49 protein-coding genes and 4 tRNA genes (1 of these 53 running past the window's edge) are annotated in these 57,671 nt (G+C 44.2%); 46 read left to right on the top strand and 7 right to left on the bottom strand.

Features of this window, described 5'->3' with window-relative positions; genetic code table 11:
* Positions 1-12 precede the first annotated feature (12 nt).
* The 7 genes from mnmE to MHI53_RS25015 all read left to right on the top strand — a co-directional run bounded on the left by mnmE (position 13) and on the right by MHI53_RS25015 (position 7,913).
* On the top strand, positions 13-1,398 hold the full coding sequence (gene mnmE / locus MHI53_RS25045) for a tRNA uridine-5-carboxymethylaminomethyl(34) synthesis GTPase MnmE (protein WP_061143182.1): 1,386 nt from the start codon (positions 13-15) through the stop codon (positions 1,396-1,398).
* 22 nt (positions 1,399-1,420) lie between these two features.
* The gene (gene mnmG / locus MHI53_RS25040; protein ID WP_340372549.1) at positions 1,421-3,307 is read left to right on the top strand and encodes a tRNA uridine-5-carboxymethylaminomethyl(34) synthesis enzyme MnmG; all 1,887 of its coding nucleotides are present in this window, start codon (positions 1,421-1,423) and stop codon (positions 3,305-3,307) included.
* A gap of 30 nt (positions 3,308-3,337) precedes the next feature.
* Entirely contained in the window at positions 3,338-4,054 is a 717-nt protein-coding gene (rsmG, locus tag MHI53_RS25035; protein WP_340372548.1) for a 16S rRNA (guanine(527)-N(7))-methyltransferase RsmG, read from the top strand.
* 380 nt (positions 4,055-4,434) lie between these two features.
* Complete coding sequence (gene noc / locus MHI53_RS25030) at positions 4,435-5,295, top strand: nucleoid occlusion protein (RefSeq protein ID WP_061143185.1); 861 nt, start codon at positions 4,435-4,437, stop codon at positions 5,293-5,295.
* 243 nt (positions 5,296-5,538) lie between these two features.
* Entirely contained in the window at positions 5,539-6,300 is a 762-nt protein-coding gene (locus MHI53_RS25025) for an AAA family ATPase (protein WP_061143189.1), read from the top strand.
* The gene (locus tag MHI53_RS25020) at positions 6,293-7,153 is read left to right on the top strand and encodes a ParB/RepB/Spo0J family partition protein (protein WP_061143186.1); all 861 of its coding nucleotides are present in this window, start codon (positions 6,293-6,295) and stop codon (positions 7,151-7,153) included. Before MHI53_RS25025 ends, MHI53_RS25020 begins: the two co-directional genes overlap by 8 nt.
* A 58-nt stretch (positions 7,154-7,211) precedes the next feature.
* A complete protein-coding gene (locus MHI53_RS25015; RefSeq protein WP_061143187.1) occupies positions 7,212-7,913 on the top strand; it encodes a DUF554 domain-containing protein in 702 nt (233 codons plus the stop codon).
* Positions 7,914-8,456: 543 nt separating this feature from the next.
* Here the strand turns inward: MHI53_RS25015 and yyaC are convergent.
* Positions 8,457-9,092 carry a spore protease YyaC gene (gene yyaC / locus MHI53_RS25010; RefSeq protein WP_061141440.1) on the bottom strand — a complete coding sequence of 212 codons (636 nt, stop codon included), beginning with the start codon at positions 9,090-9,092 and terminating at the stop codon, positions 8,457-8,459.
* Positions 9,093-9,472: 380 nt separating this feature from the next.
* Here yyaC and MHI53_RS25005 point away from each other — a divergent pair, with 380 nt between their 5' ends.
* The 25 genes from MHI53_RS25005 to rlmN all read left to right on the top strand — a co-directional run bounded on the left by MHI53_RS25005 (position 9,473) and on the right by rlmN (position 31,883).
* A complete protein-coding gene (locus MHI53_RS25005; protein WP_061141439.1) occupies positions 9,473-10,309 on the top strand; it encodes a mechanosensitive ion channel family protein in 837 nt (278 codons plus the stop codon).
* 20 nt (positions 10,310-10,329) lie between these two features.
* Complete coding sequence (locus MHI53_RS25000; protein ID WP_057914158.1) at positions 10,330-10,527, top strand: DUF951 domain-containing protein; 198 nt, start codon at positions 10,330-10,332, stop codon at positions 10,525-10,527.
* Between the two features lie 167 nt (positions 10,528-10,694).
* Complete coding sequence (gene ychF, locus MHI53_RS24995) at positions 10,695-11,795, top strand: redox-regulated ATPase YchF (RefSeq protein ID WP_100530567.1); 1,101 nt, start codon at positions 10,695-10,697, stop codon at positions 11,793-11,795.
* Positions 11,796-11,977: 182 nt separating this feature from the next.
* Positions 11,978-12,262 carry a 30S ribosomal protein S6 gene (rpsF, locus tag MHI53_RS24990; protein ID WP_061141437.1) on the top strand — a complete coding sequence of 95 codons (285 nt, stop codon included), beginning with the start codon at positions 11,978-11,980 and terminating at the stop codon, positions 12,260-12,262.
* Positions 12,263-12,328: 66 nt separating this feature from the next.
* Positions 12,329-12,859, top strand: coding sequence for a single-stranded DNA-binding protein (gene ssb, locus MHI53_RS24985; protein WP_061141436.1), 531 nt, complete (start codon positions 12,329-12,331; stop codon positions 12,857-12,859).
* 47 nt (positions 12,860-12,906) lie between these two features.
* Positions 12,907-13,146: a 30S ribosomal protein S18 gene (rpsR, locus tag MHI53_RS24980; RefSeq protein WP_053348323.1), complete on the top strand. Its 240-nt coding sequence runs from the start codon at positions 12,907-12,909 to the stop codon at positions 13,144-13,146.
* A gap of 211 nt (positions 13,147-13,357) precedes the next feature.
* Entirely contained in the window at positions 13,358-14,305 is a 948-nt protein-coding gene (locus tag MHI53_RS24975; RefSeq protein ID WP_340372547.1) for a YybS family protein, read from the top strand.
* A 36-nt stretch (positions 14,306-14,341) separates the two neighbouring features.
* Positions 14,342-16,312: a DHH family phosphoesterase gene (locus tag MHI53_RS24970; RefSeq protein ID WP_061141434.1), complete on the top strand. Its 1,971-nt coding sequence runs from the start codon at positions 14,342-14,344 to the stop codon at positions 16,310-16,312.
* The gene (gene rplI / locus MHI53_RS24965) at positions 16,309-16,758 is read left to right on the top strand and encodes a 50S ribosomal protein L9 (RefSeq protein WP_100531213.1); all 450 of its coding nucleotides are present in this window, start codon (positions 16,309-16,311) and stop codon (positions 16,756-16,758) included. The genes MHI53_RS24970 and rplI overlap by 4 nt, the downstream gene beginning before the upstream one ends.
* A 149-nt stretch (positions 16,759-16,907) precedes the next feature.
* The gene (gene dnaB, locus MHI53_RS24960; RefSeq protein WP_061141432.1) at positions 16,908-18,272 is read left to right on the top strand and encodes a replicative DNA helicase; all 1,365 of its coding nucleotides are present in this window, start codon (positions 16,908-16,910) and stop codon (positions 18,270-18,272) included.
* A 365-nt stretch (positions 18,273-18,637) separates the two neighbouring features.
* The gene (locus tag MHI53_RS24955; protein ID WP_061141431.1) at positions 18,638-19,930 is read left to right on the top strand and encodes an adenylosuccinate synthase; all 1,293 of its coding nucleotides are present in this window, start codon (positions 18,638-18,640) and stop codon (positions 19,928-19,930) included.
* A 177-nt stretch (positions 19,931-20,107) separates the two neighbouring features.
* Positions 20,108-20,183 (top strand) — tRNA-Lys (locus MHI53_RS24950).
* Between the two features lie 9 nt (positions 20,184-20,192).
* A tRNA-Glu gene (locus MHI53_RS24945) sits at positions 20,193-20,264 on the top strand.
* A 23-nt stretch (positions 20,265-20,287) separates the two neighbouring features.
* Positions 20,288-20,363, top strand: a tRNA-Asp gene (locus MHI53_RS24940).
* Between the two features lie 30 nt (positions 20,364-20,393).
* Positions 20,394-20,466: transfer RNA gene (locus MHI53_RS24935), tRNA-Phe, on the top strand.
* A gap of 405 nt (positions 20,467-20,871) precedes the next feature.
* Complete coding sequence (locus tag MHI53_RS24930) at positions 20,872-22,290, top strand: M23 family metallopeptidase (protein ID WP_340372546.1); 1,419 nt, start codon at positions 20,872-20,874, stop codon at positions 22,288-22,290.
* 281 nt (positions 22,291-22,571) lie between these two features.
* Positions 22,572-23,282: a response regulator YycF gene (yycF, locus tag MHI53_RS24925; RefSeq protein ID WP_061141429.1), complete on the top strand. Its 711-nt coding sequence runs from the start codon at positions 22,572-22,574 to the stop codon at positions 23,280-23,282.
* A gap of 5 nt (positions 23,283-23,287) precedes the next feature.
* Positions 23,288-25,120, top strand: coding sequence for a cell wall metabolism sensor histidine kinase WalK (gene walK, locus MHI53_RS24920; RefSeq protein ID WP_061141428.1), 1,833 nt, complete (start codon positions 23,288-23,290; stop codon positions 25,118-25,120).
* Positions 25,117-26,454 (top strand): two-component system activity regulator YycH, encoded by a 1,338-nt coding sequence (gene yycH / locus MHI53_RS24915; protein ID WP_061141427.1) that lies wholly within the window; start codon positions 25,117-25,119, stop codon positions 26,452-26,454. The genes walK and yycH overlap by 4 nt, the downstream gene beginning before the upstream one ends.
* Positions 26,441-27,238, top strand: coding sequence for a two-component system regulatory protein YycI (gene yycI, locus MHI53_RS24910; protein WP_061141426.1), 798 nt, complete (start codon positions 26,441-26,443; stop codon positions 27,236-27,238). The genes yycH and yycI overlap by 14 nt, the downstream gene beginning before the upstream one ends.
* 6 nt (positions 27,239-27,244) lie before the next feature.
* A complete protein-coding gene (locus tag MHI53_RS24905; protein WP_061141425.1) occupies positions 27,245-28,039 on the top strand; it encodes an MBL fold metallo-hydrolase in 795 nt (264 codons plus the stop codon).
* A gap of 271 nt (positions 28,040-28,310) precedes the next feature.
* Positions 28,311-29,531, top strand: a complete 1,221-nt coding sequence (locus tag MHI53_RS24900) for a trypsin-like peptidase domain-containing protein (RefSeq protein WP_061141424.1) — start codon at positions 28,311-28,313, stop codon at positions 29,529-29,531.
* Between the two features lie 166 nt (positions 29,532-29,697).
* Positions 29,698-29,859, top strand: a complete 162-nt coding sequence (locus MHI53_RS24895) for a CxxH/CxxC protein (protein WP_081092338.1) — start codon at positions 29,698-29,700, stop codon at positions 29,857-29,859.
* Positions 29,860-30,257: 398 nt separating this feature from the next.
* On the top strand, positions 30,258-30,737 hold the full coding sequence (rlmH, locus tag MHI53_RS24890) for a 23S rRNA (pseudouridine(1915)-N(3))-methyltransferase RlmH (protein WP_061141423.1): 480 nt from the start codon (positions 30,258-30,260) through the stop codon (positions 30,735-30,737).
* Positions 30,738-30,815: 78 nt separating this feature from the next.
* Positions 30,816-31,883, top strand: coding sequence for a 23S rRNA (adenine(2503)-C(2))-methyltransferase RlmN (gene rlmN / locus MHI53_RS24885; RefSeq protein WP_340372545.1), 1,068 nt, complete (start codon positions 30,816-30,818; stop codon positions 31,881-31,883).
* A 57-nt stretch (positions 31,884-31,940) separates the two neighbouring features.
* Here rlmN and MHI53_RS24880 read toward each other — a convergent pair whose 3' ends face one another.
* Complete coding sequence (locus tag MHI53_RS24880) at positions 31,941-32,273, bottom strand: heme oxygenase (protein WP_061141421.1); 333 nt, start codon at positions 32,271-32,273, stop codon at positions 31,941-31,943.
* 273 nt (positions 32,274-32,546) lie between these two features.
* Between MHI53_RS24880 and MHI53_RS24875 the strand changes: the two genes are divergently transcribed.
* Together MHI53_RS24875 and MHI53_RS24870 are read left to right on the top strand one after the other, a co-directional pair.
* Entirely contained in the window at positions 32,547-33,995 is a 1,449-nt protein-coding gene (locus tag MHI53_RS24875) for a DEAD/DEAH box helicase (protein WP_340372544.1), read from the top strand.
* Positions 33,996-34,581: 586 nt separating this feature from the next.
* Positions 34,582-36,648, top strand: coding sequence for a catalase (locus tag MHI53_RS24870; protein WP_185113058.1), 2,067 nt, complete (start codon positions 34,582-34,584; stop codon positions 36,646-36,648).
* 73 nt (positions 36,649-36,721) lie between these two features.
* Here MHI53_RS24870 and pepT read toward each other — a convergent pair whose 3' ends face one another.
* The 5 genes from pepT to MHI53_RS24845 form a co-directional block, all read right to left on the bottom strand.
* On the bottom strand, positions 36,722-37,957 hold the full coding sequence (gene pepT / locus MHI53_RS24865; RefSeq protein WP_340372543.1) for a peptidase T: 1,236 nt from the start codon (positions 37,955-37,957) through the stop codon (positions 36,722-36,724).
* Between the two features lie 126 nt (positions 37,958-38,083).
* Complete coding sequence (locus MHI53_RS24860) at positions 38,084-39,565, bottom strand: alpha-amylase (RefSeq protein ID WP_340372542.1); 1,482 nt, start codon at positions 39,563-39,565, stop codon at positions 38,084-38,086.
* A 786-nt stretch (positions 39,566-40,351) separates the two neighbouring features.
* A complete protein-coding gene (locus MHI53_RS24855; protein WP_340372541.1) occupies positions 40,352-42,061 on the bottom strand; it encodes a CotH kinase family protein in 1,710 nt (569 codons plus the stop codon).
* Between the two features lie 69 nt (positions 42,062-42,130).
* Complete coding sequence (locus tag MHI53_RS24850; protein WP_061141819.1) at positions 42,131-42,826, bottom strand: DUF4956 domain-containing protein; 696 nt, start codon at positions 42,824-42,826, stop codon at positions 42,131-42,133.
* A 38-nt stretch (positions 42,827-42,864) separates the two neighbouring features.
* On the bottom strand, positions 42,865-43,548 hold the full coding sequence (locus MHI53_RS24845) for a polyphosphate polymerase domain-containing protein (protein ID WP_061141414.1): 684 nt from the start codon (positions 43,546-43,548) through the stop codon (positions 42,865-42,867).
* 258 nt (positions 43,549-43,806) lie between these two features.
* Between MHI53_RS24845 and MHI53_RS24840 the strand changes: the two genes are divergently transcribed.
* From MHI53_RS24840 to rbsB, 12 genes are all read left to right on the top strand, one after another.
* Positions 43,807-45,159 (top strand): aspartate aminotransferase family protein, encoded by a 1,353-nt coding sequence (locus tag MHI53_RS24840; protein ID WP_061141413.1) that lies wholly within the window; start codon positions 43,807-43,809, stop codon positions 45,157-45,159.
* A gap of 4 nt (positions 45,160-45,163) precedes the next feature.
* Positions 45,164-46,672: an aspartate aminotransferase family protein gene (locus tag MHI53_RS24835; RefSeq protein WP_340372540.1), complete on the top strand. Its 1,509-nt coding sequence runs from the start codon at positions 45,164-45,166 to the stop codon at positions 46,670-46,672.
* Between the two features lie 2 nt (positions 46,673-46,674).
* Positions 46,675-48,477 (top strand): IucA/IucC family protein, encoded by a 1,803-nt coding sequence (locus tag MHI53_RS24830; RefSeq protein WP_340372539.1) that lies wholly within the window; start codon positions 46,675-46,677, stop codon positions 48,475-48,477.
* A complete protein-coding gene (locus tag MHI53_RS24825) occupies positions 48,467-49,051 on the top strand; it encodes a GNAT family N-acetyltransferase (protein ID WP_340372538.1) in 585 nt (194 codons plus the stop codon). Before MHI53_RS24830 ends, MHI53_RS24825 begins: the two co-directional genes overlap by 11 nt.
* A complete protein-coding gene (locus tag MHI53_RS24820) occupies positions 49,026-50,354 on the top strand; it encodes a lysine N(6)-hydroxylase/L-ornithine N(5)-oxygenase family protein (RefSeq protein ID WP_061141409.1) in 1,329 nt (442 codons plus the stop codon). Before MHI53_RS24825 ends, MHI53_RS24820 begins: the two co-directional genes overlap by 26 nt.
* Positions 50,355-50,377: 23 nt before the next feature.
* The gene (locus tag MHI53_RS24815) at positions 50,378-52,195 is read left to right on the top strand and encodes an IucA/IucC family siderophore biosynthesis protein (RefSeq protein WP_061141408.1); all 1,818 of its coding nucleotides are present in this window, start codon (positions 50,378-50,380) and stop codon (positions 52,193-52,195) included.
* A gap of 262 nt (positions 52,196-52,457) precedes the next feature.
* A complete protein-coding gene (locus tag MHI53_RS24810; RefSeq protein ID WP_061141407.1) occupies positions 52,458-53,444 on the top strand; it encodes a LacI family DNA-binding transcriptional regulator in 987 nt (328 codons plus the stop codon).
* Complete coding sequence (gene rbsK, locus MHI53_RS24805; protein WP_061141406.1) at positions 53,441-54,325, top strand: ribokinase; 885 nt, start codon at positions 53,441-53,443, stop codon at positions 54,323-54,325. Before MHI53_RS24810 ends, rbsK begins: the two co-directional genes overlap by 4 nt.
* Complete coding sequence (gene rbsD / locus MHI53_RS24800; protein WP_061141405.1) at positions 54,322-54,714, top strand: D-ribose pyranase; 393 nt, start codon at positions 54,322-54,324, stop codon at positions 54,712-54,714. The genes rbsK and rbsD overlap by 4 nt, the downstream gene beginning before the upstream one ends.
* An 18-nt stretch (positions 54,715-54,732) precedes the next feature.
* Complete coding sequence (locus tag MHI53_RS24795; RefSeq protein ID WP_340372537.1) at positions 54,733-56,214, top strand: sugar ABC transporter ATP-binding protein; 1,482 nt, start codon at positions 54,733-54,735, stop codon at positions 56,212-56,214.
* A 1-nt stretch (position 56,215) separates the two neighbouring features.
* Entirely contained in the window at positions 56,216-57,160 is a 945-nt protein-coding gene (rbsC, locus tag MHI53_RS24790; RefSeq protein WP_061141403.1) for a ribose ABC transporter permease, read from the top strand.
* A gap of 15 nt (positions 57,161-57,175) precedes the next feature.
* Positions 57,176-57,671, top strand: the 5' portion of a protein-coding gene (gene rbsB / locus MHI53_RS24785; protein ID WP_340372536.1) for a ribose ABC transporter substrate-binding protein RbsB. It continues 425 nt past the right edge of the window; 496 of the gene's 921 nt are visible here — the first part of the coding sequence; the start codon lies at positions 57,176-57,178; its stop codon lies off the right edge, out of view.

Here is a 57,671-nt window from a genome sequence, read left to right as displayed (position 1 = left end):
AGAGGTGAAAACATGGAATTCGATACAATCACCGCTATCTCTACCCCTTTAGGGGAAGGGGCAATCGCCATCGTTAGAATCAGCGGTGATGAGGCCATAGAAATAGCCGATAGGATTTTTAAAGGACCAGGCGGAAAAGGATTGCTTGAGGTCAATTCACATACGATTCATTATGGACATCTTATCCAGCCTAAAACGAGTGAAATCATAGAGGAAGTCATGGTTTCCGTCATGAAGGGGCCAAAGACGTTTACAAGGGAAGATGTCGTGGAAATTAACTGTCACGGCGGAATCGTTTCGGTCAATCGGGTATTGCAGCTCATCCTTTCTCAAGGTGCTCGTCTTGCTGAACCGGGTGAATTTACGAAACGTGCCTTTTTGAATGGAAGGATCGACCTTTCCCAAGCGGAGGCCGTCATGGATTTGATTCGCGCTAAAACGGATAAAGCGATGAATGTTGCTTTAGGACAAATGGAAGGCCGGCTTTCAAAATTAATCCAAAACCTTCGCCAAGAAATTTTACAGACACTCGCTCAAGTCGAGGTAAATATAGATTATCCGGAATATGATGATGTCGAAGAAATGACACATCGTTTATTTTTGGAAAAAGGCAGTTATGTCAAGACCGAAATCGAGAAGCTGCTTCATACAGCCCAGCAGGGGAAAATCCTTCGCGATGGGCTTGCGACCGTTATTATCGGGCGCCCCAATGTCGGGAAATCTTCTTTGCTTAACAGCTTGGTTCATGAAAATAAAGCGATTGTCACGGATATTCCTGGGACAACGCGTGATGTAATCGAGGAATATGTCAATGTTCGCGGTGTTCCGCTTAAACTTGTCGATACGGCAGGAATTCGGGAAACGGAAGATATCGTTGAAAGAATTGGGGTTGAACGGTCTCGTGCAGTATTGAAAGAAGCTGATTTAATCCTGCTCGTATTGAATTATTCCGATGATTTTACACCTGAGGATGAGTTGCTGTTCCAGGCTGTCGAGGGAATGGATGTTATTGTCATCATCAATAAAACGGATCTTCCACAAAAAATCGATAGGGCAAAGGTGAAGCAATATTCAGCATCCCATAAGGTTGTTTCCACTTCATTACTTGAAGACCAAGGGGTCGACGAATTGGAGGAAGCCATTGCTTCCCTATTTTTTGAAGGTGCTTTAGAAACGGGAGACCTGACTTATGTATCCAATGCCCGGCATATCGCTTTGCTCGGACAGGCACGGCAGTCCATTACCGATGCAATTGAAGCGATTGAAATGGGTACGCCGATTGATTTGGTTCAAATCGATTTCACGAAAGCATGGGAGCTCCTCGGTGAAATCATTGGTGAAAGCGTCCAGGATAATTTAATCAACCAATTGTTCTCGCAATTTTGTTTAGGAAAATAATCGAAAAAAGGAGGAAAAGGACATGCAATACGAAGCAGGTAGCTATGATGTCATTGTAATTGGGGCCGGGCATGCTGGTAGTGAGGCAGGGCTGGCCGCTGCAAGAGTGGGAGCTAAAACGCTGATGATCACCATTAACTTGGATATGGTCGCCTTCATGCCATGCAATCCCTCCGTTGGCGGACCGGCAAAAGGGATTGTCGTGAGGGAAATTGACGCTTTAGGCGGAGAAATGGGAAAAAATATCGACAAGACCCATATTCAAATGAGGATGCTGAATACGGCAAAAGGTCCGGCCGTTCGTGCGCTCCGTGCCCAGGCGGATAAATTTCTCTATCAACAAGAAATGAAAAAGACGATAGAAGACCAAGAGAATCTGACCTTGATTCAAGGGATGGTAGAGGAATTGATCGTTGAAAACGACATTTGTACGGGTGTCGTCACGAAAACAGGAGCGGTATATCGTGCGAAAACGGTCGTAATCACCACGGGAACCTATTTACGCGGTGAAATCATCCTAGGTGAACTGAAATACTCGAGCGGCCCCAATAATCAGCAGCCTTCCATCAGGCTTTCTGAACATTTGGAGCAATTGGGGTTTGATTTGGTCCGTTTTAAAACGGGAACACCGCCCCGTGTGAATAGCTCTTCCATTGATTACAGCAAAACGGAAATACAGCCTGGCGATGAAGTGCCACGCGCCTTTTCTTATGAAACGACAAAGTTCATCACCGATCAATTGCCATGCTGGCTGACGTATACCAATGAGGGGACGCACCAGCTGATCGATGATAATTTGCACCGTTCTCCTATGTATTCCGGAATGATAAAAGGAACGGGACCTCGTTATTGCCCATCGATAGAAGATAAGGTCGTCCGTTTTAATGATAAACCGCGGCACCAAATCTTCCTTGAGCCTGAGGGACGCAATACGAAGGAAGTGTATGTGCAAGGGTTATCGACCAGTCTGCCTGAAGATGTGCAAGTGAAGATCCTTCAAACGATCCCGGGACTTGAGAAGGCGGAAATGATGCGTGCTGGATATGCGATTGAATATGATGCGATCGTCCCTACTCAGCTCTGGCCTACCTTGGAAACGAAAAAGGTTAAGAATCTGTATACTGCCGGACAAATTAACGGCACTTCCGGTTATGAAGAAGCAGCTGGCCAAGGTCTGATGGCCGGTATTAACGCCGGATTGAAAGCGATCGGTAAAGAAGAGCTGATTTTAAGCCGTTCCGATGCCTATATTGGGGTTCTCATCGACGACCTTGTAACGAAAGGCACCAATGAACCTTATCGATTGTTGACTTCACGGGCAGAATATCGGTTATTATTGCGCCATGATAATGCCGATTTACGCTTAACGGAGATGGGATTCAATATTGGAATGATTAAAGAAGAGCGCTATAATCGTTTCCTTTTGAAAAAAGCGGCGGTCGAACAGGAAAAAGAACGCCTGAAATCGCATTTCATCAAACCGACCGAAGAGGTACAAGCGGTCATCACTGCCAGTGGCGGCAGTGAGCTTAAGGATGGCATCCGTGCGTCTGATTTATTGAAACGGCCTGAAATGAATTATTCCCATATTCAAAGTTTGGCTCCAAGCGATGTCGAACTGAGTGATGAAGTGACGGAACAGGTCGAAATCCAGGTCAAGTATGAAGGATATATAGAAAAATCGTTGCAGCAGGTCGATCGCCTGAAAAAAATGGAGAATAAAAAGATTCCAGAGAATATCGACTATGATGCCATTTCTGGCCTCGCAACGGAAGCACGTCAAAAATTAAAACAGGTCACTCCGCTATCGGTGGCGCAGGCCTCAAGAATTTCCGGTGTGAATCCGGCCGATGTTTCGATTTTGCTCGTTTATTTGGAACAAGGAAAGATTGCCCGAGTATCTCAGTAAGGGAAATACCCAAAAAGGATTGAAGAAAACATGAATATAGAACAGTTCCAAAGAGCGTTGCAGGAGAAAGGGATCGAGCTTTCTCCTCACCAGCTTGATCAGTTTGACACCTATTACCGTTTATTGGTTGAATGGAACGAAAAGATGAACTTAACGGCCATCACTGATAAAGAAGAGGTTTATTTAAAGCATTTTTATGATTCTATCAGTGCTGCCTTCTATTTCGATTTCAACAAACCTTATCGGATTTGCGATGTTGGGGCTGGAGCTGGTTTTCCCAGCATTCCATTGAAGATTTGTTTCCCGGACATTCACGTATCGATTGTTGATTCCTTGAATAAGCGGATTTCTTTCTTGAATCATCTTGCGGATTCCCTGCAATTAAAGGACGTCTCCTTCTATCATGACAGGGCGGAAACCTTCGCCCAAAAACCGGAGCACCGTGAAGCTTATGATATTGTCATGGCAAGAGCGGTGGCGAGGATGTCCGTTTTAAGTGAATTATGCTTGCCGCTTGTGAAGACCGAGGGTACGTTCATCGCCATGAAAGCAGCCAGTGCACAAGATGAAATGGATACAGGGAAAAAGGCGATTTTCACGTTAGGCGGAAAAATTGCTGAAATCCATCACTTCACTTTGCCAGAAGAAAATAGTGAAAGAAACATCATTACAGTCAATAAGGTGAAGAAGACGCCGAAAAAATATCCAAGAAAACCAGGGACACCGAATAAACAGCCCATTGAATAACCTTTAGTAAGAAAAATCGCATATAGAGCTGGCACTTGTCCATGTTTTCTTTTACTATAAAGGTATCATTCCATTCATTTATTAATGGATAATCCCGCATGAAGGCGGACCTTGGTACAATAGACCTTGTGCCAATTTTTCGAAGCAGGACTGGTATGTTGGCGATATTTCCCTATTCAATTCGGGGAAATAATCCGGGGCATGCCGAAAGAGGTAGAAAATCACTGGTCGTCCGCTCCACATATTGCCTTGATGACGCCAGTCGACATGTTTTTTACAGTGAAGGATCATATGTATAACCATGTCGGGAAATGTATGCAGGACTTGTCCTTTAAATAGAGAATATGTTATTTGGGAGTTTTAAAAGGTGGTGTAGGAAGATGAAGCATCCTTTTTCGCGGTTCTTTGGGTTTGGCGAAAAAGAAGAACAGCAACTAGAGATGGAGACACCTAGCAATAATAATGAAGAAATAAGAAAAATATCCATTTCTGATATTGTACCTAATCGATTTCAACCAAGGACCGTTTTTAATGACGATAAAATTGCTGAATTGGCTCAAACGATCCATACTCATGGAATCATTCAACCAATCGTAGTAAGGGCTTATGGACAGGGGAAATATGAAATCATAGCAGGTGAACGGCGTTTTCGAGCCATGCAAAAGCTGGGCTGGGAATTGGCACCTGCAATTATCAAGGATTTCACCGATACAGAAACGGCTTCCGTTGCGCTGATAGAAAACCTTCAGCGTGAAGAGTTGACACCGATTGAAGAAGCTTTGGCATACGGTAAACTCTTGGAGCTGCATAGTTTGACCCAGGAAGCTTTGGCACAAAGGTTGGGGATAGGGCAATCAACCGTTGCGAATAAGCTGCGGCTGCTTAAGCTGCCCCAGGAAGTTCAAGATGCACTTCTTCAAAAGCAAATTACGGAGCGGCATGCCCGTTCGTTGATTCCGTTGAAAAGTCCGGAAAAGCAAATCAAATTGCTTTTGGAAATCATCGAAAAAGGGTTGAATGTCAAGCAGACGGAAGAGCAGGTCGTCAAGCTTCTGACAGGTACGGTGCAAAAACCGAAACCTAAGCGGAAGGCGTTCAGTAAGGACATGAGGATCGCCGTGAACACGATCCGGCAATCGCTCAGCATGGTTACAGACAACGGAATAAACTTGGATGCAGAGGAAGAAGAATTCGAGGAGTATTATCAATTCACGATAAAAATACCCAAGAAAAAATCTTGATCCCCATTCTTGGCCCAGCTTGGTAGTCTCCGATTACCAAGCTTTTTTTGCCTTCGCAGGGCTTATCTTTTGCGAAAGTGTTACGCTTTTCCGCGGCTTTTCGTGCCGTTTAGGCATTTTTCAATTTTTTGTGGAATTGAAGAAAACGATTTCTTCCAGTAATATTCATGATAAAATAGAAAGAAATAAGTGGATTTACGGTAATAAATGGCGTATTGAAGATAGTTGAAAGCAGGTGAATTCGTGGGTAAGATTCTTGCCATTGCCAATCAAAAAGGCGGTGTAGGAAAAACGACAACTTCTGTCAGTCTAAGTGCGTGCCTTGCTTACATAGGGCAGAAAGTCTTAATGGTCGATATCGATCCGCAGGGAAATGCGACGAGCGGTGCAGGTATTGATAAAGCAGATGTCGAGCAGTGTATTTATGATGTATTGGTGGATGACGTCGAAGCCAGTGCCGTCATCTTGGAAACAAAGGTGGAAAACTTATATGCCATACCTGCGACCATTCAACTTGCAGGTGCTGAAATTGAACTGGTACCAACGATATCAAGGGAAGTGCGCTTAAAAAGGGCATTGGAAGAGGTGCAAAGCGAATACGATTACATTGTGATCGACTGTCCTCCATCTCTAGGCTTGCTCACGCTTAATGCTTTGACGGCGGCTGATGCCGTTTTGATTCCCGTCCAATGTGAATATTATGCATTGGAGGGCTTAAGTCAACTCTTGAATACGGTCCGACTCGTGCAAAAGCATTTGAACCATGAGTTGAAAATCGAAGGTGTGCTATTGACGATGCTGGATGCGAGAACGAATTTAGGTCTCCAGGTCATTGAAGAAGTCAAAAAGTACTTCCAGGATAAAGTTTATCAAACGATCATACCCCGCAATGTGCGTTTGAGCGAGGCACCGAGCCATGGAGAACCAATCATCATTTATGATCCGAAATCACGTGGAGCGGAGGTCTATTTAGAATTGGCAAAGGAAGTGGTATCACATGGCTAAAGGGCTTGGCAAAGGACTTAACGCACTTTTCAATAATGGTGAAATAAGTAAAGATGAAATCGTGCGCGAAATCAAATTAAGGGAACTAAGGCCAAATCCTTATCAGCCCCGAAAGAACTTCCGGCTTGAAGCGATAGAAGAACTGAAGCAATCGATCGAGGAGCATGGGATCCTGCAGCCGATTATTGCCCGGAAAAGTATCAAGGGATATGAAATCGTGGCTGGGGAGAGACGCTATCGTGCTGCCATGGAAGCTGGTTTGAAGACAGTTCCTGTCGTTGTCCGGGAATTGAATGAACAGCAGATGATGGAACTGGCCATTTTGGAAAACCTGCAACGGGAAGATTTAAACCCGATCGAGGAAGCGGCGGCCTATCAGACACTGCTGGAAAAACTGGAATTCACCCAGGAGCAGCTGGCCAACCGCCTGGGGAAAAGCCGGCCCCATATTGCCAACCATGTGCGATTGCTATCGCTGCCTGAAGGGATAAGGAGCCATATCTCAGCGGGGAAACTGTCGATGGGACATGGCCGGGCATTACTGGGCATCAAGAACAAGGAAATGCTGAAGCCTGTAGTGGATAAAATCCTCAAAGAAGGAATGAATGTAAGACAGCTGGAGCAATACATACATCAATTGAACGATCGCGTTTCACGTGAAACGAAACCAAATAAACAAGAGAAAAAAGATATTTTCATAAAACAGCGCGAGACAAGCCTTCGCGAAAGGCTGGGAACCAGTGTAACGATAAAGCAGAGCAAGAAAAAAGGGAAAATAGAAATCGAATTTTTTTCAAAAGAAGATCTAGAGCGGATTCTGGACTTGATCGATCAAGAGAACCTTTCCTCATAACTTGGAAAATGGCATGTCGATTTATTTTTTCACTGTCGAAAAATGGGTGAATTAGATGATGGTTTTATTAGGTACTTTGGTGAATGGTGCGTGCATTTTAATCGGTTCGATTTTGGGAAGGTATTTACAGCATATACCTGAAAAGATAAAAGAAACGGTCATGAGTGGAATCGGCTTGGCCATCATGGTTTTAGGCCTGCAGATGGGATTGAAAAGTGAGCAGTTCATTCTTGTCATTTTAAGCATCGTAGGGGGCGCTGCCCTTGGCGAATGGGTCAATCTTGAAGGCAGGCTGAATTCTTTAGGGAATTGGATCGAGCGCAGGATGAAGGCCAAGGAAGGGACTTCGATTTCGCAGGGGTTTGTAACGGCTACGCTCATATTCGGGATTGGGGCGATGGCGATTATCGGTGCCCTGGATAGCGGGATCAGGAATAATCATGATGTTCTGATGACGAAAGCGATCATTGATGGGTTTACTGCACTTGTCCTTGCCAGCACGCTAGGGATAGGTGTCCTCTTTTCAGCATTTCCGATCATTATTTATGAAGGTTTCATTGCAATCTTTTCAAGACAAATCAACACGATGATACCGACTGCCTTAATGGATTCGTTCATATTGGAAATGACCGCAACGGGGGGCGTCATGATATTGGCGTTAGGCCTGAACATCATCGGCATCACCAAAATCAGGGTCGCAAACCTGCTTCCGGGCATCCTCGTTACGGCCATTCTCGTCACGATCATGTATTATGTTTAAACAAGAAGGAAGGGACATTCCCTTCCTTCTTGTAATTGGTTTCGTTCTTATCAAATTTTCCCGGTGGAAAAGGCTTCTATCTAGGAGTTAAAAAAGGTGATTGGGGCGGGTGTTCGAAACTCCTGCGGAAAAGCGCGTCTACGAGCGGGGGTAAGCGGAACCGCCTCTGAATAAGCGATGAACGGCCGGAAAAAGTGAGTGAACGGCCGAAAAACCTGCGTCGAAGGTCGGAAAAAGTGAGTGAACGGTCGGAAAACCTGCGTCGAAGGTCGGAAAAAGTGAGTGGAAGGCCGAAAAACCTGCACTGCCTGGAGTGGAAATCAACGTCCACATTGTACATGCCTTAAAAAATAGACAAACTCGATTTTCATCAAGTTTGCCTGCAGTCTGAAAGGATCTTCCATGGAAGATCCTTTTTTATTTCCTAAAACCAATGTTAGTGTTCAGTGGCACTACCGCTTCAATCATTTCAGTTGCTTCCAGTCATTTATGTTTCACAATATAAGGAGTGAATCTTGATCTGATCAGTCTATACACGATTCATTAAAGGGTTTTTTCTTGCTTCAATGCCCAAGTGAATGGCGTGATGGCTGGTTTTGCTTGATAAAGATTTTGCGCCTCATCAATTCCTGCGGCAATGGTTTTGGCCATTTTCAGCACAAGATTGAGACGGGTGTTTTGCAGGACCATGAATTCCATGAATCCACTGACATTGACGATTCCCGTGATATGGGCATTACCAACGGAAGGAAGATCTTTATTGACTCCAGCACCGGGTTTCACGGGGCCTTGCCCGATTTGGACGATGCCAACGCTTTTCAGTTTACCTAAGCAAGCATCGATGCCTATGATAAAGGAATCAGTATGAATCTTATTTATCTCGTTCAATTTCTCCTGCAGATTCATTGCATGGATAGGGTCGTCCAGAGTCCCATACACATGGAAAGGAGAAGAGTTGTTTTGCGTTTTCTCGCTTAGCAGAGTGCCGACAAGCGGTCCGAGTGAATCGCCTGTAGAACGGTCCGTGCCGATGCAGACAATGACGATGGGCTGAAGCTTTCCGGTTGGCAGAAGGTTGATCAATTCTTGGGAAATTTGTTTGGATGCATCCGTATCTTCATGAAGGATGCGACTCAATCTATTTTTATTAGTATGAAATAGACTAGAATTCAGATTCATCGACTCAGCTCCTTTATTTTATTCGGTATTACAGTATACGGATAAAAAGGGGAAAATATACGGCATTAATGTTATCGGTGAGGGGATATTTTGTAGAGCCTGCAAACGGGCGAAGGGGAGATGGATAGATGTTTCTTCCATTCTACCAATTGCTTTCTATATATTCTGGTGCTTTATCATCTGGGAAAAAACGTCTAATTCTTTTACCTCTATACCCATAATTTTTTTGTACAGAAACCCTTATTTCTTGTTAAAATAGAGAAAACTTCTTTTAATCATGGTTAGTTTAAGGCAAAAGGGGTACAGGAATACGTCCATAAAAGAAAATCATAGAGAAGAAAAAAAGCTTTGCAGCATTATGCAAGAGGTAGGAGGAAAACATGAGCCGCATGTATGATAACGTTACAAGCGAATTATTGGATGAAAAGATATGGTTGTTGATAGGCGAGGGCATTATTAAAATCTTCCTTGTTCTATTGTTATCGCGTATTATTATTACTATAGGAAAGACCCTTTTAAATAAATTCTTCAAAGCTCGTTCAAGAACTCCGATTCGGGTTTCGGAGCGCAGGGAAGCGACCCTCATAAAGTTGCTGGAAAATATCATTACCTATGTGATCAATTTCATCGCTTTGATGATGATCCTTGAAATTTTTGGACTTCATGTAATGCCATTGCTTGCTGGTGCAGGGGTAATCGGCTTGGCCATCGGGTTTGGTGCCCAAAGTTTGGTCAAGGATATCATTACAGGATTTTTCGTGATTTTTGAAGATCAATTTTCGGTTGGTGATTATATTAAGATCAATACCTATGAGGGAGAAGTCATTGAAATCGGGCTTCGGACAACGAAAATTAAAAGTGATGCAGGCGAATTGCACTTCATTCCTAACGGCAGCATCATACAAGTCACCAACTATTCGATTTTGAACAGCAAGGCGGTCGTTGATGTGACAATCGCCAATGATGGATCGATCGAGCGTGCCGAAAGGGTTCTGATTGAGCTTTTAAACAGCATGGAAGGCAAATACGATGCCCTGGTCAAAGCTCCTGAATTTTTGGGGATCGAAACGATAAATCCTGATGAAGTCGTCCTTCGGGTTACAGCGGAAACCAAGCCATTGCAAAATGTCGAATTCAGCAGGGTTTTGAGAAAAGAAATAAGTGCTGCCCTCGATTTAATTGGGATTAAATCCACTTACAGTGGCAGCGAGTCGTAGAATTAGGGGGCTCAATGGTCATGGAGGAAAAAGAATTTGCGCTGAACGATATCGTGGAAATGAAAAAACCACATCCGTGCGGTGTGAATAAGTGGAAAATCATTCGCCTAGGCATGGATATCCGGATAAAATGTGAAGGCTGCGGCCACAGCGTAATGCTTGCACGACGTGAATTCGCAAAGAAAATGAAAAAAGTTCTGGAAAAGCATGAGAAGTGATCATGCTTTTTTCTTTATGTGAAAGTAGTCCTGCCATCTCAATGATTTACTTGTCTTTTTATGAAGCGAAATCTATAATTGGGAAAGGTTTAGGTAATTGGATGGTGCTTATAGAAGATCAATCCTTTTTCCATATGTACGAACTATCTTGAAGGAGTGAAATATAAATGGCTTTAACAGCTGGTATTGTCGGTTTGCCTAACGTAGGGAAATCCACTTTATTTAATGCAATTACTCAGGCAGGTGCGGAATCTGCGAACTATCCTTTTTGTACGATCGACCCGAACGTCGGGATCGTGGAAGTGCCGGATCACCGTTTGCAAAAATTGACCGATTTGGTCCAACCGAAAAAAACGGTTCCGACAGCATTCGAATTCACCGATATCGCCGGGATTGTAAAAGGGGCAAGTAAAGGTGAGGGTCTTGGCAATAAGTTCCTTTCTCACATCCGTCAAGTTGATGCGATTTGTCAGGTTGTCCGTTGTTTCGCTGATGACAACATTACGCATGTTTCCGGAAAAGTGAATCCGATCGATGATATCGAAGTCATCAATCTTGAATTGATCCTTGCCGATTTGGAATCGGTTGATAAACGTATCGACCGTGTCGGCAAAATGGCCAAGCAAAAAGATAAGGACGCAGTGGCTGAACATGAAATCCTTGTCACTTTGAAAGCGGCATTGGAAGAAGAAAAACCTGCCCGTTCCGTTGAATTTACTGAAGAACAGCTGAAAATCGTCAAGGGCATGCATTTGCTTACGGCGAAGCCGACGCTTTATGTGGCGAACGTAAGCGAAGATGAAGTGGCTAATGCCGATGACAACGAATATGTGCAGCAGGTCCGTGAATATGCAGCGAACGAAAACGCGGAAGTAATCGTGATTTGTGCCAAAATCGAAGAAGAAATTGCCGAGCTTGACGGTGAAGAAAAGGAAATGTTCTTATCTGAACTAGGCATCGAGGAGTCCGGTCTTGACCAATTGATCCGTGCTTCCTATAACTTGCTTGGATTGGCGACATACTTTACCGCTGGTGTCCAGGAAGTGCGTGCTTGGACATTCCGGAAAGGCATGAAGGCCCCTCAATGTGCGGGTGTCATCCATACCGATTTCGAACGAGGCTTCATCCGTGCCGAAGTCGTTTCTTATACCGATTTGCTAGAAGCGGGCAGTCACGGTGCTGCAAAAGAAGCTGGAAAAGTGCGGCTTGAAGGAAAAGAATACATCGTTAACGATGGCGATGTCATCCATTTCCGTTTTAACGTATAAGAATGAAAGCCCCTGCAGCACAATTTGCAGGGGCTTTCATCCATCGTTTTCAATTAATTGTAATAAGTAGAGCCATTCGTTGCAAAGACTCTACAACTATGCTATAATTTCATCTTGTGAGTAATTATAAATAATTGCTCCTTGCCCAATAGGGCCGCTTAGACCAAAAGGAGGTGACAGTGATGAGAAAATACGAAATTATGTATATCATCCGTCCAAACATTGAGGAAGAAGCTAAAAAAGCTTTAGTTGAACGTTTCAACACAATCCTTACTGATAATGGTGCGGAAGTAGAAGCAAAAGAATGGGGTAAACGCCGTCTTGCATATGAAATCAATGATTTCCGTGATGGTTACTACATGCTTCTTAAAGTTAACGCTGAAAGTGCTGCGATCCAAGAATTCGATCGTCTTGCTAAAATCAGTGAAGACATCATTCGCCACATGGCTACTAGAGAAGAAGTTTAATTCGATTAATATAAATTCAAACCTTGTTTCACATGAAACAAGCTTGAAACCTAGGGGTTGATTCTGATGATGAATCGCGTAGTTTTGGTAGGACGCTTAACTAAAGATCCTGAATTACGATATACACCTAATGGAGTACCTGTAGCAACCTTTACTTTAGCTGTGAACCGTAGTTTTACGAATCAGTCAGGTGAACGTGAAGCAGATTTCATTAATTGTGTAGTTTGGCGTAAACCGGCAGAAAATGTAGCTAACTTCTTGAAAAAAGGCAGTTTGGCTGGCGTGGATGGACGTGTCCAAACACGTAATTATGAAGGACAAGACGGCAAACGCGTATATGTGACGGAGATTCTGGCTGAGAGCGTTCAGTTCCTTGAACCACGAAGCAGTTCAGCGGGTGAAAGAAATGAAGGCGGTTCTTACGGTGGGGGTCAAAGAAGTTATGGTAACAATAATAACGGAAATGACAATAATTCGTATGGACAAAATCCTAATCAGAATCAACGGAGCAATAACAACTACACTCGTGTAGATGATGATCCATTTGCAAATGACGGTAAGACCATCGACATTTCAGATGACGATCTTCCGTTTTAAACAGCCGTTTAAAATGAAAATTCAAAATGCAGGGAGGGAAAATGATTATGGCAATGGGTGGACGTAAAGGACGCGGTAAGCGTAAAAAGGTTTGTTATTTCACATCAAACGGTATCACTAAAATTGATTACAAAGATACAGATCTTCTTAAAAAATTCGTCTCAGAACGCGGTAAAATCTTACCACGTCGTGTAACTGGCACAAGCGCTAAATATCAACGTAAATTAACGATTGCTATTAAACGCTCACGTACTATGGCATTACTTCCATACGTATCTGGTGAATAATTAAAATGGGCGCATTGAGGAATCATCCTTAATGCGCCTTTTTTTATAAATCATATCCTTTTCTGAAATCCGCTGAAATTGCGGCTTTTTTATTTTCCAAGGAAATAATATTCATTTCTTGAAAAAAGAATGTCATGTTTGAAATATCCTGGCCGTAACGGATACAATATAAAGATGAGCTTAAGACAATAAAACAGGGGGTGAAAAATAGATGAATAGCGGGAGACGAATTGCGGAGGGTGGAGCCCTTTTGGCACTATATTGCATTTTACTGTTCATCACCATCCATGTCCCGTTAATGGGTACCATCACTCTTTTCTTTTTACCGACTCCTTTCATTTTGTTTGCAATCAAACAAAAGCTTTCTTGGAGCCTGGTTTACTTATTCATCGCTTCGTTGTTGACGCTCCTCATCGGGTCTATACTATCCGTACCATTGACCCTGCTTATGGGTGTTACGGGAATGGTGATCGGCTATTGCTTGAGGAAGGATAAACCGTTGGTAACTGCGTTCATAAGTGCAGTCCTTGTGTTCCTGGGAGGCACAATCTTAATATATGCAGGTTCCGTGTTGATAACGAATGTGAATTACATAGAAAAAGCGTTGGATATGGTTAAGGCATCGGCAGAAAAACCGGTTAACATCATGGGATCTCTTGGGCAGGCACAGAGGGATGAAATCAAAACGCAGATGCATGACTTCATCGATATGTTTTACACGTTGATGCCGAGTTTATTTGTCTTGATGTCCGTCTTGATGGTATTGTTCATTTTCCTCGCTGCACATCCCATTTTGAAGCGATTCAGCGTAAAGGCGTTAAGATGGCCTCATTTTCGAGATCTGCGACTCCCGAAAAGCCTTTTATGGTATTATTTAATTACGATGCTTCTCGCCCTTTTTGTGAATACGGACAAGAACAGCTATGTATATATGGCCATAACGAACTTATTTTTCATCCTGCAGTTCTTCATTTTATTGCAAGGATACTCCCTAATTTTTTATATCGCTCATGTGAAGTCATGGGCCAAGGCCGTGCCCGTTATAATCCTGGTTGTGACCTTGCTGTTTCCGCTTCCGATTATCACGACGGTCATCCGATTTTTAGGTATAATGGATTTAGGCTTTCCTTTTCGGGAGACATTCAGGAAAAAGGGTTAGCTTTTTGTAAAACAGATGCTTTTAGGAGCTGAAACTATGCCATCTTATTTGAAGGAATACTCGATTAAGTCCCCTTTGTATGGGATGCTGGCCGCAGGCGTGTTACTTTTGGGCGTACTGGCTTACTATAATTGGGTCATTGCCCTTATTGGACTGTTGATTCTTGCTGGTTTATTTTATTTAACATTAAGAATGGTCGAAAAAAAACAACGTAAGACCGAAGAGTATATAACTACTTTATCTTACCGATTGAAGAAGGTCGGCGAGGAAGCGTTATTGGAAATGCCGATCGGAATCATGCTCTTTAATGAAGATTATTACATCGAATGGACCAATCCATTCCTGGCCTCCTGTTTTAGCGAGGATTCATTGGCTGGAAGGTCCCTATATGATGTCGCGGACTCGATCGTCCCATTGATCAAACAGGAAATCGAGACAGAAACACTGACGCTCCACGATCGGAAATTCAAAGTGGTCCACAAGCGTGAGGAAAGACTCCTTTACTTCTTTGATGTGACGGAGCAAGTGGAAATCGAGAAACTATATGAAGATGAACGGACGGCCATTGCCATCATCCTCCTCGATAATTATGATGATTTGACTCAGGGCATGGATGATCAGCGTAAAAGCAGCATCAACAGCTTGGTCACTTCACTTCTTGATAAATGGGCAAGGGATAATGGCGTTTTCTTTAAACGGGTATCCTCGGAACGATTCATTGCTATCTTCAATGAACATATTCTGCAGCAATTGGAAAAGGGGAAATTCTCGATCCTGGATGAAATCAGGGAAACGACAGCCAAGCAAAACGTACCACTGACCTTGAGCATAGGTGTCGGCTCCGCCGTATCATCACTGCCGGAACTAGGTTCGCTCGCGCAGTCCAGCCTGGATCTGGCACTTGGACGGGGCGGTGATCAGGTCGCGATCAAGCAGTCGAATGGAAAAGTGAAATTCTATGGCGGGAAGACCAACCCGATGGAAAAACGCACAAGGGTCCGTGCACGCGTGATTTCCCATGCATTGAAGGATATCGTCCTTGATAGCGATAAGGTCATTGTCATGGGCCATAAAAACCCGGATATGGACGCAATCGGTTCAGCAATCGGCATCTTGAAGGTCGCACAGATGAATGAACGGGAAGGGTATATCGTCATTAACACCCAACAGCTGGATAGCAGTGTCCTTCGGTTAATGGAAGAAATCAAGAATAAAGAAGACCTGTATGCCCGGTTCATAACGCCGGATGAAGCGTTTGAAATGATTACGGATGAGACATTGCTTGTCGTGGTCGATACGCATAAACCTTCAATGGTGATTGAAGAGCGGTTATTGAATAGGATCGATAAGGTTGTCGTCATTGACCATCATCGCCGCGGTGAAGAGTTCATCAAGAATTCATTGCTCGTCTATATGGAGCCCTATGCGTCTTCAACAGCTGAGCTTGTGACGGAGCTGCTTGAATATCAGCCGAAGCGCTCGAAGATAGACATGTTGGAAGCGACCTCGCTTCTTGCCGGCATCATCGTCGATACGAAAAGCTTCACATTGAGAACCGGTTCCCGTACCTTTGATGCAGCGTCCTATTTAAGGGCGCATGGGGCCGATACGGTTCTCGTCCAGAAATTCCTGAAGGAAGATGTGGACACATACATTAAACGGTCGAAGCTCATCGAAGAAGTGATCTTTTATAAAAAAGGAATTGCCATTGCCTCGGCTAAAACCGACCAGATCCATAATCAGGTGCTGATTGCCCAGGCTGCCGATACCCTATTGACGATGGACGGTGTCGTTGCTTCCTTCGTCATGGCTAAGCGATCTGATGATACGGTGGGCATCAGTGCACGCTCCCTCGGGGATATCAATGTCCAGGTGATCATGGAAATGCTGAATGGAGGCGGGCACTTGACGAATGCCGCCACTCAGCAGGCATGCTCGATCGAAGAAGCGGAAAGCCGGTTAAAAGCGGCGATAGACGAATATTTAGAAGGGGGACAAAGAGAATGAAGGTAATATTTCTAAAAGATGTTAAAGGTAAAGGGAAAAAAGGGGAAGTTAAAAATGTTGCGGATGGATATGCACATAATTTCCTGATCAAGCAAGGATTGGCCGTTGAAGCAAATAATACAAATGTAAAAACGCTGGAAGCACAGAAGAATAAAGAACAATCGCTCGCTGCCGAAGAGCTTCAGCAAGCTGAAGACCTGAAAGTGCAACTGGAGAAATTGACAGTCGAGTTATCCGCCAAAGCGGGTGAGGGCGGCCGTTTATTCGGTTCGATCACGACGAAGCAAATCGCATCGGAGCTTCAGAAAAAACATGGCATCAAGCTTGATAAACGCAAGATGGAGCTTGCTGACGGCATCCGTTCTTTAGGACATACGAAGCTGCCCGTCAAGCTTCACCCTGAAGTCACGGCGACATTGACTGTGCATGTAAAAGAAATTAACTAATTTTAGCTGTTTCATATCTGTGAAAAATTGATAAAATAGAGTTAGACGAAAAATGTGATTGGGCATGTAGTCCTTTCACTTTTTTCTTTTGGCTAGAAACGTATAAGCTAGCAAAAAAGGTATCCTCTTAGAATGGGAGGTTTTAAGATATGATAGAACAATTTCAAGATAGGATCCCCCCTCAAAATATAGAAGCCGAACAGGCTGTACTGGGAGCCATTTTTCTAGAGCCATCTTCATTGACCGTTACTTCGGAAGTTTTGATTCCGGAGGATTTTTACAGAAGCTCGCATCAAAAGATTTTTAATGTGATGCTTAATTTGAATGACGAAGGCAAAGCGGTCGATTTGATCACGGTGACGGAAGAACTGGCTGCGACAAAAAACCTTGAAGAAGTTGGCGGTGTTTCTTATTTAAGTGAATTGGCCGGGTCGGTCCCTACCGCGGCCAATATTGAATATTATGCCCGCATCGTCGAGGAGAAGTCTTTGCTCCGCCGTTTGATCAGGACAGCGACCAACATCGCCCAGGAAGGCTACAGTCGCGAGGACGAGGTCGAGGAGCTGCTCGGGGAAGCAGAAAAAACGATCATGGAAGTGGCCCAGCGTAAAAATTCCGGGTCTTTCCAAAATATTAAAGATGTATTGGTTGCGACATACGATAACATAGAAATTCTGACCAACCGTAAAGGGGATGTCACGGGAATACCGACAGGGTTTGCTGAACTGGATCGAATGACGGCAGGGTTTCAACGTAATGATCTCATTATAGTGGGCGCCCGTCCCTCTGTAGGTAAAACGGCATTTGCCTTGAATATCGCTCAAAACGTTGCGACCAAAACGGAGGAAAATGTAGCGATTTTCAGTCTTGAAATGGGTGCAGAGCAGCTCGTTATGCGTATGCTCTGTGCCGAAGGAAACATAAACGCCCAGAACCTACGGACAGGTTCCTTGACCGATGAGGATTGGCGCAAGCTTACGATGGCGATGGGAAGCTTGTCGAATGCCGGCATTTATATTGATGATACGCCAGGCGTGAGGATCGGTGAAATTCGCTCAAAATGCCGCCGTCTGAAACAGGAACATGGCCTTGGCATGATCTTGATCGATTACCTGCAGTTAATTCAAGGCGATGGTCGTTCAGGCGACAACCGTCAGCAGGAGGTATCCGAGATTTCACGTTCACTCAAAGCGCTCGCTCGTGAACTTAAAGTGCCAGTCATCGCCCTTTCCCAGCTATCCCGGGGAGTGGAGCAGCGCCAGGATAAGCGCCCGATGATGTCTGATATCCGGGAATCGGGGAGTATCGAGCAAGATGCCGATATCGTCGCATTCTTATACCGTGATGATTATTATGATAAAGAATCCGAGAACAAAAATATCATTGAAATCATCATAGCGAAACAGCGTAATGGCCCGGTAGGAACGGTTTCACTTGCCTTCGTGAAGGAGTACAATAAATTCGTTAACCTCGAACGGCGATTCGATGATGATTCGATGTCGCCCGGGGCATAGGGAACAGCCCGCCATAAAACATGGCGGGCTGTTTTGCGTTTGGTTGCTTGGACCGGAAATTAACCACACCGCGAAAACAACCTTATTTTTAGATGCAGCATGTAATAATGCAATTCGTCTCCTGAAAAAGGAGTGCATTTTGATCATAATAAAAGCGAGTGCAGGGAATAATACGGAGATAATCCAAAACCAATCAGGCCGGGAATGCAGTCGCTTGCCCTTTTTTACGAACAAATTATTTTTAAAAATGTGTAATGTTCGGATTTTGTATTGACTTCACCTTTGGATTATTGATAAAATAGGTTTGTTTGATAAGAACCGGTTATTGATCGGTATTACGGAACCTTTGGAGGTGCTTTATTCAGATGTCATCAGTTGTAGTAGTCGGTACACAATGGGGAGACGAAGGTAAAGGTAAAATAACAGATTTTCTATCCCAGAATGCGGAAGCCATTGCTCGTTATCAAGGCGGGAACAATGCAGGGCATACAATAAAATTTAATGGTGTTACTTATAAACTGCATTTAATTCCGTCAGGGATTTTTTATAGTGATAAAATTTGTGTCATTGGAAATGGTATGGTGGTCGATCCGAAAGCTCTTGTAGAGGAGCTTGCTTATTTGCATAGCCATGGAGTGAGTACGGATAATCTTCGTATTTCGAACCGTGCCCATGTCATTCTTCCTTATCATATCAAATTAGATGAAGTCGAAGAAGATCGTAAAGGCGCCAATAAGATTGGAACGACAAAAAAAGGGATCGGCCCTGCTTATATGGACAAGGCTGCCCGTAACGGAATCCGGATGGCCGACCTTTTGGACCGTGAAATTTTCGAGGAAAAACTATCTCATAATCTTGTCGAAAAAAATCGTATGTTCGAACGTTTTTATGAGACGGAAGGTTTCAAAATCGAAGAAATCTTGGAAGAATACTATGAGTACGGACAGCAAGTGCAGAAATATGTTTGCGATACATCCGTTGTATTGAATGATGCACTTGATGAAGGAAAACGGGTATTATTCGAAGGGGCACAAGGAGTCATGCTTGATATCGATCAAGGAACATATCCATTCGTCACGTCATCCAATCCGGTTGCAGGCGGCGTTACGATCGGTTCTGGCGTAGGTCCTACGAAAATCAACCATGTGGTTGGTGTATGTAAAGCATATACAAGCCGTGTGGGCGATGGTCCTTTCCCGACGGAATTACATGATGAAATCGGTAACCAAATCCGTGAAGTGGGCCGTGAATATGGCACAACTACAGGCAGGCCGCGCCGTGTGGGCTGGTTTGACGCTGTTGTCGTCCGCCATGCACGCCGTGTCAGCGGAATCACCGACCTATCATTGAACTCGATTGACGTGCTATCAGGTCTTGATACGGTCAAAATCTGTGTCGCTTATGAATACAAAGGCGAAGTCATTCATGAAGTGCCAGCCACTTTGAAAGCGACCGGTGAATGTAAGCCAGTTTATGAAGAGCTTCCAGGCTGGTCAGAGGACATCACAGGATGCAAATCACTGGACGAACTTCCAGATAATGCTCGTCACTATGTTGAGCGTGTATCACAATTAGTGGGCATTCCTTTGACGACTTTCTCTGTCGGTCCTGACCGCAACCAAACAAATATCGTGAGAAGCCCTTGGCGTCTAGCGTAATTTTTCTTGAAAATGGAGCTGGCTTTTTGGCCGGCTCTTCTTCATGATTACGAGGGAAAATAATAAATATTATTTTATTTTAAAAAAACTATTGCCTAAACTCTATAATTCGTGATATTATCATAAGCGTCGTCACAATAATACGACGAAGCGAAACACAGTGACATTCATTAGTACGAGCCATTAGCTCAGTTGGTAGAGCATCTGACTTTTAATCAGAGGGTCGAAGGTTCGAATCCTTCATGGCTCACCATTTTTTTTCGGCCCATTGGTCAAGCGGTTAAGACACCGCCCTTTCACGGCGGTAACACGGGTTCGAATCCCGTATGGGTCACTTCTTTATTTCATATCTTTACTGGTCCCGTGGTGTAGCGGTTAACATGCCTGCCTGTCACGCAGGAGATCGCGGGTTCGATTCCCGTCGGGACCGCCATTTTATTTTTTACTTTGAAATGGAATATTTGGCTCAGTAGCTCAGTCGGTAGAGCAAAGGACTGAAAATCCTTGTGTCGGCGGTTCGATTCCGTCCTGAGCCATCCTTATTGAAAACGCCCTTGCTAGAGGGCGTTTTTTTTTGCTATATCATCGTATTATAAATGAAACTTTGTTAATAGATTGTTATCGATTTGTAATATACCAATTCGAACCAATTTATAAAAAAACGGGCCTTCACCCTTAGTGGGCTTATAATCTCCGCTTCTGGTGACTATTCCACCCCCTTCTTTGCAGACATAATCATTGGTACTTGTTGTCACCATTTATACAGTTCTATTACATTATGAAGTCTATTTCTTGTTTTTTTTCTTCTTATGATAGAGTTATGAGTGGAAAAATATTATGAAATCAGTCATGGACACAGGTATTTAAATTGAACTAATAAATCTTAACATACATTTGATTAGTTTCTTAATTGGTGACTGAGCCGTTAAGGAGGACCTTATATGTTTAGCTTAAAGGGGAGAGGAATCACCCTGCTGCTGGTATCCGTCGTATTTATGCTTGCAGTGAATCGGGTGACGGCTGCAGGGCTCTCGGATACTGCAACCATTCACCATGTTTATCTTGACGATGAGTTCGTGGGAAGCGTGACGGATGAAGGTAAGATAGAGCAGATCGTTGCGGATAAGGTAGAGGAAGCACAGGAAGACTATCCTGATTATACATTCGATAAGGAGTCTCAAGTGACGTTTGTTCCTGAAGAGGTATTTGAGGAAGAAGTGAAAGAGGATCAGGCTGTTAAGGAAATATCCGATCGGTTGGATATTAAGGCAAAAGCGTATGAAATCGATATAGATCATCAAACGGTCGCTTATGTCCCATCAAAGGATGATGCGGAGGAAGTGTTGAAAAAGCTCACCTTGCTCTATGTTGATGAAGCGGAATACGAAGCATATGAATCGGCTAAAAATGAGGACGGCAATTCGAGTGAATCGTTAAAGGAACCAGGAAGTAAAATCCTAGACATCGAATTTTCGCGTCCAGTTACGTTTAAAGAGACAATGGCCGATCCAGATGAAATCATGACTGTCGATAAAACCATGGCCGTGCTCAAAGAAGGCAAGAAGGAAAAGGTTATCTATGAGGCTAAGGAAGATGATGACCTGGAGTCGATTGCTGCGAGCCATGATATGGACGCGGGTCAACTATTGGAGCTCAACCAAAGCCAGAATGAAGGCAAGGACCTTAAGGAGGGCGATCGTCTCGTCGTGACGGAGCTTATGCCTTATGTGAACGTAATGGTGGAAAGGGAAGTATATGATGAAGAACGGATTCCTTTTGAAAAGAAGGTTCAGGAGGATGATGAACTGCCCAAGGGAGAGGTCATCATTGAACAAGCGGGCAATGATGGAATCGAGGCCTTCACTTATAACGTTTCCGAAACGAATGGTAAAAAAGTCAGTGAAACGATCGTGGAAAAAGAAATAACGGAAAAGGCGAAAACGGAAATCATCAAAAAAGGCACGAAGGTCATTCCTTCGCAAGGAAGCGGCACATATGCGTGGCCTGCAGACGGGGGCTATATCTCCAGCAAGCAGGGGCAACGATGGGGAAAACTCCATAAGGGAATTGATATCGCCCGTCCATCCACGAGGACGATCACGGCAGCTGATCATGGAATTATTGAATCGGCAGGAAACTCCGGCGGGTATGGAAATAAGATAACGATCAACCACAACAATGGATATAAGACCGTATATGCCCACCTCGATTCAATTGGTGTTAAAGCAGGACAAAAGATTGAAAAGGGTGCGAAAATCGGCATGATGGGTTCAACAGGGAACTCGACCGGCGTCCATCTCCATTTTGAAGTATATAAAAACGGGTCGCTTGTAAATCCGCTAAACTATATAAGTCAGTAATTGATTGAAGTCTTCGAAAAATATTCGAAGGCTTCTTCTGCTTCATACATAGATGAGAATAATAGGAAAAAGGTGATTTAATGCCTATAAAATGATAAAGTATAATAGATACAATTTGCTTTCATTCAGGTGTTCATGCCCCTTTATTGGGTATATATATATAACTTTTGCCGATCGATGCTGCTAGATTGGCGCAGGCAGAAGGAAAAGTGGATAAAAGTCCCGGATAAGGACACGGTTTTTAATAGATTCAGGTTAGTTATTAAAAAGGAGATAAGCATATGGATAAGAAAATTCTGGTAGTGGACGATGAAAAGCCAATTGCTGATATATTGCAATTCAATCTGAAAAAAGAAGGCTATGAAGTTTTTTGTGCTTATGATGGCAATGAGGCCCTCAAAATGGTGGAAGAACGCCAGCCTGATTTGATCTTGCTTGATATCATGCTGCCGCAGCGCGATGGCATGGAGGTTTGCAGGGAAGTAAGGAAGAAGTATGAAACGCCGATCATCATGCTGACTGCCAAGGATTCAGAGATTGATAAAGTCCTGGGCCTGGAGCTTGGTGCAGATGACTACGTGACAAAACCATTTAGCACCCGGGAAATAATCGCACGCGTCAAGGCGAATTTAAGGCGTCAGCAAGCTGTCCCTGTCCCAGATCAAGATGTTAACGAACCGAAGGAAATCACGATAGGAACGCTCACGATCCACCCGGATGCCTATGTTGTATCCAAGCGGGGAGATACGATCGAATTAACTCACCGGGAGTTTGAATTGCTTCATTATTTGGCTAAACATATCGGTCAGGTCATGACAAGGGAGCACTTATTGCAAACTGTTTGGGGCTATGATTACTTTGGTGATGTACGGACCGTCGATGTAACGGTCAGACGTCTTCGTGAGAAGATAGAAGACAACCCAAGCCATCCAGGCTGGATTGTAACTAGAAGAGGGGTCGGTTATTACCTGCGTAACCCTGAACAGGAGTAGTCCTTATGAAAAAGGTTGGTTTTTTTCGCTCGATTCATTTTAAATTTGTTCTGATTTATGTGCTGCTCATCTTCGTGGCGATGCAAATAATCGGGGTATATTTTGTTGGCGAATTGGAAGAGAATCTTGTCGGGAATTTCACGAAATCGATAAAGGGCCATGTTAACCTGCTCACCTATAGCATTGGTGAAGAAATGGAGCAAGAGCGGGGGGAGGAAGATCCGACCCTCGAAGAAGCCATTGATACGATACTGACAGACCGGGATAATTCATCCAATGATATATCTGAGGTCCGTGTGATCGACACCCGCAGCAGAAGGGTAATCGGAACCTCGGACCCCAGTAAGCAGGATATTGTCGGGAAAAAGACAACGGAAGTCCTCATCAAGAATACGCTCATCTATGGGAAAGAGGATAGTGACGTTTTCCGCGATCTTAAAACTGGAAGAAGGCTCTGGGTCCTTTCGACGCCGATTGAGGCAAATGGAGAGGTCATTGGAGCCGTCTATGTCATAGCCGAGATGGAAAATGTGTTTGAGCAGATGGATGAAATCAATAGCATCTTCATGACGGGTACTGCCATTGCCTTGGTCATAACCGCCATTTTGGGGATCCTGCTCGCAAGAACGATCACCCGGCCCATGTCGGATATGAGGAAACAGGCCCTGGTGATGGCAAAAGGGAATTTTTCCAGAAAAGTCAGGGTATATGGCGATGACGAAATTGGTCAGCTTGCCGTCACTTTCAATAATTTGACCAAAAAGCTTCAAGAGTCGCAATCAAGCACGGAAGGAGAGCGGCGCAAGCTATCATCCGTTCTTTCCAATATGACGGACGGCGTTATTTCGACGGACAGACGGGGCCGGGTGAACTTGATTAATGAACCGGCGGCACAGCTTCTGAATATTTCGCGTGACACGGTCATGAACCAGCCGATCATTGAGGTATTGGGTCTTGAAGAAGAATATAAATTTGATGACTTACTGGAAGAACGCGAATCCGTCATCCTTGATTACAGCAAGAAGAATCGCCCGTTCATTTTGAGGGCGAACTTTTCGGTGATCCAAAAGGAAACGGGCTTCGTGAATGGTTTGATTACTGTTTTGCATGACATTACGGAGCAGGAAAAAATCGAGGGTGAACGCAGGGAATTCGTTGCCAACGTGTCCCATGAGCTGCGGACCCCGCTTACGACCATGAGGAGTTACCTGGAGGCATTGGCTGAAGGGGCATGGAAGGATGAGGAAATCGCTCCATCCTTCCTAAGTGTGACCCAAAATGAAACGGAGCGAATGATCCGGCTTGTCAATGACCTGCTGCAGCTTTCGAAAATGGACAGCAAGGATTACAGGCTTAAAACGGGCTGGGTCAATTTCAATAAATTCTATGACCATATCATCGATCGATTTGAAATGACGAAAAATGATGATATAACGTTTAAGCGCGATTTGCCTAAAGAAGCTTATTTCGTCGATATCGATGAGGATAAGATTACCCAGGTTCTTTATAATGTTATCTCCAACTCGTTAAAGTACTCACCTGAAGGCGGTCAAGTGACCTTCCGGGCCAGGGCTTCCGAAGGCTTCATCGTTGTAAGCATTACAGATCAAGGAGTGGGAATCCCCAAAAACGTCATTGATAAAATATTCGACCGGTTTTACCGTGTCGATAAAGCAAGGGCGCGGAACTTAGGCGGAACCGGCCTTGGCTTAGCGATCGCAAAAGAAATGGTCGTGGCGCATGGCGGGAAAATTTGGGCGGAAAGTGTGGATGGAAAAGGAACTACGGTATTCTTTACACTTCCTTACGAACAGGAAGAAGAGGATGATTGGTCATGAATTTTGAACGTGCAAAAAGCATAATACTGATTATATTGGTGGGGACGAGCATTTTCTTGACCTGGAGCATCTGGACGTATGAGCCTGAATATGATCAATTGAGTCAATCGTCGGATTATATAAAGATAAAAAGCGATGTCGAGATCGTCAGTGATGTCATTAAACCGGTCAGTATCCTTTTTCATGGCAATGGGCAGCATTTCCAGACCTCCGACCCAATTGAAATAGGCAAGATGGAAAAGGAATATACGCAATGGAGCTTTAAGGGTGTCAAAGAGATATCGGTAAAAAGGCTGCAAAGGAAATTCGATGACTTCGTCCATGAAGACGGATCGATTGAAATTCAATTTTCCGATGATGTCCCGATTTCCATCTATAAAACGTTATTGAACATTACCGATAAGGAAGTCCCTACTTTTTCCTTTGACCGGATTATCATAAAGCAAAGGGATATCGGTCAAAATCAGTCTGCCGTTTATTTTGTTTCATATGGTCAAGAGAAAATCTATCAAGGCATGGTGGATTCAAAAAAAATACAAGGTTTCATGAATAGGTATTATACGGGTTCTTACAATAAGCACCCTGAATACACAGCAGAAGTGATAAACAGTAAAAAGACGCTGTTCGTACCGGAAAAACCGGTGGAGATTAAAAGCTTTCAGTATTATATCGATAATTTGGATATAGCAAATCTGAAGAATGCATTATTTAATTTTCCTAAGTATGTGCGCCAGGAATCGGTTTCGGTCGGCGATGAATACACGGATGGAACAAGGCTGATGACGATCAACAAGGAAAATTACCTGATTTCTTATATCAATCCGGGACAAAAGAACAAGTTTGTTGGCAGTTCGAGTGATCTTCTGCAAAAAAGCATAGATTTCATCAATGATCATGCTGGCTGGGAGGATAACAACTACCGCTACGCCTATATGTCGGAGACTGAGCAACGGGTGGTTTTCCGGTTATTCGTAAACGGTTATCCTGCCTTCAATGAATATGGAATGACTGAAATCGAACAAATCTGGGGCAAGGAAGAGATTTATAGCTATGAACGTCCATACTTTTCACTTGCCTCGGTTCTCCCATCAGAAGGATCATTGAAGACGTTAGCAAGCGGCAGGGAAGTATTGAATCAGTTGAAATCAAAGGATAATATCGATTTCAAGAACGTGGAGGACATCACGATCGGGTATAAACTGAATAAATCCCTTGATTCCAAGCTTGTCACCTTAGTCACCCTTGAACCGACTTGGTATTATCGGATCGGCAATAAATGGTTCATTGTGCCTTTTGAAGGAGATGCGGGAGGCGATCAAAGTGGATTGGAATAATACAAAGTCAATATTCATCATGGTTTTCTTCGTTTTGAATATTTTTCTTCTTTATCAATTCCTTGAAAAAATCAATGACTACCAATATGAAAATTTCGCGGAATCCTCAACCGAAGAGCTTTTGAAGGAAGATGATATTTCAATAGAAGTCCCTCTTCCGAAACAAAAGCTGAAGGACCAATTCCTGACTGCGAAAAGCAAGACGTTCGAGAAGAAAGATATCCAGTATTTGAAAAATCAAAAAGCGAAGATCATAGATGATAAGAAGCTGGTCGGCACTTTCAAAACGCCAGTGGTCATGAAGACGGACATTCATGAGGCAGACCTTGATGTATTCCTGAAGGACTATATACTGAATGGCAGTGAGTACCGCTTTTGGAGTTATGACAAGACCACCCAGACGATCATCTGCTATCAAGTGGCAGATAATAAGATGTTTTTTAATAACAGTATGGGGAAGGTCACTTTATATTTGAATAAAAAAGGTGAAATCGTCTCCTATGAGCAGATGTATTTAGAGAAACTTGAAAAATTCAATAAACCTAAAGAATTAGTGACTCCCATGAAAGCCATTAGAGCTTTATACGATAATCGTGATATTGTACCAAAAAGCAAGGTTACGAATGTGAAACTGGGTTTTTATAATTCGCTGCAAACGACATCCATGTCCCATTTACTTGTACCGACTTGGTGGATCGTCCTTGATAACGAAACGGATCTCTTCGTGAATGCATTTGATGGAGAGGTCATTGAATTAAATACTGAAGAAAAAATACTGGAGTGAGTATAGATGACTATGCATTTTAGTGTTCTCGCCAGCGGGAGTACGGGAAATGCCTTTTTCGTGGAAACGGAGGATCAATCCTTCCTTGTCGATGCCGGATTGAGCGGCAAGGCGATGGAAGCATTGTTCCAGGATATAGGCCGTGATATGTCGAAATTATCCGGAATCCTTGTTACCCATGAACATAGTGACCACATAAAGGGACTGGGCGTGGTCGCGAGAAAACATAAGCTTCCGATATATGCGAATGCAAAGACATGGAATGCCATGGAACGCTCGATCGGAGAAATTGCTACCGAGCAAAAATTCACATTTGAAATGGAACAAATCAAAACGTTCGGCAGTCTTGATATCGAGTCATTCGGTGTTTCGCATGATGCTGCCGAGCCGATGTTTTATGTCTTCCATCATGAAGATAAGAAGCTGGTGGTCATCACTGATACAGGTTATGTAAGCGATCGGATGAAAGGGATCATATCGAATGCCGATGCCTATGTATTCGAAAGCAACCACGATGTTTCGATGCTGAGGATGGGTAAATACCCATGGAGCATCAAGCGCCGCATTTTAAGTGATGTTGGACATGTCTGCAATGAAGATGCCGCTCTTGCGATGAGTGAAGTGGCCGGTGATAAGACGAAACGTATATACCTGGCCCACTTAAGCCTTGATAACAATATGAAGGATTTAGCAAGAATGTCGGTGGAACAGACCTTGAAGACAAAGGGGATAATCGTCGGGGAGCAATTTTCCTTATACGACACTGACCCGAAAAGACCAACGGAACTCGTTACGTTATAAATGATATGGGATGGATAAGGGAAACCTTGTTCATTCCTTTTTTATTGGTAAAAATTCCTTTCGAAAGGTTACAAACTGGTTTAATTGGGGTATCGTTTGGTTACAACTGTATAAGTATAGGTAAAACGGCGTACTTCAGACAATGGATCTCCCTTTTGAATTACAGGTACATTTTTTTAGAAAAAATCCGGTAATTGAGTATAATTGAGGAAGGATACCAAACAATAGAATGGCTATTATTACTTTCCTAAAATGAGAGGATGAAGCGGTCTTGGGTTATTATGATGATCATGATGAGAACCGAAATAAACGGAAAAAGGGCCATGCCAGCTATTTTCTAACTGGCTTGGGCGGCGCCATCGTTGGTGCTTTACTTATTTTATTAGTATTTCCGGGAAGCGGATTGCTTAATTCCGGGAATAACGAAACATCAACGCAGAAATCAACCAGTAATCAGCCTTTGAAGCAATCGCAGCAAAGCCTTGCTGTAGATGTAACTAGTGCCGTCACAGATGCCGTCGATAAGGCAAGTGATGCAGTGGTAGGCATCACCAACATCCAGGAAACGAACTTCTGGGGACAAGGGAGCAATGCTGAGGACAGTTCGGCAGAAGCAGGAACAGGCTCAGGTGTCGTTTATAAAAAGGCTGACGGAAAAGCCTATATCGTTACGAATAATCATGTTATTGAAGGGGCCAATGAACTGGAAGTCACATTAAGTGACGGCACCAAATTGCCTGCAAAGCTGCAAGGAAGCGACCCGTGGACAGATTTAGCGGTCATTGTCGTGAATAGTGACAAGATCAAAACGATTGCAGAGTTCGGAAAATCGGCAAAATTGAAGCCAGGTGAGCCAGTGATCGCGATTGGTAACCCTCTGGGCCTCCAATTCTCCGGATCGATTACACAGGGAATCATCTCCGGCTTGGAGCGAACGATAGAGGTCGATATCAATGAGGACGGACAAGTGGATTGGAACGCGGAGGTCATCCAGACCGATGCAGCCATCAACCCAGGCAACAGCGGGGGGGCCCTCGTAAATATGTCGGGGCAGGTCATCGGGATCAATTCGATGAAGATAGCAGAAAATGCAGTGGAGGGGATCGGACTCTCCATCCCGATCGATTCGGTCATTCCAATCATCAACGATATCGAGGAGTTTGGCGAAGTGAAACGTGCCTTCTTAGGTGTGAATTTGGCATCCGTAGAAGAAATTTCAAAATACCATCAGCAGAATACATTAAAACTGCCAAAGAAAGTGACGGCAGGTGTTGCCATAACGGGCGTTCAAAGCAACTCCCCGGCATCAAAAGCAGGATTGAAGGAGTTTGACGTCATCGTTGGAATGGATAATGAGGAAATCCATGATGTCGTGGAACTAAGGAAATACCTCTATAATGATAAGAAAATCGGCGATAAGGTTAAAATCATTTATTACCGTGATGGGAAGAAAGAATCGACTGAAGTCACACTTTCAAACAGCGAAATATAAAACGTGGGAGGACAGGGGGCAGCGATGCTTCCTGTCCTTTATATTCGCTTGCGCTTTTTTTATTTTTTGTTACGATTACCTGTGGATATATGTCGATGTTAAAGATGCCGCGCACCTTGTGGATAATTGGTTTTTGTAAAAAGGAAAAGGAAAGGGGGAAGGAAGGATGGAATTATATTGCTGTCAGGAACACGTGGAAATGGCGTTGGATGAAGTGGTGTACGAATGTGAAACCTATCCGGTTTTAACGCAAGTGTCGGAAGAAAAACAGTTATCAACAACCTGTGAATATTGTCGAAACGTGGCAATATATCTAGTAGGGAACTAATATTCCCATACAAGATGTGGATAGAAAATGTGGATATGTGGATAACTTTTGTGGATAAGATGTTTGTAACCTGTTCTTAACATTTCTTGACGTTTCATTTCATCAAGGCTGGGGATAAGATTGGGTGCAGGAATCGTGAACATATCTTCGGAAAATCCATTTGGAGGGGAACGAACAAGTTAGCCATACGCTTTTTTCTCGCTGAATCATGGATTGCCGCTGATGCCTCTAGGTCAGCGGTTTTTTTGTGGGAAAAGTGATGCTGATGGACGGGGATGAACCATCCTTGCAATTGGAAGTGATTTGCTTGTTTTGCTTATAGGCATCCGTAAGGTATGATAATAGGTAGGCAAATCCTAGAACTGATACGAAAACATAAGGAAAGTTAGAGGATATATATGAAAATAACGATCATGACGGTAGGCAAGCTAAAAGAAAAATACTTAAAGCAAGGCATTGCTGAATATGCAAAAAGGTTAAGCGCCTATGCTAATATAGAACTTATTGAAGTACCGGATGAAAAAGCACCAGAGAACTTGAGTGCCGCGGACATGGAGATCGTAAAGCAAAAAGAGGGTGAACGCATCCTGGCCAAAATCAGCCCTGACACCTATGTCATAACACTTGAGATCAATGGTAAGCAGCTTACGTCCGAGCAGCTGGCCACACATATCGACCAGCTGGCCACTTATGGGAAGAGCAAGATAGCCTTTATCATTGGCGGGTCGCTCGGTCTCGGGTCCGAGGTGATAGCAAGAAGTGATTATGCACTATCCTTCTCTAAAATGACCTTTCCGCATCAATTGATGAAATTGGTTTTATTGGAGCAAATATATCGGGCCTTTCGGATAAATAGAAATGAACCGTATCATAAATGAACCGATTTTTAGAGGGAACACGTGTAAGGATAAAGGATTGAACGACTAAATTTTAATGTAATGAAAAGAGGGTAACGAATGAAGAAAGATTCCATTTATGGTTTAACATTCGAGCAATTATCAGCATGGCTTTTGGACCATGGCCATAGGAAATTCAGGGCACAGCAAGTCTGGGAGTGGCTTTATCGGACACGTGTGACGAGTTTTTCTGAAATGACGGATGTTAATCAAGACTGTATCCAATTGCTGGAGGAGCATTTTTCGATCCAGACCTTAACTGTTCACGTTAAGCAGGAGGCAGCTGACGGCACGATCAAATTCCTGTTTAAATTGCAGGATGGCAACCTTATCGAAACCGTTATGATGAGACATAAATACGGGATTTCTGTTTGTGTCACCACCCAGGTCGGCTGCAATATCGGCTGCAGTTTCTGTGCAAGTGGTTTATTGGCGAAAAGCCGCGATTTATCCAGCGGGGAAATCGTTGAACAAATCATGAACGTTCAACTGCATCTGGATACACTGGAGCAAAAGGATCTCGTCAGCCATGTCGTGGTGATGGGGATTGGCGAGCCATTTGATAACTTTGAAAACATGGTCGACTTTTTGAGGGTGCTCATGGATCATAAGGGTCTTGCCATCGCTGGCAGGCGCATTACCGTTTCGACGAGCGGCCTTGCCAAAAAGATTTATGAATTCACAGATCTGCAATTACAGGTGAATCTAGCTATCTCCCTGCATGCACCTAATAACGATCTGAGGACGCGAATCATGAAAATCAACAGGGCGATCCCGATTGAAAAATTAATGAAATCACTTGATTATTATTTGGAAAAAACGAATCGGAGAATTACGATTGAATATATCCTATTGAAGGATGTCAATGATCATCAAGAAGAAGCCGAGCAGCTTGCCAATCTTCTGGAGGATAAAAAACATCGCCTCTATGTCAACCTGATTCCATATAATCCTGTAGATGAGCATAGCCAATATCAAAGAAGTGAAAAAGAGTCCGTTCTCGCCTTCTATGATACGTTGAAAAAGAGGGGCGTCAATTGTAAAATCCGTCAAGAGCATGGAACGGATATCGATGCGGCCTGCGGACAGCTACGAAGCAAGCAAATCAAGAAAGCAGAAGCACAATGATTAGTTTGAACTTGAAAACAAAGAGGCTGCTTCAATAGCGGCCTCTTTGCCATGATGTTATTTCGCTATTTCCTTTACTGAGGCAACTTCATACGTAGTAAGCTCGCTGCCTATGATCGGCGATTCTTTTTTAGCGGAATCGGAACTTGCTTCTGGCCGTTTATGTGCAGCTTTAAATGCATCACTATTTCTCCAAGCAGTGAAGTTATCGAGGTTCTCCCAGTACATATTAACACTCAGTTCATCATGATCCGTCAGGTTCTGCGTCAATAATACTTCCACCTTCACAAAACCTTCCATCGCATCAAGCGGACCTGGTGCAGTAAATCCTGGCGCCATCACTGCCCCCATCCCTTTTTTGACTCTGATTCTATTCGTCACGATTATCATAAATCAGCTCTCCTTTTGGATAACAGTAATTCAATCCACACCCTTTGGACATACATATTTTAGCATGTTGAAAAGCAGCCGGTCCATTTTGATTCATCACAATCGTTTTCCTCTATCGTCCATTTTGAAGAATTCATTATTTTGAAATAAGAAAGGGAATTTGATTATTGCAACGTTTATCGTTCCATATCGCGTATAATAGTAATTTGAATAAGAAAATTACGATCATGGAAACAATAATGCATGATACTACACAATAAATGAGGCTGTCATATGAATGAATTGAATTTTTCTGATTATACATTAAGTGATGAAATCGTAAGGGCATTGGAGAACTTGGGTTATCAAAGCCCGACCGAAGTGCAGCGTGAGGTGATCCCAGTCGCATTGAAAGGGGAGGACCTTGTCGTGAAATCGCAAACCGGAAGCGGCAAGACCGCTTCATTCGGGATACCGATATGTGAGATGGTCGATTGGGGGGAGAATAAGCCGCAGGCCCTTATTTTAACGCCGACACGTGAGCTCGCTGTGCAGGTAAAAGAGGATATCACCAATATAGGCAGGTTTAAACGCATAAAGGCCACTGCGATTTATGGAAAACATCCATTTGCCTTGCAGAAAGCGGAATTGAAGCAAAAAAGCCATGTGGTCGTGGGAACACCGGGCCGAGTCCTGGATCATATCGAGAAAGGGACATTTGCTTTGGAGCGCCTTACACATTTGGTTATTGATGAAGCCGATGAAATGCTTAATATGGGCTTCATCGAACAAGTGGAGGCCATCATTAAGGCGCTTCCGAAAGACCGGGTGACGATGCTCTTTTCTGCTACGCTGCCCGAGAGCATAAAGAAGTTGTGCAAGCAATATATGAAAGATCCCCTGGACATTGAAATCAAAGCGAAGGGTCTTACGACTGACAAAATCGAGCATGCCCTCATTGAAGTGAAAGAGGATGATAAATTCTCCCTGCTCAGGGATATCACGATTATCGAAAATCCTGATAGCTGCATCATTTTTTGCCGGACGAAGGATCGGGTCGACCAAATATGTGAACAGCTGGTGGAGCTAGATTATCCTTGTGATATGATACATGGCGGCATGATCCAGGAGGATCGCCTCGCAGTGATGAATGAATTCAGAAGGGGCGAATTCCGCTATTTGGTCGCGACGGATGTTGCCGCACGCGGAATCGATATTGATAATATCACCCATGTGATCAACTATGACCTCCCAATGGAGAAGGAAAGCTATGTACACCGGACAGGAAGAACGGGCCGTGCCGGTAAGAAGGGAAAAGCCATCACGTTCGTCACACCGTACGAGGACAAATTCCTGACTGAAATCCAAGATTATATCGGCTTTGAAATTTCCAAGCGGGCTTTCCCTTCAAAAGAAGAGGTATCAAACAAAAAAGCGGATTTCGAGGCAAAACTCGAAGCACGTCCAAAGATGAAAAAAGATAAAAGTGAAAAATTGAACAAACAAATCATGAAGCTATACTTCAATGGCGGGAAGAAAAAGAAAATCAGGGCTGTTGATTTTGTCGGCACCATCGCTAAAATTGATGGAGTGAATGCAGCGGACATCGGGATCATAACGATTCAGGATAATGTCTCTTATGTGGAAATCCTCAATGAAAAGGGACCGCTCGTCTTGAAAGTGATGAAAAATACCAAAGTCAAAGGCAAGCTCTTGAAGGTGTCAGAAGCATTTAAAAACTAAAGTAGCGGAATTAAAGAAGCGGGAAGCCCAAAAAATGGCCTTCCCGCTTCTTATTTTTATATGACTTATTTACATCCCAAGTATGACAAAACTAAGGAAGGAATAATTCGACCAAACGGATGGTGATCCGACCAAATGGGACAGTAATTCGATCCAAACGGGTGGTGATCCGACCAAATGGGGAGATGATTCGACCTAAACGGGGATAATCCGCCTAACCGGGAGATGATCCGACCAAATGGGGAGATGATTCGACCTAAACGGGGATAATACGCCCAACCGGGAGATGATCCGACCAAACATGGAGATAAATCGCCCCAACCGGGTGATAATTCGACCAAACATGGAGATAAATCACCCCAATTAGTGATAATCCGCCCAAACATGAGATAAATCGCCCCAATCCGACGATAATCGGTCCTACACCAAAATAACTAGTATTCTCTGTATAATTTTTGAATTCTGCTGTTTATCTCTCGAAATAGAGTGGTATATGAGGAAGAATAACGTAATTACTTCCAATAATGAAAATACATACAACATGAAATAACCTTAATTTTTGACATGGAGGGGAATGAAAAGAATGGTGAATGAAAACGAAAGTGGAAAAATCAATGAGCAAAGCAAAAATCGGCAGTTGGATCAATATCGGGTGGATGATAGTGGGAAAAAGATGACGACTAATCAAGGCTTGCGCATTTCGGAGGATGAGCATTCTTTGAAGGCGGGAACCCGCGGCCCGACATTAATGGAAGATTTTCATTTCCGTGAAAAGATGACCCATTTTGACCATGAGCGAATTCCTGAGCGAATCGTGCATGCACGTGGATCAGGGGCACACGGATATTTTCAAGTATATGAGCCGATGGCTGAATTTACAAAGGCCAAGTTTCTTCAAGACCCTTCGGTCAAGACTCCTGTATTCGTCCGGTACTCCACTGTAGCAGGATCACGCGGATCGGCGGACTCGGTTCGCGATGTCAGGGGATTCTCGACAAAGTTTTATACAGAGGAAGGAAACTATGATTTGGTCGGGAATAATATGCCGGTATTTTTTATCCAGGATGCAATTAAGTTTCCGGATTTGATTCATGCGGTAAAGCCGGAGCCTCATAATGAAATTCCGCAGGCTGCTTCTGCCCATGATACTTTTTGGGATTTTGTTGCCAATAATGAGGAAACGGCACATATGATCATGTGGCATCTTTCCGATCGGGCGATACCGAGAAGCTTCAGGATGATGGAAGGGTTCGGTGTTCATACATTCCGCTTTGTGAATGAAGAAGGCGTATCCCATTTCGTTAAATTCCATTGGAAGCCCGTCCTTGGAGTGAAATCGCTCGTCTGGGATGAAGCCCAGAAAATCGCCGGGAAGAACCCCGATTTTCACCGCCAAGATTTGTGGGAAGCGATTGAAACAGGCAATTACCCTGAATTTGAATTTGGCGTGCAAATGATCAAGGAGGAGGATGAATTCAATTTCGACTTTGACATTCTCGATCCTACTAAACTATGGCCGGAAGAACAGGTGCCGGTGAAAATAATCGGGAAAATGGTGTTGAACCAAAATCCTGATAACTTCTTTGCGGAAACGGAACAGATTGCTTTCCATCCGGGGCATGTTGTGCCGGGCATTGATTTTTCCAATGATCCGCTGCTTCAAGGGCGTTTATTCTCTTACACCGATACACAGCTATCCCGATTGGGTGGACCGAATTTCCATGAGCTTCCGATAAACAGGCCAGTATGCCCTTTTCATAACAATCAGCGCGATGGGATGCATCGGATGACAATCAATCCAGGACCGGTCAGCTACCATAAGAATTCCCTTGCAGGTAACTCCCCGGAACCGGCTTCCGAAGCGGAGGGCGGCTATGCGCACTATCAGGAAAAGGTCGATGGCAGGAAGGTGCGCCAGCGCAGTGAAAGCTTCAAGGACCATTACAGCCAAGCTAAACTATTCTGGAATAGCATGACGGAAGTGGAGAAGGAGCATATTATTGCCGCTTTCCACTTTGAAGTGGGGAAAGTGAAAAGTAAGGACGTCCAGCAGCAGGTTGTCGAGATGTTCAGCAATGTAGATTTCGAACTGGCCCGAACAATTGCCAAGGGTGTGGGAGCGAATCCTCCAACCAACAGGAATGAGGCTGAGACCGAGTTAACCTCTCCCGCGCTAAGCCAAGAGCAAATGAAAGTGAAAACGGCCGCAACCAGAAAAGTGGCAATCCTGGCTGCCGATGGTTTCAACGCATCTGAGGTTAATCAAGTATTGAAATCGTTCAAGGCGGCAGGAATAACTGCGGAGATCGTCAGTATTAATCGGGGAATGATTACAAGTTCAACAGAACAGCAAGTTGAAGTGGAGCAAACATTCCTGACAGCCGATTCGGTACTGTACGATGCCGTTTATGTAGCAGGAGGTCAGAAAAGTGTTGATGCTCTAAAAGCATCTAAGGACTCCATTTTCTTTGTGAATGAAGCTTACAATCATTTCAAGGCAATTGGTGCGGGCAAAGAAGGTGCTGATATCCTAACGAAGGCAGGCATAGGTTCCTTTGATCCCAATGCAGGCGTTGTGGCCATCACGGATGAAAATAGCGGCGCTGCCTTTATCGAGGCCATTGCCAAGCACCGACACTGGATACGCGCATGATGGAAAAACCCCAGACCGCTTAGGTTTGGGGTTTTCCTTTATGAAAAAGGTCATTCGTGAGATTTCTATAAAGCTACTTCGCTTTTCTTTCAAAGAGGGAGGCAATTTCAACGATCACCTTTGTGGCCAGCATCATATTATCGACGGAAATAAATTCATATTTGCCATGAAAGTTCTCACCGCCGGTGAATATATTGGGTGTCGGCAGGCCCATATACGATAATTGAGATCCATCCGTTCCACCGCGGATTGGCGAGATTTTTGGTTGTATACCGAGTTTTTCCATGGCTTCATGGGCGATGTCCACGATTTCTTTGACTGGCTCAATTTTTTCCCTCATATTGAAATATTGGTCCTGCAATTCAAGCTGGATACGTTTTTGTCCATACTTTTCTTTTAGTTCCTTGGTGATGTGCGTCATATATTCCTTGCGCTCATTGAATTTTTGGCGATCGAAATCCCTGATGATGTAGGAAAGCCTAGTCTCTTCGACATCGCCTTGAAAGGATAGCAGGTGGTAAAAACCTTCGTAGCCCTCCGTATGTTCCGGTGCTTCTGCCGCTGGGAGCATATTGTGAAATTCCATGGCGATTTTAGCAGAATTGACCATCTTTCCTTTAGCGGTACCGGGGTGAATGTTGGTCCCACTGATTTTGATTTTGGCCGATGCCGCATTGAAGCTTTCATATTCAAGTTCGCCAAGGGGGCCGCCGTCAACTGTATAGGCAAATTGGGCAGCAAAAGCATCGACATCAAACTTATGCGGGCCTCTGCCGATTTCCTCATCCGGTGTAAAGGCGACACGGATTTTTCCATGCTTGATTTCCGGGTGCTGTATCAAATGATCCATGGCCGTCATGATTTCGGCAATGCCGGCCTTATTATCTGCGCCCAACAGGGTTGTCCCATCCGTCGTAATTAAAGTATGCCCTTCATAATCCTTAAGTGAAGGGAATTCATTCGGTGAGAGGACGATGTCCAATTTTTCATGTAAAGTAAGATCGCGTCCATCATAGTTTTCAACGAGCTGCGGTTTTACGTTTTTCCCTGTGAAATCCGTTGCTGTATCGATATGGGCCAAAAACCCGATCGTCGGGACATCCTTATCCGTGTTGGCTGGAAGCGTCGCCATTACATAGCCATTATCATCAATCGTCACTTCTTCCATGCCTATGGATTGCAACTCCTTCACTAAAGCATTTGCCAAGGTCAGCTGACCAGGTGTGGAGGGGCAGGAGGGATTTTCCTCATTTGATTGTGTATCCACTTTCACATAAGAAGTAAATCTATTAATGATTTCATTCTTCATTTGTCCATCAGCTCCTTTTTACCTTATCTTACCATGAATGGTTGTCTGGCCATGAGAATTTTTTTGAATTTTCAAAGCGAAGAACAGCATGCGGGAAACGGCATGCTGTTCTTCGCTTTTGGAATATTAGTTTTCTTCTGCTTCAAGCGGTTTTTCATTCAGGGCCCATACGGATACGCTTTTTCCATGTACGGGAAAGGTCGCGTAGCCATCTTCTTCAATGGTGATGTGATCATCTCTGTGATAGGTTACATCAGTCCAGATTTCGCCTGCACGTTGCTCACCCACGAACATTCTTTTTTCACTGTTGTGGTCTGCGTTACAGACAACGATCGCACACCCCGAGCCTTCCAGCTCTTCAACCCCTAATCGAACCCAGCCTATCGTATTTGGATCATCAAAATAGTCCTTCTGTTCCCCATACGCTTTTTCATATCTGGCATATAAAAGGCGATCCAATATATCCTTTTTCCCGGGTACCGGCGAAGGACCGCCAATGCCGTAATAGTCCCCGTAAAAGACACAGGGGTAACCGCATTGCCTCAGCAGGATAAGAGCATATGCAGACGGTTTAAACCAATCCTTTACCCATGATTCCAGCGATTCATGAGGCTGGGAGTCATGGTTGTCGACAAAAGTGACGGCCTGTTCCGGATTGGTTTTTACGAGGGTATCATCAAAGATGGTTGAGAGGTCGAAGTCGGTTCCTGCATTTGAGGCCTCATGAAATTTATAATGCAGGGAAACATCGAACAAATTGAGGTCATGATTGGTTTGCTCCAAGTAGTTTTGACAGGATTTCACATCGGCTTTCCAAAACTCCCCGACCATGAAAAAATGTTCTTTCGTATAAGGAATGAGCTCCTGTAAAAAATCATTAATGAATTCATAATCAATATGCTTCACGGCGTCCAAGCGGAAGCCATCACACTTCAATGTATCAACCATCCACTTTCCCCAAGTAATCATTTCCTGGCGAACTTCGGGCTGGCTGTAATCGATGTTCGCGAACATTAGATAATCGTAATTGCCGAATTCATCAATGACGTGCTGGTTCCAGTGTTTGTTTTCCCCAGTGATCCGATAGACGCCCATTTTGTCGTTTTTAGCATCATAGTCAGTTCCATTGAAATGCGTATGGTTCCACTTGAAATCAGAGTATTGATTATTACGGCCTGGGAAATCGAATGTCGTCCAGCCTTCAATTTCAAATGGCTCTGAGATGTCTTCCATACGGTTGTCTGGATTGACCTCGATGACTTCAAATTTTTCGGTTCCGTCGGCTCCGGCTTTGTGATTCATGACTAAGTCGATATATACGCACAGACCGTAGTCATGACAGGTGGTTATGGCTTGATGCAATTCTTCTTTTGTACCGTATTTGGTACGAATGGTGCCTTTTTGGTCAAATTCCCCTAGATCGTACCCGTCGTATATTCCATAACCGTTGTCACCAATGGACTGCCCTTTAGTAACAGGCGGGAGCCAAACACAGTCAATACCTGTATCTTTCAATTTGGAGGCCGCTAATTTCAATCTGTCCCAATGAGAACCATCTGCTTCAAGATGCCACTCGAAAAATTGCATCATTGTATGATTTCTTTTCATCCATTTCCCCCCTGACACCGACGCGTTTTGGCAAACTTGTTACTGAACGATCGGATAAACTAATAATGGAAATCTTTACCCTCTATATTCAAATGGTAAACAAGTAGAAAATGCTCTGGAGGTTGATTTGTCTTTCTATTTTACTATTTTATACCAATTAAGGGTATTTTATATTAGTTGGCAGCTAAAAAATAATTCAATGTTGAGGAATACCTGGGGAAAGAAATAATTTTCGGATGTTTAAGAGGGAGGACATAGAACGTTCCTGAACTCTGTCTTAAGGCGAAGAAAGAATCCTAATTATTCATAGTTATGGAGGATTCGAAATAAGTAGGTTTCGTTTCACTGCAGGTACTCCCTTTCCACTCTACTTTGGGATAAGGTGAAAATGAAATCCTGATTTCCCATCGTTTGGAGGAACCGGACGTCGAACGTTGCATGGCACTCCGGGCACTCGCTTTCCGCGGGCGGTCGTGGAGCCTCCTCGGGCTTTACGCCAACGGTGTCTCCCCTAGACCGCAGTTGCCGCAGGAGTGTCGCCCCCTCCGTTTCATTCCACATGTCGTGATAACGAAAATAGAATCAGAAGGGTCAGCTGCTGTGCATCTTGGGATTTATGCTGTTTGTGCAGTGTTTTTTTCCTTGGTAATAGATCAAGAAATTCATAGAAAAAAGAGGGCGTCTCCTTGACGACTTTGGTATCAAGTTTAGTAGATTCTATTTTCAATAAAAATGAGGCATCCCGAATATTTCGGGATGCCTTGTTCATGTTGGAGGGGGTGGTCCTCATCCGGTTTTGCCCCTTCGTTTAAAGAAGTGGGCAAAAGCGATTGCGCCCAATAATAAAATCAGGAGCACCAGGGATAGAATGATCGTATCTTTGGAGGAGCTGCTGTTTCCTGGCTCCTTTTGGCCCATCTTCCCCGTTATATCAGGGGGTGAGCCATTCCCGCCGCGATCGATGTCAGGGGGCTGCATGGCAGGCATTTCCCCGCCGCCGGCCATGTTTGGTGGTTGCTGGCCTCCATTTGCGTCAGCGCCCATATTAGGCGCTCTGCCGTCCGTGCCGCTTTCCGTCTCACCTTCGACAATCAGGTCTCCGGATAGCTGCGCCAAGATCGATCCAGCACGTTGAACGGCGAAGTCAACAAGGGTTTCCTCACCGGATGTTGCTTCTAAAAACTCATTCATTGTATAAAACTTGGTTGGATCTCTTTTCACATATGGTGTGATCAACGTTGAGATTTCAGAGGTCATTGCTGTCATTTTTTCTTCAGAGAAAAAATCTGTGGCAATGTCGTTTAGATAATCATCATATTTTTCACGGTATTCGTCGTTAGAAAGCAGGGCATTCAATAAAGGGCGATCTTCAAGGGCCGTGCCTGAAACGGGCTCGGTGATGCTGAAGTTGATGTTACTTTCATTCATGAAATGGGAGCTCATATCCATCATCCCGCCACCGTTCATATTCGGTGCTTCCTCGGGAAGCTTCATGTCATCCTGCTCAGCATTATCGTTCTTAGCAGTCGCTTCATCTTCATTTTTTCGAGCGGTGCCGCCTGCCTGCCTCCCGCCGCCTCCGGAATAACCGCCAAATGACATATTATAGTCCCACGGCAATATCGAAAAGACTCCGTTCTCTTCATATAGGTAATAATTGTGCTTTTTATCTCCTTGATAGTGATCAAGGTTGACAAGGGCAGTGTTGGCTGCGAAGTAGCGCAGCATTTCATCGACATCCAATACTTCCTCGATATTGCCTCCATTATTGATGGCATCGAGCATGTGGATCATGGCGGATTGGTCCGAATGATCGTTTGTTTTCAAATTCAATCCTGTGTAGTCATCAATGTCTTCGCTGATCCATTTTAAATCGCTTCCAGTACCATCAGGATAATAGAGATCGCCTGTAGCATCAGCGAAGTTGGTATTTAGAAAGGTTTCCTCTATAGCTTCCACACCTAAGTAAAGGCCCCATTCCTTTCCGTTGATGGTCACGTACATATAGGAGTGCCCTGGTGTCGCTATGCCCATCTTTTCCATTAATTCATAGGAAAGATATTCTCTCATAAAAGTAGGATCACTGTAATTATTGTTCAGTGCCAACTTTTTCAGCCCGTGTAAATCTTGATCGTCCTGATAATAATCAAAGTCTATCTTCCAGCTGTAACGTTCGGAATCGTCCATTTGAACAACGGAATTCAAGGAAAGATTTCCCTTGGTGCGAAACCCCACATTTTTAACCGTCTCCCCATTTATCGTCACATCGGCGTTAACGATTTCTTTTTCAGAAGGGTTATCCAGGATGGAATCCAAATCATCATCAGCTAGTGTAATATCAACTTTCGTCACCTTACTTTGGTCAAATACCGATTTTGCATAGGTATTCCCTTTCGTTGCTTTTTCCACTTGAAGAAGGGGAACGAGGTACATCGCTGCTATAAAAATCATGATCAATAATCCAATCGCCGCTGCAACATATCTTGTTTTTAACATGCCTTGGCTCCTTCCTCCTGCCGTCCACTATAGAGGGGTGGGCATGGTTCCTTGTGTCCGCCATCTGTCTTAAGCTGTGAAGTTGCCATCATAACTCAACATGATGGCAGAATGGACGCTGGTCATGTCCTTTACTTGATTGATGAATTCCGCATTATTATCTTTTAATCGAATCTCATATGTCACTTCGAGGTTATTATCGGCCATGATCGATTTCGATTTGACGGAATGCTTTTTCACCTTGCTGGATATCATTTCTTCCAACGTTTTTTCAATGGATGCATCTGAATATTTAACGATTAATAAAAAGGGATTTTCAACGGTGATTCGATTGGCAAATACGAGCATGACGATCCCTATTAAAATGGCACCGATAATAACGAGCGGAATTAATCCCGCCCCGCATAAGATCCCAGAGGCCGCTGCCCAGAATAGGAAGACCAGGTCCATGGGATCTTTGATGGGCGTTCTGAATCGTACGATGGAGAGCGCGCCGACCATCCCCAGGGAGATTACGATATTCGTTGATATGCCCATGATGATCAAGGCCGTGGCCATTGTCATGATGATGAGGGATATATTGAAATTGTGCGAGTACATCACACCGGAAAAGGTCTTCTTATAAATGACGTAAATGAACAATCCGATGGCAAATGCCAACAGCAATCCAATCAGGGAGTCAATGATCGAAAAGCTCTCGGTCTTGTCCAAAAAACTTGATTTGAAAATATCATTAAACGTGGTGCTCGTTGTCGTCGTATCCATTTGTGATTCCTCCAATAGAATGTTTTTGTTTGCTGCCATCAGCCGTATCTTCTGCTTAGTTGATATTTTGAAAAAGCCGTTTTTCTAGTATCGATGATGGATAACGATTGTTTGATGATATCCGGAAGAAATTCGTCATACTTTATTTCCAGGATGACGACATCCGGATCGAGGGCATCGACTACGATTAATTCGGGATTCAGGAAGTCCGTATCGCGATAACTCGTTTTCACATGACTGTCAAAGGTGACCCGGACATTTCCGTACTCATAAATGAATACCTCCCTTTCATAGTCAACGACGGTTGTCGGCTTGATTTGGAAGAGCGTCATTTGCACGTATAAGTCCTTGAGGATATCCCTTGAATCCTCGGACATCCAATTTATATCTCCTGAACGGATCCGTTCGTATTCAGCGGCAGAAAGCCTGCACTTTTGTTTATAGGTAAGGTTATTCCGCTTACTCTTTTTTTCCAGGTTGATGAAATCGGTATTATGATCATAAAGCCTGGCCCTGAACTTATCCCTATGATAAAACCCTTCCGTTTTTTGCCGGAGGATTTTATTGTCGAAGTTATCGAAATAGACACTTCGAATTAAATACTTCCCATCGAGTCCGTGGGGATCAAGCTTCATGAAGTTTTGCAGGACATTCCTTAATAAATGGCAATCCGCTTTGGTGATTGCATGTTTGAGTTCCCGCCTTCCTTGTAAACCATTCATTGCCGTTCCTCCTTTTACATGATGATTGTCAGCGTTCAGCTTATAAACTCAACCTTAATAAAACCTTAAGAGCCTGTTCATGTTTAATAACGCATGGAGAAATCGTCCCAGTATTCTCCTGTTCTTAATTTTATTGGAATATTATAGAAGGAAAATGGTAGATTTAGCTTATTGAGAATAATAATCATTGTCAGTAAAATGATGATTGTGTCATTGAAAATGATAATTATTATCAATTAATATACTAGGAGGCTCATTATGGCAACTATCACACCCACTAAAAATGATCAATTGCTGGAACAGCAAAATACAAGGGAGTCAAACGCTCGTTCATATCCTAGAAGATTACCCATGGCCATCGAAAAAGCGGAAGGTATTTACCTTACAGACATGGATGGGAAAACATATATAGATTTTCTTGCCGGAGCCGGAACATTAGCGCTTGGACACAATCACCCGGCTGTCCTTGAAGAAATGGAAAAAGTACTTAAAAATAAAAGTCCTTTGCACACTTTGGACTTTACTACACCGATAAAAGAGCAGTTCGTTGATGAAATTTTTGAATGGCTGCCAGAAGAGTTCCGAAAAAATGCAAAAATCCAATTTTGCGGCCCCACTGGCGGGGATGCCATAGAAGCTGCACTTAAATTAGTTAAAACCGCTACAGGCAACAGCGGCATTTTATCATTCCAAGGTGCATATCACGGGGCAACGCACGCAACGATGTCAATTAGCGGAAATACAAAACCGAAGGAAAAGGTTCAAGGATTGATGCCAGATGTACAATTCCTGCCATATCCTTATCAATATCGCTGTCCTTTTGGCATTGGGGGCGAGGATAGTCATAAAATCAGCAGCCAATATATCGAAAACCTGCTGAATGATCCCGAATCCGGATTATTGGCTCCTGCGGGAATGATTTTAGAGGCCGTGCAAGGAGAGGGCGGCTCCATACCTGCGCCGATCCCTTGGCTTAAGGAAATCAGAAGAATAACAAAAGAGAAGGGCATCCCGCTGATCATTGACGAAGTTCAATCAGGCATAGGTCGCACAGGCAAAATGTTCGCCTTTGAACATGCAGGAATCATTCCGGATGTTCTTGTCCTATCGAAAGCAATCGGTGGCAGCCTGCCATTATCTGTCGTGATTTATCATAAAGATTTGGATGTTTGGACTCCAGGTGCACATATCGGCACATTCCGCGGGAACCAATTGGCAATGGCAGCAGGCACTGCAAGTTTAAAGTACATGAAACAAACCAACCTTATTGAACATGCAGCAAAAATGGGTGAACTGTTACAGGATATCCTCAAAGATTTGCAAAAGGATATACCGCAGATTGGCGATGTTAGAGGTCGCGGCCTAATGGTTGGCGTTGAGATGGTCGATCATCAAAAAGAGCAAAATCAAAATGGGAGTTACCCAGCCCATTCGGAGCTTGCAAGCGCGATACAACAGGAGTGCTTCGAAAGAGGTTTGATTCTGGAAGTCGGAGGCAGACATGGAAGCGTAGTGAGATTCCTGCCGCCATTAATCGTAACGGAAGCCCAGCTTCGCGAAGCTACTGAAATTTTTGAACAAGCTGTTCGTGCAGCAGTAGCAAGGGGCTGAAGCAATGATTGAAACCTTAAAGAAAGCTGACTTTGCCTATGCTCCATTTTTCCTGAATAACGAGGAAGGGATCCATAACTATACACGGTCTCTCAAAATCATAGAAAACACGTTAGCCGACTTCTTAAAGGGGAACGATTCCCCCTATTCCGGCAAAAAACCGCATGAATTGGAAGCAAGGTTAAATGAACTGTCCATTGCATCCATAAAAGGGGAGACCCTTGAGTCGGTTGCGGCCGAGCTAGCTGAATTTGTGATCAATGACAGCATGAATGTACACAGCCCGACCTGTATCGGGCATTTGCATTGCCCGACGTTAATACCAGCCGTGGCGGCCGAGATGATCATCAGTACGTTGAATCAATCGATGGATTCATGGGATCAAAGCTCGACTGCAACCTTTGTTGAAGAGCGACTAATCAAATGGTTGTGCAATCAGGCAGGATTACCGGAAAAAGCGGACGGTGTGTTTACCAGCGGCGGTACACAATCCAATTATATGGGCCTGCTGCTGGCCAGGGATGCGTATTGTAAGCGTGTTTGGGATGTCGATGTCCAACAACATGGACTGCCGGCCGATTCGAAAAAACTAAGGATTTTATGCTCGGAGGCCGCCCATTTTACGGTTCGTAAATCGGCAGCACAACTGGGGCTTGGTGAACAGGCGGTTATTACGATTAAAACGGATGCCAATCACCGTCTATCCATCGATGAAATGAACCAACAGCTGAAGCTCTTGAAGGAGCAGGATTTACTTCCATTTGCCATCGTTGCTACTTGTGGGACAACGGATTTCGGTTCGATCGATCCAATGGCTGATTTGGCTGAAATTGCGAGGGCGAACGGAATTTGGCTGCATATAGATGCCGCATATGGCGGTGCAATGATGTTGAGTCGCAATTTCAGAGAATCGGTAAAGGGAATGGAATCGGCGGATTCCATTACAGTCGATTTTCATAAACTATTCTATCAACCAATAAGCTGTGGTGCTTTCCTTGTTTCAGATCGTGACCACTTTCAATATATCCAGCATCATGCCGATTACTTGAATCCCGAGGAAGATGAAGCGGAAGGAATGGTCCACTTAGTCAATAAATCGATCCAAACAACGAGGAGATTCGATGCGCTGAAACTTTGGATGTCATTAAAGGTTGTTGGACTTGATACGTTTGCTGAAATGATCGATTATACATGTCATCTTGCAGGAGACGCAGCGGCAATGATCGATAAAGAGGACGGATTCCGTGTTTTGAACAGCCATCCTGAATTGAATGCAGTCGTATTCCGTTATGATCCAGAGGGAGTAAGTGCTCAGTTGGCAGATCAGTTAAATAAGCAGATCCAGCAGGAATTATTGAATAGCGGTCGCGCATTTTTAGCAAAAACCCGTTTCGAGGGCCAGGTTTTTTTAAAAATGACCCTACTGAATCCGATGACAAGGCTTGAGCATATAGAAGACATACTAGATGAGATTCGCGTACTAGGTGAAATGTTCAATATGATGGAGGAATGAAGATGAATAGTAAGCAAATAGCCCAAAGGGCGACGATGCAAAGCTTTCTGAATTGTTATTTCAGGGAAACCGGGAATGGCAGATTGGAAGAATCGAAGAACTATCCTGAATTGGAGGGAACGGTTCCCGATTCTTTAATCGTTTGCAATCTTACATCCCAAGATATTGCCTTGCTTGTTCCAATTAAGTATTGGTCGGAAACGGGGCGCCATATTTTCGCCTTCCCGGCCTATTACCGAACATCATCCAAACAGGTACACGAATTGGACTACGTGACAATGGTTTCCGCGATATCCAAAGAATTATTGACTGAACAGGGAAGGACGGATAGCGAAGATGAGCTGATGCTGCGCGTCATCCTCAGCAGCCAAAATATTCAGCGCTATGTCGAAGCCCGGTTTGAAGACCATGACGCCCTTCAAAGCTGTGATTTTACATATATTGAGGCAGAACAGTCGCTTTTATTCGGTCATCTGCTCCATCCTACTCCAAAAAGTAAGCAAGGCATTTCAGAACGGGATGAAACGATCTATTCACCTGAATTAAAAGGCGAGTTCCAGCTGCATTACTTTTTGGCCGATCCCGCGATCGTCATCCAGGACTCCAGCGAAGCCCTGTCTGCAAGTGAAATCATCAAAAGTGAATTAATGGCAGACGTGGACTTTCCTGAAGAATTCCGTGACAAGTATTGCCATGAAGATAGCCAATCTATCATTATACCGGCACATCCGCTTCAGGCAGAGCATCTTGTCGAAAAAGATGAGGTCAGGCGATTAATCGAGTCGGGTCAGCTTATCCATGCAGGTCCGCTTGGGAAAAAGTTTACCGCAACTTCTTCATTCAGGACGGTCTATAGTGCCTCATCCCGGTATATGTATAAGTTTTCAGTGCCGGTCAAGATCACGAATTCATTACGAGCGAATCTGCAAAAAGAATTGGATCGCGGTGTGGAAATAGCTAGACTGATGGATTCGAAATTGGGCGATGATCTCAAACAACACCATCCGGCCTTCCGTGTCATAAAGGACCCTGCGTACTTAACGATTAAAACAGAAGAACATGACTCAGGCTTCGATGTAGATATAAGAGAAAATCCTTTCTTTGAAGAAGATAAACAAACCAGTCTGATTGCCGGCCTTTGCCAGGATAATGCCTTTGGAGCACCTTCCAGGCTCTCAGCCATCATCCATAAATTGGCCATAGATGAAAACCGGCCGACAGAAGAGGTGAGCATCGATTGGTTCACTAGTTATCTGTCCATGACCGTAAAACCAATGCTTTGGTTATTTGAAAAGTATGGAATCGTCCTGGAGGCCCATCAGCAAAATTCCATCATCCAGCTTCAAAACGGGTACCCTTCCACATTCCATTACCGTGATAACCAAGGATATTATTATTGCCAATCCAAGGTGGACCGCTTGTTTAGCATCCTTCCCGAGCTTAGCAAAAAAAGCTTCACCATATGTTCCGATGAAGTTGCTGAAGAAAGACTGCAATACTATTTTTTCTTCAATCATTTATTAGGATTGATCAATAATTTCGGTACAGAGGGATTGGCATCCGAAAAGGAACTATTGCAAATCGTTCAGGAACAATTGGAATCGATCAACGCAATGAGCGATGATGAAGGGCTGAATCGAGTTGTTTCCAGGCTGCTCCAAGAAAGAAAACTGCCTTGTAAAGCGAATTTACTGACACGTTTTCATGACTTGGACGAGCTTGTAGGCTCACTTGAGACACAATCCGTCTATACGATCATCGATAATCCATTTGCGCAAGGGGTCTTGGCTGTCAATGAAAAATAGTTATGAAGAAATGCTGAAAGACCATAAACAATTACTATCATTTGTCAAAGTTGAATTGGATAGGGATATCGATATGTTGCATGGTTGGATGCACGAAGAACATGTGATACCCTATTGGAATTTGAATTTCACTAAGGAAAAATTTGCGCTCCATTTACAAAAGGCATTGGCTGATTCACATCAAACACTCTATTTAGGCTGCCTCGATGAAACACCAATGAGCTATTGGGAGTCGTATTGGGTAAAAGGCGATATCATTGAAGACTATTATGAGGCCGAGGAGGGTGACCAGGGAATTCATTTGCTCATTGGCAATCCTGGATACCTCGGAAAAGGACTGGCTTTGCCATTTTTACGGTCGATGGTGAAATACCAACTCCTCACTTCCCATACCAAAAAGGTGATGGCCGAACCGGATATTAGAAATGAAAAGATGATTCATCTGTTTGAAAAATGCGGGTTCACACCAATGAAAGAAATTGAACTTCCAGATAAGACCGGTTTGCTTATGGCTTGCACGCGTGAGAACTTCGAAAGGAAGTGGAAATATGGAGAAGCAACGATTTACCTATGATGTGATCGGGATCGGGATCGGTCCTTTCAATCTTGGGCTAGCCGCCCTATTGGAGAAAACTCCAGAACTGAATGCTCTCTTTTTTGAAAGGAAGCAGGAGTTTAATTGGCATGAAGGGATGCTGCTTGAGGGGACGACGCTGCAAGTCCCGTTCTTCGCTGATCTGGTCAGCATGGCGGATGTGACAAGTAAATATAGCTACTTGAATTATTTACAGCAGCATGACAGGCTTTATCATTTCTACTTTCTTGAAAAGTTCCTGATCCCGCGGAAAGAATATAACGACTATTGTCGCTGGACTGCCAATCAGCTCGATACCTGCTGCTTTGGAAAAACGGTGGAATCGATAGAGTATAGAAACGATCAAAAAGAGCCCGTTTACCGTATACACGTAAGGGATGAACAAACCCGGCAGGTAGAGGTGTTTCATAGCCGTCATGTGGTACTGGGTATCGGAAGTGCCCCGGCGGTGCCTGCTGCATTTAGTCCATTCATAGGAGAAAGCATCTTGCATTCTGCCGATTATTTGCGGAATAAGGAAAGGATCCTGAATAAAAAATCGATAACGGTGGTCGGTTCGGGCCAGAGTGCAGCCGAGGTGTTCGAGGATCTGTTGAATGAGCAAGAGAATCATGGGTACCAGCTGAACTGGTATACAAGGTCAAAAGGGTTTTTCCCAATGGAATATTCAAAACTAGGTTTGGAATACTTCACGCCGGATTATCTCGATTTCTTTTATCGTCTGCCCCAGGAGAAGAAGGATGAAATCCTGCCGAAGCAGGACCTCTTGTATAAGGGGATCAGTGCAACGACGATTGCATCGATCTTCGACAAAATATATGAGAAATCGATTGGAAATGCCGAACTTGCCATTGAACTTAGGGCCATGACGGAAGTGTCAGCATTAAAACCTTCCGATCGTGGATGGACATTGAAATGTCATCAATGGGTCGAAGAAAGCGATTTTAATGTGGATACTGAGGCGATCGTATTCGGAACAGGGTATAAATCAACCGTCCCGACCTTTCTTGAAGGAATGGAAGACCTTCTTGTCCGAGATGAGCTTGGCCGTCTGGACATAACCAAGGACTACCGGATTGGTACGACTGTCCCGACCTCCAATCACCTTTTCATTCAAAACGGAGAGATACATACGCATGGTGTAGGTACACCGGACTTAGGGCTGGGGGCTTTCAGGAATTCGATTATCATTAACCGAATAGCGGGCAGGGACGTATATCCAGCTGAACCAAGAGGAGCTTTTCAATCATTCCGTGTAAAAACGCCGGTCACGGCCCATTAAATAGAGTGAAGGGGAGTCAGTGTATGCAATTCATAAATGAAGTGGAAAAGGCGGCTACGAAAAAAAATTGGTCGATCGTAAACCGAAACCTGCTCGCCAAAATGATTTCCGAATATATGTATGAGGATATGATCCATCCAGTTCTCTTGATCGAAGATGCAGCAGGAAACTTATATGAGCTGAAAATAAATGAAGATCTATCGTATCGATTTTTAGCGAGGCCGCGCCTATTCGATAGCTATGAAGTCCAGGCTGATTCGATTTCAGTCTATGAAACCGCAACTGGAGAAGCTACACAAGCGGATGATGCGATTCAATTCATTTTGGATCTTCAGCCGCTAATTGGAATGACGGCAGAAACAACCGGCCATTTGATTAAAGAATTCAATCATACATTGCTGGCCGACCTGCAATTGCTAGCCAAACCAGGACAAAGCGCTGATGAGTTGGTCGAGCTGGACTATGCATGGCTTGAGGGAGAAATGAGCGGGCACCCTTGGATCGCTTATAATAAGGGGAGAATTGGATTCGGTTATGATGATTATTTGAAGTTTGCTCCGGAAAACCAGGAGAAAATCCAGCTATCATGGATTGCCGTCCATAAAACAAGAGCCGCTTTCAATTCAATCAAAACCTTGGACTACAAACAATTGATGGAAAATGAACTGGATATGGAAACCCGAAAGGATTTTTCCGATAGATTGGCAGAGAAGGGCTTAGAAGAGAAAGACTATTATTACCTGCCGATTCATGAATGGCAATGGAAGAATGTCATCATCCAGAATTTCACCGATGATTTGGCCAAGGGGCTGATCGTGGCATTAGGTAATGGCCCTGATGAGTATCTGCCGCAGCAGTCGATTCGGACCTTCGTTAATCTGTCCAATAAGAATAAGCACCACGTCAAGCTGCCAATGAGCATATTGAATACGCTCGTCTATCGCGGATTGCCAGCAGAACGTACGGTCATTGCACCAAAGATCACGGAGTATATTAAGAATATTTACGACAATGATCGTTATTTAAAAGAAGAATGCAAAGTGGTGCTTCCCGGTGAAATCGCCAGTCTGAATGTCGATCATCCCTATTTCTCCAGGTTGAAAAATGTACCCTATCAATATTTAGAGATGCTGGGCGGCATTTGGCGGGAAAGCATTTACAGTTATATGGAGGAAGGCGAGAAGCCGATTACGTTAGCGTCGCTCCTGCATGTGGACCAAGAAGGCAAGCCGTATGTGGAAAGTCTGATCGAAAAATCAGGGGTAACCGCTGCAGAATGGACGGACCAACTATTCGAAGTCATCCTTTCTCCGTTATTGCATTTCATTTATCAATATGGTGTCGTTTTTTCGCCACATGGCCAAAATACGATTTTAGTATTGAAGGATTACAAGCCGCATAGGCTGGCAATCAAGGATTTTGTCGATGACGTCAATATAAGTGATCAGCCGCTTCCTGAATTGAGCGAACTTCCTGATGATCTAAAAAAGGTTTTAAGGTGCGAGCCGCCTGAAGGACTCGTTCAATTCATTTTCACGGGACTCTTCATTTGTCACTTCCGTTATTTGTCCACGCTCCTGATGAAAAGGAAATTATTGAATGAGAATCGCTTCTGGGAAGGCGTCACGAAAGCGATCCTTGCACATCAGCAAAAGTTCCCGCAGCTGCAGGACCGTTTCGACCTATTCAATTTCTTCGCCCCGAAATTAACAAAGCTCTGTTTAAACAGGAACAGGATGCTTCAATATGGATACAGTGATGGTGAAGATCGACCGCACGCATCAGAGTACGGATATGTCAATAATGCTCTGTACGAAAAGCTACCTGCCAAATCCATTTAATTGTTGCTAAGCTGGCTCAATTTCATTGAGCCAGCATTTTATTTTGTTATTTTTCGGCAGAGGGTGATAGCCTTGTTCTGCTTATTGATAGAAGAAGAATCGTTCAAACATGACGTGCCTGATGATCACCATCTTTTGAGTTAGTCCTGCGATATGGTTCCGATTACCTAAAAAATATCTTAACAATAAAGCTTGCCGTGCAGATAGATTGGTGATAAGCTATTTGTGTAAACGGTTACAGAAAATTATTGAGGTGGATATAGTGGCAACTATTCGGGAGGTTGCAAAGGAAGCAGGCGTTTCCGTGGCAACGGTTTCTAGAGTCATGAATGGCAGCGGGTACGCACATGAAGACACAAAGAAGGTCGTCATGGCGGCTGTTGAAAAGCTGAATTATAAACCGAATGAAGTGGCAAGGTCCCTCTATAACCGTAAATCCAAATTGGTGGGCTTGATCTTACCGGACATTACGAATCCTTTCTTCCCGGAAATGGCAAGGGGTGTCGAGGATTACTTGCAGCAATTTGGCTATCGGCTGATATTCGGAAATAGCGATGAGAAGAGAGATAAGGAAATAGAATATATCGACACCTTTCTACAGAATAATGTAGTGGGCATCATTGCTTCGACAAGCGAAGAAGCCAATGAAAATTTTGACAATCTGGAAATTCCAGTCGTCCTTCTCGATCGGACGGCAGAGAACTTGCCAGCCGTTTATTCCGACCAAAAGACGGGCGGCAGGTTGGCAGCACGGGTATTGCTCGATAGGGGCAGTACAAATATCGTCCTGATCAGGGGACCCGTGGAAATAAAGCCTGTATATGAACGGTACACGGCTGCAATGGAGGAATTGACACAGGCGAAAGTGAATGTACAGGTCATGGACTCGTCCCTCACTCTACAAGGAGGACAAGTATGTGTGCGGCAGCTATTCGAGCAATATCCAGAAACGGATGGAATCATCGCTTGTAATGATATTGTCGCAGCTGCGGCCCTTCAGGAAATCTTGAAACGGGGAATCCGGATTCCGGAGGAGATTCAATTGATCGGCTATGATGATATCGCCTTCACGGCCTTATTGCACCCGCCGTTATCGACCATTCGCCAGCCTGCCTATGAGATGGGGGCGCAAGCTGCGGAAATGTTGATTAGGAAAATCAATCAGGAAAAAATAGAAGAAACACATAAGAAGCTGCCTGTTTCTTTTGTGGAAAGACAAACAACGAGAAGAAAGGTGGAAAAGCCGTGATCAAATTGGCAGTAGTGGGAAGTTCATCGATGGATCTGGTGGTGACATCAGCAAAGCGTCCAAAAGCAGGGGAAACGGTTTTAGGAGAATCCTTTATCACGGTCCCGGGTGGAAAGGGAGCGAATCAGGCAGTGGCAGCAGCCCGCCTTGGTGCGGAAGTATCGATGATTGGATGTGTAGGAGATGATTTTTATGGGGAAATCATTTTAGAAAACCTGAAAAAGAATGGTGTAAATACGGAGTATGTGGAACCGGTTACAGGTTCTGCCTCAGGTACGGCACATATCATCCTTTCGGAAGGCGATAACAGCATTATTGTCGTGAAAGGGGCAAATGATTTCATTACTCCCGATTATGTCCAAAAGGCGCAAAAAGCCATCGAGGAAGCGGACATCGTCATGGTCCAGCAGGAAATACCCGAGGAAACGGTCGAATACCTGGCTGAGCTGTGCAAAAAGCTCCAAAAAAGACTGCTATTGAACCCCGCTCCCGCCCGCAAGCTAAGTGAGGATGTGATTCAACAGGCAGCATTCCTGACGCCTAATGAGCATGAGTTCGAAATACTTTTCAATGGGAGAGATCGAGCGGAAGTCCTGACGGAGCATCCCAATAAATTATTCATTACGGAAGGAAAAAATGGTGTCCGATATTTTGACGGCCATGAAGAAAGGGTCGTTCCTAGCTTTGTAGTGGAAGCGGTGGATACGACAGGTGCAGGCGATACATTCAATGCTGCCTTTGCGGTGGCCGTTGCAGAAGGCAAAAGCTATGATGAATGTTTGATTTTCGCCAACCGGGCAGCGTCCATTTCCGTGACGAAGTTGGGGGCCCAAGGCGGCATGCCGGTTAGGGCGGAAGTCGAAAGGGGCCTTGAAGCATGAAGAGGCAAGGAATCATCAATAGTTCGATAGCCAAGGTCCTTGCCGACCTTGGTCATACGGATTATATAGTTGTAGGTGACGCCGGTCTGCCGGTGCCGCCGGGAGTCATCAAGATAGACTTAGCCTTGACGCCTGGAACCCCATCGTTCCAAGCTGTCGTGCGTGCCGTTCACGAAGATATGGTCATTGAAAAGGTCATCGCCGCCACTGAGGTGATAGAGAAAAATCCAGGCCAGCATCAATATATGGTGCAGCAGTTCGGCGAAGCGATCGAATATGTTTCACACGAAGATTTCAAGAAGCTGTCAAGTAAAGCGAAAGCCGTCATTCGGACGGGGGAGACGACGCCGTATTCGAATTGCATTCTGCAGTCTGGAGTATTCTTTTAAAGAAAGAGGTGAAGAGCCATGCAAATCGAAATGAACGACATATATAAGGCATTCGGTCAAAACAAGGTATTGGAGGGCGTTCATTTTTCGTTGGAGGCTGGAGAGGTACACGCGCTCATGGGGGAAAATGGAGCAGGGAAATCAACCTTGATGAACATTTTGACTGGTCTTCATAAGCAGGATCAAGGAACGATCGTGATTAACGGCAATGAAACCTCATTCAAGGATTCCAAGGAAGCAGAAGAAGCGGGGATGGCCTTTATCCGTCAGGAATTGAATATTTGGCCGGAAATGACCGTGCTGGAGAACTTATTTATCGGCAAGGAACTGGTAAATAAGTTAGGCGTCCTAAAGACGAAACAAATGAAAGCGCGTGCAAAAGAAGTTTTTAAAACACTTAATATTTCCCTTCCCTTCGATAAGGAAGCCGGCCTTTGTTCCGTAGGTGAACAGCAAATGATCGAAATTGCCAAGGCGCTGATGACGGAGGCCGAAGTCATCATCATGGATGAACCGACCGCTGCGTTAACCGATAGGGAAATCGAAAAGCTATTTGAAGTGATGAAGGGCTTAACCCAAAAGGGTGTATCACTTGTTTATATCTCGCATCGGATGGAAGAAATATTCGCCATTTGTGACCGGATCACCGTTATGCGTGATGGTAAAACCGTCGATACGAAAAGAATCGTCGATACGAATTTCGATGAAGTCGTACAAAAAATGGTCGGACGGGAGCTGGAGGATCGGTTCCCCCATCGTGATGCAAAGCTTGGCGAGGTAGTCCTTGATGTAAAAGGATTGACGAAAAAAGGGATGTTTGAAAATATCAATTTCGCAGTCCGGAAAGGCGAGATAGTAGGTGTAGCCGGATTGATGGGAGCAGGCAGAACGGAAATCATGCGCGCCCTTTTCGGTGTCGACCAAATAGATCGCGGTGAGATTACCGTTGAGGGCAAGAGGGTTTCCATTCGAAAACCGACGGATGCAGTGCGGCACGGTTTGGCTTTCATTACGGAAAACCGTAAAGAAGAGGGGCTGATCCTCGACTTTTCAGTAAGAGAAAATATCGGTTTGCCGAATTTGAAGAGCTTTGCACCAAGCGGACTCGTAAAAACGGACGATGAGAGAAATTTTGCAGATATGATGATCAAACGGCTTCACGTGAAGACTTCCTCTGCGGAAACGATCATCGGCAACCTATCCGGGGGCAATCAGCAAAAAGTGGTCATCGCGAAATGGATCGGCACCTCCCCGAAGGTTTTAATTATGGATGAGCCTACGAGGGGGATCGATGTTGGCGCAAAACGTGAAATTTATGAATTGATGAATGAACTGACGGAGCGGGGAATCGCCATCATCATGGTTTCGTCTGAGCTTCCGGAAATCGTGGGAATGAGTGATAGGATCCTTGTAGTTCACGAAGGTGCAATTGCTGGAGAATTATTAAAGCAGGAAGCGACACAAGAAAAAATCATGGCATTGGCGACAGGGGGGAACTAGGATGAAACTTGAGGCTACAGGAAAAAGCGGGATCTGGCAAAAATTCGGGCCGTTACTCGCCTTGGTTCTATTATTTATCGTAATAACCGTATTAAATCCATCATTCATGGAACCGAACAATATTTTGAATCTATTGCGTCAAACCTCCATCAATGCACTTATTGCATTCGGGATGACCTTCATCATACTGACAGGCGGCATCGACTTGTCCGTCGGTTCCATTCTGGCACTGTCCAGCGCGCTTATGGCTGGCATGATGGTCTCGGGAATGGACCCGATCCTTGCCATATTGGTAGGTATATTACTTGGTGCAATTATGGGTGTAATCAATGGAATTCTCGTATCAAAAGGTAAAATGGCTCCTTTCATCGTTACATTGGCTACGATGACAATTTTCCGAGGCCTGACGCTCGTCTATACGGACGGGAAGCCGATCACGGGTATTGGTGACTCGGTCGCGTTCCAAATGCTTGGGAGAGGGTACTTCCTAGGCTTGCCGGTACCGGCGGTCGTGATGATCATCGCGTTTTTCATCCTATGGTTCCTGCTTCACAAAACATCATTTGGCCGCAAAACTTATGCCATTGGCGGAAATGAAAAGGCTTCCCGTATTTCCGGGATCAAAGTCGATCGCGTGAAGGTGGCCATATATGGGCTGGCAGGTACGATGGCCGCCATTGCCGGTGCGATCTTGACCTCGCGTCTGAATTCGGCACAGCCAACGGCGGGGCAATCCTATGAAATGGATGCCATCGCAGCCGTGGTGCTCGGCGGGACAAGCCTATCAGGCGGTAAAGGCCGATTGTTCGGCACGCTCGTGGGGGTCCTGATCATCGGTACCTTGAATAACGGAATGAATTTACTTGGTGTATCCTCTTTCTACCAGCAAGTGGTAAAAGGTGCAGTTATATTAATCGCGGTCTTACTTGACCGTAAAAAATCATAAGCAGGGGTGTAATTTATGAAAAAAATCGTATCGATCATCATGATCCTATCATTAATGGTCTTGGCTGCATGCTCAATGGATTCGGGTCTGAAAGATGATAAAAAAGAAAAGAAAGACTCTGTAAAAGGATTGAAGATCGGTGTCAGCATTTCAACTTTAAACAATCCGTTCTTCGTTTCATTAAAAGATGGGGTTGAAAAAGAGGCAAAAGAAAAAGGCATGAAAGTCACTGTTGTTGATGCCCAGGATGATACGGCTAAACAAATCAGCGGAATTGAAGATTTAATCCTGCAAAAGGTGGATGTCCTTCTTGTAAATCCAACAGACTCAGCGGCAATATCTTCAGCCGTTCAATCTGCAAATGAAGCTGGCATTCCTGTCATTACGATAGACCGCTCATCCGATGAAGGCGATATCAAAACATTCATCGCCTCCGATAATGTCGCTGGTGGGGAAATGGCCGCGGAATACCTAGTCAAAGAGCTTGGCGAAAAAGCAAAGGTAGTGGAGC

Origin of the sequence: Peribacillus sp. FSL E2-0218, assembly GCF_037992945.1 — a bacterium.
GTDB classification, from domain to species: domain Bacteria; phylum Bacillota; class Bacilli; order Bacillales; family DSM-1321; genus Peribacillus; species Peribacillus simplex_B.
Note: the sequence above shows the minus strand (reverse complement) of the source record. Positions and strands in the feature narration are given on the sequence as shown.

Excerpts from the sequence above, each read along its gene's own strand:
- mnmE (WP_061143182.1), top strand. The coding sequence starts at position 13 with ATGGAATTCGATACAATCACCGCTATCTCTACCCCTTTAGGGGAAGGG.
- mnmG (WP_340372549.1), top strand. The coding sequence starts at position 1,421 with ATGCAATACGAAGCAGGTAGCTATGATGTCATTGTAATTGGGGCCGGG.
- rsmG (WP_340372548.1), top strand. The coding sequence starts at position 3,338 with ATGAATATAGAACAGTTCCAAAGAGCGTTGCAGGAGAAAGGGATCGAG.
- noc (WP_061143185.1), top strand. The coding sequence starts at position 4,435 with ATGAAGCATCCTTTTTCGCGGTTCTTTGGGTTTGGCGAAAAAGAAGAA.
- MHI53_RS25020 (WP_061143186.1), top strand. The coding sequence starts at position 6,293 with ATGGCTAAAGGGCTTGGCAAAGGACTTAACGCACTTTTCAATAATGGT.
- MHI53_RS25015 (WP_061143187.1), top strand. The coding sequence starts at position 7,212 with ATGGTTTTATTAGGTACTTTGGTGAATGGTGCGTGCATTTTAATCGGT.
- yyaC (WP_061141440.1), bottom strand. The coding sequence starts at position 9,092 with ATGAATCTGAATTCTAGTCTATTTCATACTAATAAAAATAGATTGAGT.
- MHI53_RS25005 (WP_061141439.1), top strand. The coding sequence starts at position 9,473 with ATGAGCCGCATGTATGATAACGTTACAAGCGAATTATTGGATGAAAAG.
- MHI53_RS25000 (WP_057914158.1), top strand. The coding sequence starts at position 10,330 with ATGGAGGAAAAAGAATTTGCGCTGAACGATATCGTGGAAATGAAAAAA.
- ychF (WP_100530567.1), top strand. The coding sequence starts at position 10,695 with ATGGCTTTAACAGCTGGTATTGTCGGTTTGCCTAACGTAGGGAAATCC.
- rpsF (WP_061141437.1), top strand. The coding sequence starts at position 11,978 with ATGAGAAAATACGAAATTATGTATATCATCCGTCCAAACATTGAGGAA.
- ssb (WP_061141436.1), top strand. The coding sequence starts at position 12,329 with ATGATGAATCGCGTAGTTTTGGTAGGACGCTTAACTAAAGATCCTGAA.
- rpsR (WP_053348323.1), top strand. The coding sequence starts at position 12,907 with ATGGCAATGGGTGGACGTAAAGGACGCGGTAAGCGTAAAAAGGTTTGT.
- MHI53_RS24975 (WP_340372547.1), top strand. The coding sequence starts at position 13,358 with ATGAATAGCGGGAGACGAATTGCGGAGGGTGGAGCCCTTTTGGCACTA.
- MHI53_RS24970 (WP_061141434.1), top strand. The coding sequence starts at position 14,342 with ATGCCATCTTATTTGAAGGAATACTCGATTAAGTCCCCTTTGTATGGG.
- rplI (WP_100531213.1), top strand. The coding sequence starts at position 16,309 with ATGAAGGTAATATTTCTAAAAGATGTTAAAGGTAAAGGGAAAAAAGGG.
- dnaB (WP_061141432.1), top strand. The coding sequence starts at position 16,908 with ATGATAGAACAATTTCAAGATAGGATCCCCCCTCAAAATATAGAAGCC.
- MHI53_RS24955 (WP_061141431.1), top strand. The coding sequence starts at position 18,638 with ATGTCATCAGTTGTAGTAGTCGGTACACAATGGGGAGACGAAGGTAAA.
- MHI53_RS24930 (WP_340372546.1), top strand. The coding sequence starts at position 20,872 with ATGTTTAGCTTAAAGGGGAGAGGAATCACCCTGCTGCTGGTATCCGTC.
- yycF (WP_061141429.1), top strand. The coding sequence starts at position 22,572 with ATGGATAAGAAAATTCTGGTAGTGGACGATGAAAAGCCAATTGCTGAT.
- walK (WP_061141428.1), top strand. The coding sequence starts at position 23,288 with ATGAAAAAGGTTGGTTTTTTTCGCTCGATTCATTTTAAATTTGTTCTG.
- yycH (WP_061141427.1), top strand. The coding sequence starts at position 25,117 with ATGAATTTTGAACGTGCAAAAAGCATAATACTGATTATATTGGTGGGG.
- MHI53_RS24905 (WP_061141425.1), top strand. The coding sequence starts at position 27,245 with ATGACTATGCATTTTAGTGTTCTCGCCAGCGGGAGTACGGGAAATGCC.
- MHI53_RS24895 (WP_081092338.1), top strand. The coding sequence starts at position 29,698 with ATGGAATTATATTGCTGTCAGGAACACGTGGAAATGGCGTTGGATGAA.
- rlmH (WP_061141423.1), top strand. The coding sequence starts at position 30,258 with ATGAAAATAACGATCATGACGGTAGGCAAGCTAAAAGAAAAATACTTA.
- rlmN (WP_340372545.1), top strand. The coding sequence starts at position 30,816 with ATGAAGAAAGATTCCATTTATGGTTTAACATTCGAGCAATTATCAGCA.
- MHI53_RS24880 (WP_061141421.1), bottom strand. The coding sequence starts at position 32,273 with ATGATAATCGTGACGAATAGAATCAGAGTCAAAAAAGGGATGGGGGCA.
- MHI53_RS24875 (WP_340372544.1), top strand. The coding sequence starts at position 32,547 with ATGAATGAATTGAATTTTTCTGATTATACATTAAGTGATGAAATCGTA.
- pepT (WP_340372543.1), bottom strand. The coding sequence starts at position 37,957 with ATGAAGAATGAAATCATTAATAGATTTACTTCTTATGTGAAAGTGGAT.
- MHI53_RS24860 (WP_340372542.1), bottom strand. The coding sequence starts at position 39,565 with ATGAAAAGAAATCATACAATGATGCAATTTTTCGAGTGGCATCTTGAA.
- MHI53_RS24855 (WP_340372541.1), bottom strand. The coding sequence starts at position 42,061 with ATGTTAAAAACAAGATATGTTGCAGCGGCGATTGGATTATTGATCATG.
- MHI53_RS24850 (WP_061141819.1), bottom strand. The coding sequence starts at position 42,826 with ATGGATACGACGACAACGAGCACCACGTTTAATGATATTTTCAAATCA.
- MHI53_RS24845 (WP_061141414.1), bottom strand. The coding sequence starts at position 43,548 with ATGAATGGTTTACAAGGAAGGCGGGAACTCAAACATGCAATCACCAAA.
- MHI53_RS24840 (WP_061141413.1), top strand. The coding sequence starts at position 43,807 with ATGGCAACTATCACACCCACTAAAAATGATCAATTGCTGGAACAGCAA.
- MHI53_RS24835 (WP_340372540.1), top strand. The coding sequence starts at position 45,164 with ATGATTGAAACCTTAAAGAAAGCTGACTTTGCCTATGCTCCATTTTTC.
- MHI53_RS24830 (WP_340372539.1), top strand. The coding sequence starts at position 46,675 with ATGAATAGTAAGCAAATAGCCCAAAGGGCGACGATGCAAAGCTTTCTG.
- MHI53_RS24825 (WP_340372538.1), top strand. The coding sequence starts at position 48,467 with ATGAAAAATAGTTATGAAGAAATGCTGAAAGACCATAAACAATTACTA.
- MHI53_RS24820 (WP_061141409.1), top strand. The coding sequence starts at position 49,026 with ATGGAGAAGCAACGATTTACCTATGATGTGATCGGGATCGGGATCGGT.
- MHI53_RS24815 (WP_061141408.1), top strand. The coding sequence starts at position 50,378 with ATGCAATTCATAAATGAAGTGGAAAAGGCGGCTACGAAAAAAAATTGG.
- rbsD (WP_061141405.1), top strand. The coding sequence starts at position 54,322 with ATGAAGAGGCAAGGAATCATCAATAGTTCGATAGCCAAGGTCCTTGCC.
- MHI53_RS24795 (WP_340372537.1), top strand. The coding sequence starts at position 54,733 with ATGCAAATCGAAATGAACGACATATATAAGGCATTCGGTCAAAACAAG.
- rbsC (WP_061141403.1), top strand. The coding sequence starts at position 56,216 with ATGAAACTTGAGGCTACAGGAAAAAGCGGGATCTGGCAAAAATTCGGG.